The sequence below is a fragment of the Maribacter corallii genome (genome assembly GCF_047345415.1).
In the GTDB taxonomy this organism is placed as follows: domain Bacteria; phylum Bacteroidota; class Bacteroidia; order Flavobacteriales; family Flavobacteriaceae; genus Maribacter_C.
This window is the reverse complement of the sequence record NZ_JBLFEP010000003.1, coordinates 924,959-982,629: the sequence shown is the minus strand read 5'-3', so window position 1 is coordinate 982,629 and position 57,671 is coordinate 924,959. Positions and strand designations below refer to the sequence as shown.

General features: G+C 43.0%; 44 protein-coding genes and 1 tRNA gene (2 of these 45 running past the window's edge). 10 read left to right on the top strand and 35 right to left on the bottom strand.

The features are described from left to right. Positions 1-133: the final stretch of a hypothetical protein gene (locus tag ACKWCA_RS14265; protein ID WP_413978884.1), read on the top strand. 353 nt of this gene lie to the left of the window's left edge; the window shows 133 of its 486 coding nt (coding positions 354-486); the start codon falls outside the window, past its left edge; its stop codon occupies positions 131-133. An 18-nt stretch (positions 134-151) separates the two neighbouring features. Here ACKWCA_RS14265 and ACKWCA_RS14260 read toward each other — a convergent pair whose 3' ends face one another. From ACKWCA_RS14260 to ACKWCA_RS14250, 3 genes are all read right to left on the bottom strand, one after another. Further along, entirely contained in the window at positions 152-3,190 is a 3,039-nt protein-coding gene (locus tag ACKWCA_RS14260) for a TraQ conjugal transfer family protein (protein WP_413978883.1), read from the bottom strand. Positions 3,191-3,201: 11 nt separating this feature from the next. Beyond that, the gene (locus ACKWCA_RS14255) at positions 3,202-3,741 is read right to left on the bottom strand and encodes a conjugal transfer protein TraO (protein WP_413978882.1); all 540 of its coding nucleotides are present in this window, start codon (positions 3,739-3,741) and stop codon (positions 3,202-3,204) included. Positions 3,742-4,725: 984 nt separating this feature from the next. Further along, a tRNA-Met gene (locus ACKWCA_RS14250) sits at positions 4,726-4,799 on the bottom strand. A 153-nt stretch (positions 4,800-4,952) separates the two neighbouring features. Between ACKWCA_RS14250 and ACKWCA_RS14245 the strand changes: the two genes are divergently transcribed. Both ACKWCA_RS14245 and ACKWCA_RS14240 read left to right on the top strand, forming a co-directional pair. Then, the gene (locus ACKWCA_RS14245; protein WP_413978881.1) at positions 4,953-5,336 is read left to right on the top strand and encodes an START-like domain-containing protein; all 384 of its coding nucleotides are present in this window, start codon (positions 4,953-4,955) and stop codon (positions 5,334-5,336) included. Positions 5,337-5,420: 84 nt separating this feature from the next. Then, a complete protein-coding gene (locus tag ACKWCA_RS14240) occupies positions 5,421-6,266 on the top strand; it encodes an aminotransferase class IV (protein WP_413978907.1) in 846 nt (281 codons plus the stop codon). Here the strand turns inward: ACKWCA_RS14240 and ACKWCA_RS14235 are convergent. The 5 genes from ACKWCA_RS14235 to ACKWCA_RS14215 all read right to left on the bottom strand — a co-directional run bounded on the left by ACKWCA_RS14235 (position 6,263) and on the right by ACKWCA_RS14215 (position 10,798). Next, entirely contained in the window at positions 6,263-6,823 is a 561-nt protein-coding gene (locus ACKWCA_RS14235; RefSeq protein ID WP_413978880.1) for a YqgE/AlgH family protein, read from the bottom strand. The two genes, ACKWCA_RS14240 and ACKWCA_RS14235, sit on opposite strands and share 4 nt — an antisense overlap. Before the next feature lie 115 nt (positions 6,824-6,938). Next, positions 6,939-7,211 (bottom strand): HU family DNA-binding protein, encoded by a 273-nt coding sequence (locus ACKWCA_RS14230; RefSeq protein ID WP_413978879.1) that lies wholly within the window; start codon positions 7,209-7,211, stop codon positions 6,939-6,941. Between the two features lie 176 nt (positions 7,212-7,387). Then, positions 7,388-8,335, bottom strand: a complete 948-nt coding sequence (gene fmt, locus ACKWCA_RS14225; protein WP_413978878.1) for a methionyl-tRNA formyltransferase — start codon at positions 8,333-8,335, stop codon at positions 7,388-7,390. A 1-nt stretch (position 8,336) separates the two neighbouring features. Further along, positions 8,337-10,232 carry a RecQ family ATP-dependent DNA helicase gene (locus ACKWCA_RS14220; protein ID WP_413978877.1) on the bottom strand — a complete coding sequence of 632 codons (1,896 nt, stop codon included), beginning with the start codon at positions 10,230-10,232 and terminating at the stop codon, positions 8,337-8,339. Then, positions 10,229-10,798: an AAA family ATPase gene (locus ACKWCA_RS14215; protein WP_413978876.1), complete on the bottom strand. Its 570-nt coding sequence runs from the start codon at positions 10,796-10,798 to the stop codon at positions 10,229-10,231. The genes ACKWCA_RS14220 and ACKWCA_RS14215 overlap by 4 nt, the downstream gene beginning before the upstream one ends. An 87-nt stretch (positions 10,799-10,885) precedes the next feature. Between ACKWCA_RS14215 and ACKWCA_RS14210 the strand changes: the two genes are divergently transcribed. The 3 genes from ACKWCA_RS14210 (at position 10,886) to murA (ending at position 13,233) form a co-directional block, all read left to right on the top strand. Beyond that, positions 10,886-11,173, top strand: coding sequence for a DUF493 family protein (locus ACKWCA_RS14210; RefSeq protein ID WP_413978875.1), 288 nt, complete (start codon positions 10,886-10,888; stop codon positions 11,171-11,173). A gap of 86 nt (positions 11,174-11,259) precedes the next feature. Further along, entirely contained in the window at positions 11,260-11,910 is a 651-nt protein-coding gene (locus ACKWCA_RS14205; protein WP_413978874.1) for a DUF4290 domain-containing protein, read from the top strand. 15 nt (positions 11,911-11,925) lie between these two features. Then, positions 11,926-13,233, top strand: a complete 1,308-nt coding sequence (murA, locus tag ACKWCA_RS14200) for a UDP-N-acetylglucosamine 1-carboxyvinyltransferase (protein WP_413978873.1) — start codon at positions 11,926-11,928, stop codon at positions 13,231-13,233. 53 nt (positions 13,234-13,286) lie between these two features. Here murA and ACKWCA_RS14195 read toward each other — a convergent pair whose 3' ends face one another. The 10 genes from ACKWCA_RS14195 to ACKWCA_RS14150 all read right to left on the bottom strand — a co-directional run bounded on the left by ACKWCA_RS14195 (position 13,287) and on the right by ACKWCA_RS14150 (position 20,676). Beyond that, positions 13,287-14,285, bottom strand: coding sequence for a pirin family protein (locus ACKWCA_RS14195; protein ID WP_413978872.1), 999 nt, complete (start codon positions 14,283-14,285; stop codon positions 13,287-13,289). Positions 14,286-14,349: 64 nt separating this feature from the next. After that, on the bottom strand, positions 14,350-14,793 hold the full coding sequence (locus ACKWCA_RS14190; protein ID WP_413978871.1) for a VOC family protein: 444 nt from the start codon (positions 14,791-14,793) through the stop codon (positions 14,350-14,352). 30 nt (positions 14,794-14,823) lie between these two features. Next, positions 14,824-15,525: a lysoplasmalogenase gene (locus ACKWCA_RS14185; RefSeq protein ID WP_413978870.1), complete on the bottom strand. Its 702-nt coding sequence runs from the start codon at positions 15,523-15,525 to the stop codon at positions 14,824-14,826. A 20-nt stretch (positions 15,526-15,545) separates the two neighbouring features. Then, positions 15,546-15,974 (bottom strand): (4Fe-4S)-binding protein, encoded by a 429-nt coding sequence (locus tag ACKWCA_RS14180; RefSeq protein ID WP_413978869.1) that lies wholly within the window; start codon positions 15,972-15,974, stop codon positions 15,546-15,548. A 2-nt stretch (positions 15,975-15,976) separates the two neighbouring features. Continuing rightward, entirely contained in the window at positions 15,977-16,264 is a 288-nt protein-coding gene (locus ACKWCA_RS14175; RefSeq protein WP_413978868.1) for a GNAT family N-acetyltransferase, read from the bottom strand. A 5-nt stretch (positions 16,265-16,269) separates the two neighbouring features. Continuing rightward, a complete protein-coding gene (locus tag ACKWCA_RS14170; protein ID WP_413978867.1) occupies positions 16,270-17,700 on the bottom strand; it encodes an amidohydrolase in 1,431 nt (476 codons plus the stop codon). A 15-nt stretch (positions 17,701-17,715) separates the two neighbouring features. Next, positions 17,716-18,135, bottom strand: coding sequence for a DUF1801 domain-containing protein (locus ACKWCA_RS14165; protein ID WP_413978866.1), 420 nt, complete (start codon positions 18,133-18,135; stop codon positions 17,716-17,718). A 40-nt stretch (positions 18,136-18,175) separates the two neighbouring features. Further along, positions 18,176-19,483 (bottom strand): cryptochrome/photolyase family protein, encoded by a 1,308-nt coding sequence (locus ACKWCA_RS14160; protein ID WP_413978865.1) that lies wholly within the window; start codon positions 19,481-19,483, stop codon positions 18,176-18,178. Further along, positions 19,484-20,173, bottom strand: a complete 690-nt coding sequence (locus ACKWCA_RS14155) for an SDR family NAD(P)-dependent oxidoreductase (protein ID WP_413978864.1) — start codon at positions 20,171-20,173, stop codon at positions 19,484-19,486. It abuts the gene before it with no gap. Between the two features lie 5 nt (positions 20,174-20,178). Further along, the gene (locus ACKWCA_RS14150) at positions 20,179-20,676 is read right to left on the bottom strand and encodes an SRPBCC family protein (protein WP_413978863.1); all 498 of its coding nucleotides are present in this window, start codon (positions 20,674-20,676) and stop codon (positions 20,179-20,181) included. Positions 20,677-20,851: 175 nt separating this feature from the next. Here ACKWCA_RS14150 and ACKWCA_RS14145 point away from each other — a divergent pair, with 175 nt between their 5' ends. From ACKWCA_RS14145 to lacZ, 3 genes are all read left to right on the top strand, one after another. Continuing rightward, the gene (locus ACKWCA_RS14145; RefSeq protein WP_413978862.1) at positions 20,852-22,030 is read left to right on the top strand and encodes a T9SS C-terminal target domain-containing protein; all 1,179 of its coding nucleotides are present in this window, start codon (positions 20,852-20,854) and stop codon (positions 22,028-22,030) included. Positions 22,031-22,118: 88 nt separating this feature from the next. After that, positions 22,119-22,970, top strand: coding sequence for a DUF2911 domain-containing protein (locus ACKWCA_RS14140; protein WP_413978861.1), 852 nt, complete (start codon positions 22,119-22,121; stop codon positions 22,968-22,970). A 150-nt stretch (positions 22,971-23,120) separates the two neighbouring features. Then, positions 23,121-26,309, top strand: a complete 3,189-nt coding sequence (lacZ, locus tag ACKWCA_RS14135; protein ID WP_413978860.1) for a beta-galactosidase, LacZ type — start codon at positions 23,121-23,123, stop codon at positions 26,307-26,309. Here lacZ and ACKWCA_RS14130 read toward each other — a convergent pair. The 13 genes from ACKWCA_RS14130 to ACKWCA_RS14070 form a co-directional block, all read right to left on the bottom strand. Continuing rightward, positions 26,306-29,425 (bottom strand): DUF5107 domain-containing protein, encoded by a 3,120-nt coding sequence (locus ACKWCA_RS14130; protein WP_413978859.1) that lies wholly within the window; start codon positions 29,423-29,425, stop codon positions 26,306-26,308. The genes lacZ and ACKWCA_RS14130 overlap by 4 nt on opposite strands. A gap of 10 nt (positions 29,426-29,435) precedes the next feature. Beyond that, complete coding sequence (locus ACKWCA_RS14125) at positions 29,436-32,771, bottom strand: VCBS repeat-containing protein (RefSeq protein ID WP_413978858.1); 3,336 nt, start codon at positions 32,769-32,771, stop codon at positions 29,436-29,438. Positions 32,772-32,869: 98 nt separating this feature from the next. Further along, complete coding sequence (locus tag ACKWCA_RS14120) at positions 32,870-34,426, bottom strand: SusD/RagB family nutrient-binding outer membrane lipoprotein (RefSeq protein WP_413978857.1); 1,557 nt, start codon at positions 34,424-34,426, stop codon at positions 32,870-32,872. 29 nt (positions 34,427-34,455) lie between these two features. Further along, positions 34,456-37,536, bottom strand: a complete 3,081-nt coding sequence (locus ACKWCA_RS14115) for a SusC/RagA family TonB-linked outer membrane protein (RefSeq protein WP_413978856.1) — start codon at positions 37,534-37,536, stop codon at positions 34,456-34,458. A 186-nt stretch (positions 37,537-37,722) separates the two neighbouring features. After that, on the bottom strand, positions 37,723-38,760 hold the full coding sequence (locus ACKWCA_RS14110; RefSeq protein ID WP_413978855.1) for a LacI family DNA-binding transcriptional regulator: 1,038 nt from the start codon (positions 38,758-38,760) through the stop codon (positions 37,723-37,725). Between the two features lie 126 nt (positions 38,761-38,886). Beyond that, on the bottom strand, positions 38,887-40,623 hold the full coding sequence (locus ACKWCA_RS14105; RefSeq protein WP_413978854.1) for a sodium:solute symporter family protein: 1,737 nt from the start codon (positions 40,621-40,623) through the stop codon (positions 38,887-38,889). A gap of 105 nt (positions 40,624-40,728) precedes the next feature. After that, a complete protein-coding gene (locus tag ACKWCA_RS14100; RefSeq protein WP_413978853.1) occupies positions 40,729-43,260 on the bottom strand; it encodes a PIG-L family deacetylase in 2,532 nt (843 codons plus the stop codon). A gap of 97 nt (positions 43,261-43,357) precedes the next feature. Next, on the bottom strand, positions 43,358-43,936 hold the full coding sequence (locus ACKWCA_RS14095; protein WP_413978852.1) for a mechanosensitive ion channel domain-containing protein: 579 nt from the start codon (positions 43,934-43,936) through the stop codon (positions 43,358-43,360). A 3-nt stretch (positions 43,937-43,939) separates the two neighbouring features. Continuing rightward, on the bottom strand, positions 43,940-44,896 hold the full coding sequence (locus ACKWCA_RS14090) for a septum formation inhibitor Maf (protein ID WP_413978851.1): 957 nt from the start codon (positions 44,894-44,896) through the stop codon (positions 43,940-43,942). Between the two features lie 36 nt (positions 44,897-44,932). After that, a complete protein-coding gene (locus ACKWCA_RS14085; RefSeq protein ID WP_413978850.1) occupies positions 44,933-45,529 on the bottom strand; it encodes a Maf family nucleotide pyrophosphatase in 597 nt (198 codons plus the stop codon). Then, entirely contained in the window at positions 45,522-46,049 is a 528-nt protein-coding gene (locus tag ACKWCA_RS14080) for a KdsC family phosphatase (protein WP_413978849.1), read from the bottom strand. Before ACKWCA_RS14080 ends, ACKWCA_RS14085 begins: the two co-directional genes overlap by 8 nt. Next, on the bottom strand, positions 46,033-46,782 hold the full coding sequence (locus tag ACKWCA_RS14075; RefSeq protein ID WP_413978848.1) for a Rossmann-like and DUF2520 domain-containing protein: 750 nt from the start codon (positions 46,780-46,782) through the stop codon (positions 46,033-46,035). The genes ACKWCA_RS14080 and ACKWCA_RS14075 overlap by 17 nt, the downstream gene beginning before the upstream one ends. 155 nt (positions 46,783-46,937) lie before the next feature. Continuing rightward, a complete protein-coding gene (locus ACKWCA_RS14070; protein ID WP_413978847.1) occupies positions 46,938-47,225 on the bottom strand; it encodes a hypothetical protein in 288 nt (95 codons plus the stop codon). A 257-nt stretch (positions 47,226-47,482) separates the two neighbouring features. On the opposite strand from ACKWCA_RS14070, the gene ACKWCA_RS14065 reads away from it, so the two are divergent. After that, a complete protein-coding gene (locus ACKWCA_RS14065; RefSeq protein ID WP_413978846.1) occupies positions 47,483-50,671 on the top strand; it encodes a cytochrome c biogenesis protein in 3,189 nt (1,062 codons plus the stop codon). Positions 50,672-50,746: 75 nt separating this feature from the next. Here ACKWCA_RS14065 and ACKWCA_RS14060 read toward each other — a convergent pair whose 3' ends face one another. The 4 genes from ACKWCA_RS14060 to ACKWCA_RS14045 all read right to left on the bottom strand — a co-directional run. Further along, on the bottom strand, positions 50,747-51,430 hold the full coding sequence (locus tag ACKWCA_RS14060) for an ion channel (RefSeq protein ID WP_413978845.1): 684 nt from the start codon (positions 51,428-51,430) through the stop codon (positions 50,747-50,749). Positions 51,431-51,697: 267 nt separating this feature from the next. Then, positions 51,698-54,817, bottom strand: coding sequence for an efflux RND transporter permease subunit (locus tag ACKWCA_RS14055; protein WP_413978844.1), 3,120 nt, complete (start codon positions 54,815-54,817; stop codon positions 51,698-51,700). A gap of 57 nt (positions 54,818-54,874) precedes the next feature. After that, on the bottom strand, positions 54,875-55,960 hold the full coding sequence (locus ACKWCA_RS14050) for an efflux RND transporter periplasmic adaptor subunit (RefSeq protein WP_413978843.1): 1,086 nt from the start codon (positions 55,958-55,960) through the stop codon (positions 54,875-54,877). A gap of 22 nt (positions 55,961-55,982) precedes the next feature. Then, positions 55,983-57,671, bottom strand: partial view of a TolC family protein gene (locus tag ACKWCA_RS14045; protein ID WP_413978842.1) — the 3' portion only. It continues 654 nt past the right edge of the window; only the last 1,689 of its 2,343 coding nucleotides appear in the window; its start codon lies beyond the right edge, outside the window — the gene reads right to left on this strand; it ends in the stop codon at positions 55,983-55,985.

Genomic DNA, 57,671 nt, shown 5'->3' with positions numbered 1-57,671 from the left:
TACCTTGATACGGTTCGATACTAGAAATGAAATGCGAATCCAAGAACTGACCAAAACCAAGCTCGTTATTGAAACCAATGATAACTTAGGAGATACAGATGTCATAGTCACAATTAGCTACAGTAAAAACTAAGAATTACTTCCTAGCAGGTTATACCCTGATGATGTTGCCAGTTGCTTTTTCACTCCATTGTCCATTTGTGTCGAATACCCGAACTTCATATCGCTGATCTAAATATTTAAGTTTGCCCTCACTCGGTTCTTCCTCTAAGAGAAAAAAACGTTCAACACCTGAACCCTGAGCATCATCGTAGTTAAATAGTTTTGTATCCCATCTTCTATCGGAACGATTGTATATTCGAATTTCTACTTGTTGTAACGTAGCGCCATTATATGCTTCCGAGCAATTGGTGTCAAAACAAGTGTAGATTCTTACTTGATAGTCACATCCATTAAGACCTCCACAACTTACATTGTGCTTTTCTCCCTTTACTGCTACCTTTGGTCTTTTTAGAATGATAACGGACTCGCTTGCAGTCTGTGAAATGCCAGTAGAATTTTCAACACTGAAATTAATAATGAAGCTTTCATCGGTCAAGGGTGTAAAGTTTAATCTTGATGAACCATATTCTAAAGGAATTATTTCACCAGCCCTGTAAGTTTGCCCATTATGAACTATATAACCTGCATTTATACCGTCAAAATCAAACGTCATTTCATAGGTCACCTCAGGGTTGTGCCCAGCTGTTCCATTTACTACAAATGAAAACGGAAATGGCTGATCTTGAAATAAGTCGACTGACGGTTGTGTTACCGTTAAATCAAATAATTCTTCATATTTCTCATAATCAATATTGATATTTGCTGTTTTTTCTACTTCTGAAGAGGATCGAACAGTAAACTCGATATTGTGATTGGATTCTGAAATTCCAATATATTTTCCTTGAAACGAACCAATGGGCACGGTAAAACTTTCTCCAGCCGCATAAGTGGTTCCCAGATACTCAAAACCACCATTGCTACTTCCTGAAGAGTAGTACATCACATAGGTATCACCACCAATATCCAACTCGGATATATTAAAATTAATATCCACTTCTTCATTTGTGAATGCTTCTGATTCGGTGGCATTAGCAGTAAAATTGTAGTTCTTTGGACTTACCGAAATGGATACTGTAACCGTTTTTTCAAGACCAGTATCGTTCTGCACATAGAAAATCAAATTGATATTGCTCTCGTCTGTACCTTCTAAAGTCCAGTTGAAATTGCCTTTTGGCATATCATAAATATTTCCAGCACTTACTTCCATCCCACTTTCGTTTCGAATCAAAGCGTTACCATTTAAACTGAAGCGCATTGTATAGTCCGAAGAACCGATGCTCTCGGAAATGTTGAAGTTCAAGGAAGTGGTCTCCCCAATTGAGATATCAGATTTTTGACTTCCCGCCGTAAACAAGAAATCGACCTGATTGTAGTTTATCGTTGTGCTTGCAGTATGGGTTACACCAGCATCCGATTCCACACTTAGCACGATATCATGCCGACCTGCTTCCGTTCCCGTATAGACCACATTATTCTCGTTGGGGTTCAACTGAAATTTCTCCCCAGGACCATATTCCGTCCCATTTACCCAAATAGCACTATTCCTACCTGACGAATAGAAGGCCTCATAGTTCGCATTTGCTCCATCGGGAACCTCGTCTATATCGATAATCACATTTACAGGAATGTTTGCAAACTCAGATGTTTTCAATGGTGTAATATTTACTTGAAAATCATTCTGTTTTGTTTCCAAATCGATGATTACAGGGCCTACTACTTGGCCGTAATTATCCGTGATCAAAAATGAAACCTGATGGGAGCCGATGCTTTTGGGGTAATAGAACAATGAAAAATTTCCTAACTCAACGGGATAATCCGTCGAATTTTGGATGTTGTTTCCATTGATTCCAGTAAGCTTACCATTCCCTTCCAAGATTTCATAGGTAAGATTGTATTCTATATTTTCTGTATTCCCGTTAGATTTAATATTAAAATTGAACTGCGACCGTTCGTTCACAAAAACGGAATTACTTTCCGAGTTTCCTGAGAAGGTAAAAGGTATACTGGCAACCTCAATTTCAACACTATCACGTTTGGTCTGTCCGTTGGAATCCCTTATATCAAAGTATATTTTTCTTTTACCCAATTCAGTACTAGTAAATGTGTAATTGTAGGAGTTGGGTACAACGTTTCGAAATTGGCCTGGTTCCATAACACCGCCATTGTGGTCTCGAACAGTTCCACTCCCTTTACTTGTCGTGGCAAACGAATGAGTTATTTCGTATGCTACATCCGATTCTTCATCTTGGGTTTTAAGGTCTATTGCAATGGCCAGATTTGTATCCAACTCCACTTGAGTGGATGCAGCGGTCGTATTGATTGTGAAATCGAGATTTAAGACATTCAAAAGTAGTTGCTCGGTCAAAGAGGCACCATCAGGAGCTTTGGCCGTTACAATCAATTTGTGTTCGCCTAAAGTTTCCGGTAGGTAGCTTAATTCCGAAATTCCTTTTGGTAAGTTAAATGGCTTTCCTGCGTCAAAAATTTCATTTCCAGAATAGAGTTTTCCAGTCCCATTTTCAATCTGATACGTTACTTCAAAGTCACTTTTATTTTCAGGATTCTCGGTTTCTTTATCTCTTAAAAGGGTAATATTTACGGGGTTTTTAGAATTGATTATAAATACGTTGACTCCTTTATTTAGTAAAAAACTAAAGCTTGCGAATTTGGCATTATATAGAAGTTCAATCTCCTTTGTTCTCAAGTTCGAATCCCATGCTGTAAACTTTACCCTATGGGCACCTGTATCGATGGCAACATAATTATATGCCCAGTTACGGTTTTTGATATTTAGAGTATCATTTTGCCTAAGGGTATCACCTTCCATATTCAAAAAGTACCCCCTTGCATTAAAACTGGTGTACTTTAAGTAATAATCGACCGTGGAGATTTCTTTTTCAGGAACCAAGGAAAAAGATGTTCTGCTACTTTCGAAAAGAAAGCTTTCTTCTGGATGTTCTCCCGAAAAGCTAAAATCAAAATCGTCCAAAATGACATCCTCAAAATTCTTGCTGCAAGCAAATACAAGAATGGAAACTAGGGTTAAAAGACCCATTATGATTTTGGTAGGTGTATATTGATTTTTCATTTTCAATTGGTTTAAAACAAAAAATAGCGTAATCCTATACCCGCGTAGGGATAGAAGTTTCCGACGTCACTATTCACATGGTAATATTCATTCGCTTTTATCAACAATGAAAAATCATTGCTAAGCGTTATTTCCCCTTCCAACCCAACGAAACCTCCATATATGAATTGGCTTTTGGCGTTGATTACAGCTCCAGTTTCCAATAGACTATTTCCATTGTTTATGACCTCGTACCCGAAGATGGCCCCACCTCCGAGGTTGAGTGCATACTTTTTAAAATTCTTTTGTTCCCAAACCCTTATAAAATAGCCCGGTTGCACAGTAAAAATATTGTAAGGAATATTGAAGGAGCCTTTTTCCTCTGCTATAGCTGCGAATACACTTAATTGAGCATATCGATTTCGGTTCAAATGATAATTGTAGGTGCCCATGACCCCAAACCCGTCCTCAGCATAACCGCCGCTTATGCCTATAGAAGAAGCATAGTTGCTACCTTGGGAAAAGGCAAAAGGCATAATGAAAAGTGCTATTAACAGTATCTTTATTTTCATGGTTTAGAAGTGTATTGGATTGTTAATGATTTCATGACCAACCTTCAAGGAAAGGTTTCGATTACCGGATTCCTCATCCAGTTCTACAACGACTTCTTTCTTTTCATCCAAAGCGAATTTTTTGAATACAAGAACAAAATGGTCACAAATTCCCTGTTATCGAGGTTTAAATTAAGTAGAGCTTTTAAATTTATGACGTTATCTAGCGTAAGTTTCACCAACTGAATTTAACTTTGATAATTACAATCATTAAATCTTGATTGCTATTTAAACTATCTTTCATTTTAATGAACTACTAAGTCCAAGTGCTTTAAAATAACAAAGTCCATTAAGTAAACCTGTTCATATTATGTCTTAAATCGTAAGCCAGTTGGACTTGATGGTGGATGCTGGAACTCGAGGCCGTCATACTCTAGTAAATAAGGCCTACTATACTCCATGAGGCCTTGCAGCTCTCAAACCCGGTCGGTGGTGATTCTAAATAACATTATATGTTAAAGAAAGGTTAGGTGGGAATTTAGACATGGCTTCATATTATGCTTGAGGATAAAAGTGAAAAATTTAACTTCAGCAAAAAAGTTTTGCTGTTTGAGTCACCATAAAAATAGAACCTATGGATAGGTTTTTATCGTTTCCTTTGGTTTAATAATGAGTTTTTTCGTAATAATAATGGTCGAGAATGATTTAGCGTAAAGTTAGTTCTAAAGGGCAACCTTTACAAACTACACCTTTTGTAAAGAGTTAAAGTTGAGCCCTTTTTTTTAATCATTCAAATTAACATTTCTATCAAAACCCAATTTGAGTTTTGGTTGTTCCGAATTGATTTAATAGTTAGAATTGAACCCTATATAAGAGATGTGTCCAAAATTTGATGTCAAATAGAATAGTTTAAAATAATTGGATAAAAATTAAAAATGTTGTACATATGTTGTACAGAAACAAAAAACCCAAGACTTGAATCTTGGGTTTCCCTTTAAATACTAGTAGCGAGAGCGGGACTTGAACCCGCGGCCTCCGGGTTATGAATCCGACGCTCTAACCAGCTGAGCTACCTCGCCTTGTTTTCAACCGTAACGGTTTTTTAAACGGCTGCAAATATAAAGTTTAATTTTCGCTCCGTCAACATTCACCAATCAAAAAATTATTCTCATACTTTTATTTTTTAATCTTATTTAAATATATATATTGCTTATACTAAATCGAATGAAAGCATGAGCGATAAAACCAAATTTGAACTGGAGTTCGTTATACAATCATCTCCCCAGATGTTGTACCAATATCTGGCGACACCTTCGGGCCTCTCTGAGTGGTTCGCGGACAATGTGAACTCGCGGGGCGAGATTTTCAGTTTTATTTGGGACGGGTCGGAAGAAGAGGCCAAGATGCTCAAAAGAAAAAGTGATGAGTTCGTCAAATTTGCTTGGGAAGAAAGTGATGACGATACCTACTTCGAAATGAAGATCATCGTTGATGAAATCACCAAGGACGTTTCCCTTTTTATTACTGATTTTGCCGACGAAGATGAGATCGATGAAGCCAAGATGCTATGGGAGAACCAAGTAAGTGATTTAAAGCAGGTTCTGGGATCTAAATAATACAAGCGAACACGCTATGTTCGAACCTTGAATATGTCAAGGTTTTTTTATGACACTTTTCCACCCCTTTATAAATCGACCGGAATGGTAAATTACAATGGGCAGTTGCTACCCGCCACCACTACTTTTCTAAACCACGAAAATAGAGGCCTCCGCTATGGCGATTCGCTGTTTGAGACCCTACGCGTAGTCGATGGCAAAGTTATTTTTTGGGAAGATCACTATTTGCGCTTGATGGCTTCTATGCGCATACTGCGAATGGCGATTCCGATGGAGTTCACTATGGAATTTTTGCAGGAGGAGATCATCAAGACCATAACGGCCAATACCCTGAACGGTTCGCCAGCACGGGTCCGCTTAACGATCTTTCGGAATGGAGGCGGTTTTTATTTGCCTGATTCGAACCAGGTTTCTTATTGTATTGAATGTAACCCTTTAAAGGCGCCTTTCTACACCATGGCGGAAGGACCCTACGAAATCGAGCTTTTCAAGGATTTTTATGTCAACGATGATCTCACGGCGACCCTCAAGACCAATAATAAGGTCATCAATGTGGTAGGAAGTATTTATGCACGGGAAAACGGCTATCAAAATTGCCTTCTCTTGAATACCAACAAACAGATTACCGAGACCTTAAACGGAAATATCTTTATGGTGAACGGTACCGTAGTAACTACCCCGCCGATAGAAGATGGCTGCCTAAACGGCATCATACGTAAAAAGATCATCGAAATTCTAGGGAAACTAGAGGGGTATACCTTAAAAGAATATTCCATTTCGCCTTTTGATCTTCAAAAGGCCGATGAGCTGTTTATGACCAATTCCATATCGGGTATTCGATCCATCACAAAATATAGAAAGAAGGACTTCGAGCGCAAGGTCGCCACGGATCTGCTGGGTAAACTGAACGCTCTTTCTAGACTTACTTAATTCAGACTAGGGTTTTCAGGGGCATTGGACCATAAAAGATAATCGCCACCGAGTTGAAGCATTTTTTCTTTCCAAAATGCGGCTGTCGACTTTCTAATAATCTCACTTTGGTATTCGTTTTTGACCACGATCCACGAGTTGGAGGAAAGCTCTTCATCCAGTTGAAGCGAGGCCCAGCCCGAGTAGCCCAAAAAGAAACGGATATCTTCTTCCGAGATTTCTTTTCTATTGATCAGTTCAATGGTCTTTTCAAAATCCCCTCCCCAAAAAATACCATCCGAAATTTCAATGCTATCGCTGATCAGATGCGGTACCGTATGTATGAAATAAAGATTGTCTTGTTCTACTGGCCCACCATTGTACACCCGAAAGGGAACGAAGATTTCCGTGACAAGGTCGTTGATATGATACTCCAATGGTTTATTCAGTATAAAACCCACAGAGCCCTCGTCATTATGCTCGGCAATAAGTACTACCGATCTATTGAACGCAACGTCGCCGGTGAGCGCCGGTTCTGCAATTAGCAATTTTCCTTTTTTTGGTTTAAGCTTGATCATGTATCGAATACTTCACTTCTCTAAAATAAGATAATTCCTATAAAAACCAAAAAGCCTTAAATCAATAAAGCACCTCACTTGCGTGAGATGCTTTATCATATAATATCGCTATGAACTAGTTTACCGCTTTGCCTAAATCAGCACCTGCCTTAAACTTCACTACGTTTTTAGCTGCAATCTGGATTGTTTTTCCAGTTGATGGATTTCTTCCTTCTCTAGCGTTTCTTTTAGATACAGACCAAGATCCGAAACCTACTAAAGAAACACGGCCACCTTTTTTAAGAGCACCTTCAACATTTCCCAAGAAAGACTCTAAAGACTTCTTTGCTGCTGCTTTTGTGATGCCAGCGTCGGCTGCCATTGCGTCGATTAATTCTGTTTTGTTCATAATGTGATTAAATTAATTGTTGTTAAAATAGTTTTAAACGTCTAACAAATTTATACGGATTTGCGTTGAACACAAGTGAAATCGGGGGAAATACCCCATTTTGTTGATAACTCAGGGCGTTTGTTGATAAAGTAGGGTGTTTTTTAGGGTTCTCGCAGCCCAATGAGAATGGGACTTCAGCTAAGAAACGCCTTTTTTTCCAATTTAAGCCCATTTAAGATATCGCTGGTTTTCATCCTTCTTTTACCCGGAAGCTGCATTTCCAAGATGGAGATGAAACCCTCTTTGACCGCTACCTTGAGTTCTTTTTTATCGAAAACCACTGTGCCGATTACATGTTGATGCGTCTCCCGCTCTTTGGTAACGGCATAAATTTTGACCGAAAGTTGCGTATCGCCCGTAGTCAAGGTGCTCCAGGCAGCAGGGTAGGGGCTTAGGCCCCTAATATGATCGTAAATGGCGTCGATTGACTTTGACCAATCGATTGCACAGGTTTCCTTATGGATCTTATAGGCCGTCTTCAAGCCCTCGGTATCGGTCTGCCTTACTGTTGTAACGGTTCCGTCAGTAATCTGCCTAACCGTTTGCGCAACCAAATTTGAGCCCATCACCATTAACCGGTCGTGAAGGGTACCGGCCGTATCATGTTCCGCAATAGGGGTACGATCTTGCAGTATGATCTCACCGGTATCTATTTTGTCATCGATAAAAAAAGTGGTGACCCCGGTTTCTTTTTCTCCGTTGATGAGTACCCAATTAATGGGTGCTGCGCCGCGGTAGTTGGGCAAAAGGGAGGCGTGTAGGTTAAAAGTGCCGTATTCGGGCATGTTCCATACCACCTTCGGAAGCATCCTAAACGCTACTACGATCTGCAAATTGGCACGCAGTTCGGCCAGAGCGGTTAGAAAATCCTCATTTTTCAAGTTGGTCGGTTGTAAAACGGGCAACCCTTTTTTCAATGCGTATGTTTTGACTGCGGATTGCTGTAGCTTTCTTCCCCTGCCCGCAGGCCGATCCGGGGCCGTAATCACTCCTACAATGGTATGGTCACATTCCACTAGTTTTTCTAATGTTGCAACTGCAAAATCAGGCGTTCCCATAAATAGGATTCGTAAGTCTTTCATGCTATGTTAATTCATATTGGTTCATTGGGTTGATCTTTATACGACCCTCCTCCAATAATTCGCTAATGGAGGCCAATAGAGCAGCCTCGCTTAATTGTAATTTTTCAATCAGTTCCCTTGAACTATGTCGGTGTTCTTCCAAAAGGGAGAGTACGGCCGTCTTGATCATCTCTTTAGGTAGGTCTTCCCCTTTATTTCGCAAACAAATATCGCATATACCGCAATCTACTTCACTATGTTCCCCAAAATACCGCAATAACTGTTTGCTCCTGCAGGCTTTCTGATCAGATGCGTACCGTAACATATGTCTGAGGTTACTCACTTTGATCGCTTGCCGTTCTTTGACCTTCTTGGCGAAAACATTGATGGTGCGCTCATCTTCCCGCGGGACCAAAAAAGTGATTTCGATATCACTGTGCTGGGCGGTGTAATCGATGATCTCGTCCTTTTGAAGTTGGCCTAGTACTTGTGTGACCAGCTCTTCTGTACAGGCGGCTTTGGTCGCAATGAGGCGTGTATTGATTTTGGTGTCAAAATCGAAGATTCCACCATAGGTTCTCAATAGGGTCTGAGCTATGGCCACGAGGTGCCTGTTGTTTTCGAAATAGGTGGATAATACATCTTTAGACGCCAAAAAGCGCACAGTGGTCTTCTTGGAAAATGATTCGCTCAAAGCTATTACGGAGTATTGGTCTAAGATCCGGAGTACGTTATAGGTCAGTAGTGGTTTTAGCTGGTATAGGGAACAAAAGGTGTTAAAGTCCAATTGAAAGGTCTGATCATGACCTTCGCCGTACGGAATTTGAAAATAGGAATTCAATTTACGGTATACTTGTCGAAGATGAACGGTATCGGGTAAGGTGCCTAAAAATTGTTGTTCCGCTCGCTTGATATCAGTGGCATTGGTAATGAGAATGGCTTTGGCCCGTTGACCATCCCTTCCGGCCCTTCCGGCTTCCTGAAAGTAGTTTTCCAAACAGTCCGGAAGCTGATAGTGAACCACAAGTTCCACATCGGGTTTGTCAATGCCCATGCCGAATGCATTGGTCGCTACCATGATCTTGGTGTGGTCGTTTAACCAGCCATTCAAACGTTTTTCCTTTTCCTTTCTGGGAATTCCTCCATGAAAATAGGTGGCGTTACAGCCATTTGAAGTGAGGTATACCGCGATTTCTTGCGCTAATCTTCTAGTGCGCACATAGACAATGGCGCTCTTTTCAAGACGGGTACACAATACCTTCAAACGGTATCGCTTATCTTCTTCCCAAAGTACTTTAAAGGCAATGTTATTACGTAAAAAAGAATCCGTGACCTTCAACGGTGACGTAAGTTTCAAACTATCGAGGATGTCTTGGGCTACTTGCTTGGTGGCCGTTGCGGTGAGGGCAATGAGCGGTGCTTCAGGAACAAGGGCACGTAATTTTTCGCATTCCAGGTATGCGGGACGGAAATCATGGCCCCATTGCGAAATACAATGGGCTTCATCAATAGCGATCAGATTGACGTTCATCTGACGGATACGTGACTGTACCATATCTTGTTGCAGTCGTTCTGGAGAGAGATAGAGAAATTTATAGTTACCGAAAATACAGTTATCCAATAAGGCGCCGACTTCGTCAAATGAAATCCCACCGGTCAACGCAATTGCCTTGATTCCGATGGTCTTAAGATGTGCTACCTGATTTTGTATGAGCGCTATCAAAGGAGAGACCACTATGCAGATTCCGTCGGTAGCCAGCGCTGGAATTTGAAAGCAGACTGATTTTCCTCCACCTGTCGGTAAAAGGGCAAGTACATCTTGCCGCGCCAGCACCGCATTGATAATTCTTTCCTGAGATCCCCTGAACGTGGTGTAGCCCCAAAACTGCTGTAAAATTTCTTTTGGGTCTTTGTTCACGTTTTGTTCTTTATGGCATCTAGAATATAAGCCGCGCGCTCGGCAACGGCCATTTTGGGCACCATTTCAACCTCATAACCCAATTGCGTATACGAATGGGTCAGGCAACGGTGCACTTGAAGGCTTTCTTCATAGTTTTCAAAGCGCTCATTGTCCGAAACGTGGATTTCCTTCCAAGGGGGCATGATAAACACATGATCATAGGGATGATCGGTACATGCTTTTTCAAAATCGGTTCCGTATGCCTGTCCGAAACAGTCCATATAAGCCAAGACATCAGGAATACCGCGATCAAAAAACACCACCTCGTCCGTAGCGACACCTTTTAAGGAATGATATTGTGACACACGGGCATTCAAAATACGTTCGTTGAATTCTTTGGGGTCCGCAACGGATACGATAGGGTTCGTCTTGAAAACTAGGTCGTTCTTTTCCTCTTTTTGAGCTAAGGTCATCAGCCGAATGACCTCGTGAAGACAAGGGTAACCCAAGTTTTCCAGATATTCGATAACAGATGTTTTACCTGTACTCGGGCCACCGGTGATGACTATTTTCTTTGTGCTCAAACGAAAAATTTTATCCCTACAAAAGTAATCAAACCCCTAGGATAATAAAATCGGGCCGAAGCGCTATCTTTGTTTAAAAGTTACGGTATGGATAGCCAAAAGTCAGAAGAATTCTATAAGAGACTGAAAGTACAACTAGCCGAGAACACCAAATGGCCCTCAAATTATCTTTATAAATTCATCGTACCATCCGATGAGTTGAAAATCAAACAAATAGAGAAAATATTTGACAATACAGGTGCGGTAATCGAATCAAAGCAATCAAAGAAGGGCACCTACACGAGCCTATCGGTGACGGTGCATTTGAAAGATCCCGACGCGGTAATCGAAAAATATAAGCAAGTCGGTACCGTTGAGGGCGTTATCTCACTATAAAATAGCTATTCTTGCATAATTTTGCTAATTTGCATGCGTTATAAGAATACTTCCTTATACTTTTTATTTACGAAAAACTTTTCAATTTGAATTTAGTAGAGAATTTACAATACAATACGGAACGCGCGCATTTGATCATTCCGGAATACGGACGTCATTTTCAGAAAATGGTAGACTTTGCGGTTTCCATTGCGGATAGAGAGGAAAGAAATCGAGTCGCTCAGGCCATTATAAGTGTGATGGGCAATATGCAGCCCCATTTGAGGGATGTGCCTGATTTTCAACATAAACTGTGGGATCAATTGTTCATCATGTCCAATTTTAAATTGGATGTCGATTCACCATTTCCGATCACTTCGGAAGAAGTACTGCGCCAACGTCCTGAACCACTGCCTTATCCTCAGAATCATCCCAAGTACCGTTTTTATGGGAATAACATCAAACGTATGATCGATGTTGCGGTAAAATGGGAAAAAGGCGATATGCGCGATGGATTGGAATACGCCATTGCCAATCACATGAAAAAGTGCTACCTGAACTGGAACAAGGACACCGTCGACGATAAGGCGATTTTTGCACATTTGTATGAATTGAGCGATGGTCAGATAAACTTGAACGCCGAAGATGAAATTCTAACCGAAAGTGGTCAGTTCCTTAAAAACCGGGTTGCTAAAAATGTACGTAGCAATTCGGGCAAAAAAAATCAACGAAACAATCGCGGTAAGAAGCGATACTAACCTGCTCCAGCCTACATGGGAACATTTAAAATAGAGGGAGGGCACCAACTTTCAGGTGAAATCACTCCTCAAGGTGCTAAAAACGAAGCACTGCAAATTCTTTGTGCAGTACTATTGACCCCAGAAAAAGTAACCATAAGCAATATTCCTGATATTGTTGACGTCAACAAACTTATTGCGCTTTTGAAAGATTTGGGCGTAAAGGTTGAAAAAGGAGGCAGGGGTACGTACGCGTTCCAAGCCGACGATGTTGATTTAGAGTATTTACAATCGGCTCAATTCAAAAAAGATGGGAGCGGACTTCGAGGATCGATTATGTTGGTCGGACCTTTATTGTCACGTTTTGGCAAAGGCTATATTCCCAAACCTGGAGGAGATAAAATCGGTCGACGCCGATTGGACACCCATTTCGAAGGTTTTATCAAGCTCGGTGCAAAATTCAGGTACAATCGTGAAGAATATTTCTATGGAGTCGAGGCCGATACCCTGACGGGTACCTATATGCTTTTAGATGAGGCATCCGTAACCGGAACTGCCAATATCGTTATGGCCGCAGTACTTGCGGAGGGTACGACCACTATTTATAATGCCGCATGTGAGCCCTACCTCCAGCAGTTATGCAAGATGTTGAACCGTATGGGCGCTAAGATTTCAGGTGTAGGATCAAATTTATTGACCATAGAAGGTGTAGATGGCTTGGGAGGTACCGAACACACCATGCTTCCTGATATGATCGAAATTGGCAGTTGGATCGGTCTTGCGGCAATGACCCGTAGCGAGTTGACCATCAAGAACGTTAGTTGGAACGATTTGGGCCAGATTCCATCGGTGTTTCAAAAGCTCGGCATACAATTAGAGCGACGGGGCGATGATATTTACATTCCTGCCCATACCGACGGATATGAAATACAGAATTATATCGATGGTTCTATCCTGACTATTGCCGATGCCCCATGGCCCGGTATGACTCCTGATTTGTTGAGTATTATTTTGGTGATGGCAACACAGGCCAGGGGAGAAGTGGTCATTCATCAAAAAATGTTCGAAAGTCGGTTGTTCTTTGTAGACAAACTTTTAGATATGGGTGCCAAGATCATCTTGTGCGACCCCCATAGGGCCACCGTTATCGGTCATGATTTCAAGTCGACCTTAAAGGCCACTACGATGACCTCGCCTGATATTCGTGCGGGGGTCTCGTTATTGATTGCCGCACTTTCCGCCAAAGGTACTTCGACTATTCATAATATCGAACAGATCGATCGTGGGTACGAAGATATCGATACGCGTCTTAGGGCGATCGGTGCGAAAATCGAAAGAGTTTAAGGTCAAGCCAAAAACCGGATGTAGACTTCCGCTATTATCGAGATATCAAGTAACTACTTCGTTTCCAGACTTCCATCAGGATATTTTGCGAACCTTCCCTGTTCCCGATCATGTACGTTATCGGCATAAGGCCAGGGCCATCCACCAAATTGAGTGAGCTGGTAGTCTTGTATTGTTGCGCTGATTTCCTCTTGGGTGTTCATGACAAAAGGCCCATGTTGTACTACAGGTTCGTCAATCGGTTTTCCCTGCAATATGATAAAATGTACGGTGGTATCACCCGCTTGAATAGTGACATCTTCGCGAGAGGCTAAACCAATACCATGGTTGGCTTTTATCTTTTCATCTTGAATGGTTAGTTCAGCGCCCTCATAAAAGTAAAGGTTACGAGATACTTCGGTGAGGGCTTTCGGTAGTGTAAAAGCACTATGGGCATCCATATGGATATTCCAGATCGCAACCTCATTTTTCGGATCTGCTGCCCAAGAATCAGGAGCTGGGGTTGGAGCTGCCGTACCCCTGTAATCACCGGCAATCACTTTTATCCGTACCTGGTTTTCCCTTACGATGGGAATGTCTTCATGCCATAACATCTTGAAATGAGGGTCTACGAACTTTGATGTACTGGGAAGGTTGAGCCATATTTGAAACAACTCTAAAGGATTTTCTTGATCCTTGTACAACAAGGGAAACATTTCGGAATGCTGTACGCCCCGTCCGGCGGTCATCCACTGTACATCACCTTGCCCGAATCTTCCCGCTGCTCCTAAGGAGTCTGAATGATCACAAAAACCCTTATTGACAATCGTAATGGTCTCGAACCCTCTATGTGGGTGATAGGGAAAACCGGGAATGGTCTGTCCGTGATACATACGCCATCCGTCTTTAACGATGAAGTCATTCCCTAGGTTACGGCCTTCTAAACTTGCCTCCGGCCCCATTTGATCATTTCCTTTCGGATAGTGGTCTAAATGGTAAACGCTAAATAAAAAGGGATCCTCCGTTTGCCACGGAAACCCTAATGGAAAAATGGATTTTATGGTTTTGCTCATTACAGTATCGGTTATTCGTCTGTGGTATCGTATTTAATGAAAGCCGCTGTTCGCCTCAATTGCGTTAATGTTCGGCCGTATTGATTTCGATCCAATAGCCGTCTGGATCTTGGATATATATTTGACGTACCTTATCGGTTCGTGTGGTGACCGCATTCTTCTTCCCTGGCCAATCCCAATAAGTAATATGGTTCGCTTCCAAATGTGCGATGACGCCGTCCAGGTCTTGTGTGGAGAGGCATAAGTGCATGGATTTGTTTTTTTCAAAAGGAACAAAATCACGCTGGATCAGGTGCACATGTGAATTGCCGCTCACCACAAACCATCGAATCGTTGGAGGATTGTCAGGGTGTGGCGTTTCTTTAAGCCCTAGAATAGAACCGTAAAAGTCCGCACTTACATTGACGTCTTTCACTACTATGGATTGATGGTCAAACTGGTAATCAAACGATTGTGCGTTAAATTGGTACGCTACCAGGAATGCCACAAGGGAAATTATTTTTTTCATCGGTTCAATAGTTTGCTTCAAGCAATGTACTCAAATTTTGAGAACGGTGCTTTGCTTTAACAGTCCTTCCACGATCAAATATTGGGCTAGGGCGTAACAACCCATAATCCAAAGGCTTGCGAATGGTATTTGCTTTTTGAACATATCTATGGCCAGTATACTATCGGAGCATACGAAGCACAAGGCTCCCATGCCGACCCATAAAAAACTGTGGGCGTTCACATTACGAAAGCGCGCCAAAGCGCTGATGGCCATAAATAAGATGGCAAGAACATACGCCAAAACCGGATAGGCCAATGTGCCTAATGAAGGCTTTAGGTAAAGAAATAATAGGGTTCCATATATGAAGAGCAGTAGGGCTATGACATAAAGGATGATGGGCGGTCTCTTGTTCCTTTTTTTAGAAAAGATGAAACCATAAAGTAGGTGGGCCAGTAAAAAAGAAGTAAGCCCTAAAACAAAATAGAGGCTCGAATAGGCCTCAAAGAGCAAAAATACATCTCCGAATAACGACAGGATCAAAGCACAACCGCTAAGAACGTACGTACGCTTTTCAAGGTGCGTACCCAAGCGTAGAAAATAAACCAGTAGGGAAATTAGAATTAGGGGTTTAGAAATCACCCGAAATTCTGTAAGACCCAAATGCCCTAAAACGATATCACTTAAGACAATACCGAAAAAGACATACTTGAAATATCTAGGGGATTTACGGTACAATTTACCCTTTAACACCACGTAACAAACGAATTGAATTACCCGACAAAATTCACTGAATTGTGTGTTCCGTCACAATAGGGTTTGTTTTGGGATGCGCCGCACCGGCAAAAGGCCGTGGTGCGGGTTTTCTTAGCAAGGGAACCATCCGTGCCTGCGACCTCTAGGTCACCATGTACCAATAAAGGACCATTGGCCATCACCTGAACCTTGGTCTCCGTAGTGGTATCGACTTGTTCGTTCTCACCATCGATTTCATAGGTCAACGCCGCGGAAGGGCACTTGGCGATTTGTGCTTTCAAGTCCTCAATGCTCGCTTGCTCTGCCTTGATCCATGGTTTTTCATTCGGATTATACACTTCGGGAAGTGTCTTCACGCAAATTTCGGAATGAATACACAATTTTGGCTTCCAAACCACATTTAAACCTCCGTTCTTGTATTTTTTGATGATTTCGCGTTCTGCCATAGTTATGCAATGTTAATGCCCCGTAAGACTAGTTTTTTCCATTCAGGGTGCTTTTTGATATACCCCGCTACAAAAGGACACATGGGTATCAGGATCAATTCTTTTTCGTCGATGTCCTCTAGTACGCTTTTGACGATTTGCGACCCCAGGCCTCTTCCCTCCAATGATCGCGGAACTTCTGTATGGGTCAAATAGATTTTGTTCAGTGCCCGAATATACTCAATGCGCACGATTTCGCCATCAACATGCATTTCATATTGCTTCGCCTCTTGATTATCGATAATGTCCATATCAACTAGTTTTTGGAAACAGGAATTGGTGGTGGGCCGTCGATCATGGGCTTGTATACCTCGTCTCCTTTTCTCATCTTAAATTCCTCTTTTACCTCAGTGACCATCTTAGGATTCTCGAAAAGGTCTACCGCGGTCATTCCTAAGGCCTTCGAGGCATAGATCATACCCTTGTGCCCTATGGACATTCCCCCGCAGGCCACTACGGCCCAAGAGTGCCAAGGTGTGTCCTTGGGTGCTACCGTAACTCCGAGATTGATATTGGGTACATTCCAGCTGACATCGCCCACATCGGTAGACCCCCCTCCAGGGTTTTCTTCCGTTTCTTTAAGCGGGTAGATTTGGCTGTCCATGCCAACTTCTGGTTTTCCGGTAGCCTTTTGAATGGCTTTACCAAAAGCGGTTTCTTCTTCTGTATAGCTTATTGGCCCTAAGAGTTCGAGGTTGTTTTGCATGATTTCGCCACCTGAACGATTGACCAAAGTTTCGTAAATGCCCGATACCAAAGAGATTTCGTAATCTACGTTGGCCATGATAGCAGCACCTTCGGCCATAGCCTTTACCCGCTCATATGTGGGTAACATTTTCGAACGTTTCGGGTCTCGTACACGCACCCATAATTTGGCATAGTCGGGTACCACATTGACCACTTGACCGCCGTCTTGAATATGGTAGTGTATCCGTGAGCTTGGCAAAATATGTTCACGGTAGTAATTGATTCCTGACGTGTATAGTTCCAAGGCATCGGAAGCACTGCGTCCGTTCCATGGATCTGCTGAGGCATGGGCCGTTTGACCGTGAAATTCGACAATGAAATCGATTAGGGATAATCCCGTTTGTACATCCGCTTCGATACCTGCTGAAGGATGCCAGCTTAGATTCACATCCACATCGTCCCAAAGTCCTGCTTCTACCATCCATACCTTGGCAAAAAACTTTTCTTCCGCCGGGGTACCTAAGAATTTAATGGTTCCCTTGAGTTTTCCGGCCTCCATGAGTTCTTTGACCGCAATGGCCGCTGCCAAACTTGAGGTTCCGAACATATTATGACCACATCCGTGTCCTGCAGCTCCCTCCTCATAGGGCTCTTTCACCGGTGACGCCTTTTGCGAAATACCGGGCAGGGCATCAAACTCCCCTAAAATACTAATGACCGGTTTTCCAGAGCCATAGGTAGCCGTAAAAGCGGTCGGTATATTGGCCACTCCACGTTCGACGGTGAGTCCATTCTTTTCAGCATAATCGGCTAGTATTTTTGAAGATTCGGATTCTTCGAAAGCCGTCTCGGCCGCCGCCCAAATGGCGTCGCTTATCTTAATAAGTTCGGCCTTGTGCTTTTCGACCGATGCCGTAATCGCTTTTTTGTTTTTTGACATTTTCTGCGCCGATACCGAAAAGGCAAGAAGGAGTACTATTGGGAGTAAACATTTTTTCATTGTCGTGTATTTGAATTAGCTATTGTATTTCGATTTCATATGGTTGTAACCCGATTCGATCAATTGGGTCAGCACGGCCATATCCACATTCGATAATCGAGTAATGTAAAGACATGACTTCCCGGTTTTGTACTTCCCGAGTTTTGCTAAAAGCTCAGGATAACGCACATGCCCGGTATTGTAAAGGGCAATATTTTGCTTCCTTGGTGAAAAACCAGCTAAGAGCATATCACCCTCACGACCCGAGTCGTATTTGTAGTGGTAACTTCCGAATCCAATCAGTGAATTGCCCCAGAGTATAGGGGGGTGCCCTGTTATCTTTTTATAAAGCCCCAATAAGACCATGCTATCGGAACGCCTGGTCTCGTTAGTAACTGTATCGATAAATTCCTGTACGGAAGTCGAAGTAGGTCTTGTTTTGTTCTCGGATGCCATGATATTCTCGTCTGACGATCCTAAATATACTAAAAAGGGATTAGGCTACCGCCTCCTTATAAATTTTTAGACAGCGCTCTCGGGCCATTTTGTGATCTACCATTTTTTGTGGGTAGGTGAGTTCCTGTAAATCGGGAACCCATTTGTTGATATACGCCCTTTGTTTGTCGAATTTATCTACTTGGGTCATGGGATTGAAAATCCTGAAATACGGGGCGGCATCCACTCCGCTACCGGCTGCCCATTGCCAATTACCTACATTGGCACTCATGTCGTAGTCCAGCAGTTTTTTCGCAAAATAGGCTTCGCCCCAACGCCAATCGATCAGCAGATGCTTGCATAGAAAACTTGCTACGAGCATGCGCACACGGTTATGCATATACCCTGTGGCATTGAGCTCTCGCATTCCGGCATCGACCAAGGCATACCCGGTTTCGCCTTTTTTCCATTTTTCGAATTCCGTTTCGCTATTGCGCCATGCGATGCGGTCGTATTTTGGTCGAAACGATCGCTGCGCGGTGTGAGGGAAATGCCAGAGAATCTGCATAAAAAATTCACGCCAGATCAGCTCGTTCCAGAAAACTTCGTTCTTTTCGGCAATCGCTTTTTTCATCAGCTGACGTACCGAAACGGTGCCGAACCGCAAATGGGGCCCCAAACGGGAGGTGCCATTTTCCTTTGCCGGAAAGTTACGGGTATCCTCATAATTGGAGATTAAAGAGGGAGACGCATTGTATTCCGGAACTGTAATCGACGATTTTTTAAACCCCATTTCTTCCAACGACACCTGGGGTAACTCCTTTTCATCCAGCAGATTGGAAAATAGGGGAGCGGTCTTATGCGCTTCGAGTAGTGATGCGTTGAAGCGTTCTTTCCATTTGTTTTTATAAGGGGTATAGACCACATACGGAGAACCATCGTCTTTAACTACCTCGCTTTTTTCAAAAATCACTTGGTCTTTAAACGTATGAAACAGGCATCGCTTTTTGTTCAGCAATGCTTCGATCTGTTCATCGCGTTGCTTGGCATAAGGTTCGTAATCGTGATTGGTATACACTTCCTGAATTTCATAATTTTCGAAAAGATTTTCCCATACCGCTTGTGGTGTTCCGTGAAAAAGGGCCAAGTCGGCACCGTATTTTTCTTGAAGTAACCCACGCATTTGTTGAAGGGTCTCAAAAATAAAACTTACCCTGGCATCGTCTTTGGGCAGTTCGTCTAAAATCTCTTTATCGAAAATGAAGATCGGTAGTACAGGATGTTCCCCTTCAAGGGCCTTTCGAAATCCGACATTATCTTCCAAACGCAGGTCACGACGGAACCAGAAAACCGAAACTTTTTTTGCCATTTAATTGATATTTAGAGTAGAGATTCCTCCATCTACGCCTACTACCTGCCCGGTCATCCATGTGCTCTTATCGCTCAATAAAAATACGGCGATATTTGCAATGTCACCAGCTTCACCGACACGTTTCAGTGGATGGCGTTCCGACATCATCTCACGCTTACGGTCGTTGCTCAACAGTCGTTTTGCCAGAGGGGTATCGACCAATGAGGGAGCAATTGTGTTGATCCTGATTTTTGGGGCATATTCAGCAGCGAGCGCCTTGGCGAAACCTTCAATGGCTCCTTTTGCTGCGGCCACACTGGTGTGAAAGGGCATACCGGACCCCACGGCCACCGTGCTGAAGAAAACCATGCTCGCCCCTTCGGCCATTCGGGGCATGATCAACTTTACTATTTTGACCATGCTGAAGAAGTTGAGTTGCATATCTTCATGAAAGGTTTCAAGACTTAACATTTTAAAAGGTTTGAGGTTGATACTTCCCGGACAGTAGGCAAAGCCATGAATCTCCTCCGGGAGCTGTGACAGCTCTAAATCATCGGCCAATACATCGAAAGGTAGGTGTGTAACACTTAGCCCTTCCAGATCATCATTGGTTCTTGAAGCTACGGTAACCTGGTATTCTTGACTAAGCGTCTTGGCAATGGAACGCCCTATACCATGCGAACCTCCTATTAAGAGTATATTTTTCATGCTGTTTATATGGATTTTAATTCTAAAAAGTTCCGTGACCCTTCGACCTTCCCAAAAAGTTCGATCAATTTCTTTTCGCGGTACGCAAATATTTGTTTTAACTGCTTTTTCACCAGAATCGGATGTGCCAATTGGCCCAGAATCCCAAAGGGAATTTTATAGTCGATAATATCCTCCATTTCCACTCCCTGGTCTACACTTTTTAAAAAGTGTTTGTGGTGCCAGAGCGCGTAGGGTCCGAAACGCTGTTCGTCCACAAAATATTCTCCCTCCTTCACGTGAGTGATTTCGGTTACCCATTTGGTAGCATACCCAGGGAAAGGCGATACCTTGTATTGAATGATTTGGCCAGGAAACATAGGTCGATCCGCACCGGAAAGAATATGAAAACCCATATGTTCAGGAGTAATACGTTTGAGATTGGCCGGGCTAGAAAGAAAATCCCACGCCTCTTCTAGTGAAATGGGAAGCCGTTGCTTCGAATGCAGTTGATATAACTTCATAGTATCGATTTGAACAAAGATAAGTGCATTTTTGTTTAATAAAAACCATTTGTGGTTAAACAATTTATAATTTACCTGTACATTTCTGGTTTTGATTTGAACTGAGGAGATTGAAAGGTACCGTTCATCCAATAATTCAAACGAATAGCTTACATTTTTGTAATTTTCCGTTACAATGAAAGGATTTCATATCATACTGCTGTTATTTTTGGTGTCATTCTCCAATGGGCTATCCGCTCAAGCGAATGTACAGGAGCTTGGAAATCTTCCTACTACCGTTTCCGAGACTTCCGGACTACTGTTTCACAACGGGCGATTGATTACGCATAATGATTCGGGAAATACTCCGCAACTATTTGAAATAGATACCCTTACCCTAGAGATCACAAGAACGATTACACTGACCAATGCGGAAAATGTCGATTGGGAAGATTTGGCTCAAGACAATGAAGCTATTTATGTAGGCGATTTTGGAAATAACGTAGGTACCCGAGAAAATCTCGTCATCTATCGCATTACTAAAGAAATGTACGAAGCAGCGAATACTGTGCAAGCCGAACGCATAAATTTTCGCTATCCGGACCAGGTAGATTTTTCAAATACCGGCAACAGCGATTGGGATGCGGAGGCGTTCATTGTTCTTGATGATCGGCTAGTTGTCTTTACCAAGCAGTGGGTAAGCAACGGCACAGTGGCCTACTCCATACCCAAAACGCCCGGAGTACATATTGCGGAACGGTTAGCGGAATTTGACTCGAATGGTTTGGTAACCGGAGCAACCTACAACCCTATTTCCGATGTTCTCTTTTTAATCGGATATTCGTCCATACTAGGGCCCTTCACCCTTCGGGTCGATGCTCCGAATATCGGGTCTATTTTCGGTACTGCTCCGACAAAGATCCCGTTTGGCGGCGGGCTAGCACAAATAGAGGGTATTACCTATGTGGATGTGGACACTTATTTTGTCTCATCCGAGTTTTTTACGAATGCGAGCCCCGCCATTACATTAGATTCCAAATTGTTTTCCTTTACGACCACCGATACGCCAAATGGTAATGAAGAAGAGGAGGAGGAAGAAGAGGAAAAGGAGGAGGAGATCCTGAATCCAGAGCCCCAAGAAAACAGTTTAGTACTGTATCGTCCCCTTGATTCCGATTTCTTGGAATATGAACTCATTACCGACCGTGCGTTATACGGAAGAGGCCTGTTTGACTCTGGTGGAAAACGCCTGCAATATATTAGGGCAGCGGAGATCGAAAACAATCGTATCGACATAGCATCATTGAGTAGTTCAGTGTATTACCTTGCCTTTTATCTTGACAATGGTGTACTGGTGAAGGCCTTTGCCAAATAATGGATTTCTACTTTTTATTTTAAGAATTCCTTAACGAATCAAGCAAGGGTTTATCTCTAGTTTTGTTAAAACATTAAACACTTTTGAAATGAAAAAAATTAAACTTTTAGTAGTGGCTCTATTTGCTTCAGTAGCGCTACAAGCACAGATCAATACACCGGCTCCGAGTCCTTCATCAAAATTGATGCAAACGGTAGGGCTGACGGATGTTACCGTTGACTATTCAAGACCTTCGATGCGTGGAAGAACTATTTTTGGCGATTTGGTTCCTTATGGGAAACTTTGGAGAACCGGTGCAAATGGCTATACCTTAGTAGGTTTTAGTAATGATGTAAACATCGGCGGAAAAGAGGTCAAGGCCGGTACGTATTCTGTTTTCACGAAACCTGGAGAAAAGTCTTGGGAGGTTTTCTTCTATACCGATACCCAAGGTGGTGGAACACCAAGGGATTGGGATGAAAGCAAAGTGGTTGCCAAAGTCGATGCTCCTGTAATTACCATGCCTATGGAAATGGCCGTGGAAACCTTTACGATTACCATAGATGATTTGACATCCAATTCGGCGAATCTTGGACTGCTATGGGAAAATGTATATGTGGCCGTTCCTTTTGAAGTACCTACGGATGCAGCGGTAGAAAAGAATATCGAAAGAGCTTTGGGAGGACCTTCTGCAGGCGATTATTATGCAGCTGCAGTGTATTATTCAAGCGAAGGAAAGGATATCAACAAGGCAAAGGAGTGGATGAACAAGGCAATGGCCATGACCGAAAAACCGGCTTTCTGGCAGTTGCGTCAGCAATCATTGATTCAAGCAAAGGCAGGAGATAAAAAAGGGGCTATAGAAACCGCCAAAAAGTCCTTGGCAGCTTCAAAAGAGGCAGGCAATGATGATTACGTCAAAATGAACACCGATTCGTTGAAAGAATGGGGAGCGATGTAATCGAATTACCAATAATGTCGTAAAATGAAAGTCCGCCCCTATGGCGGGCTTTTTTGTTTATGTTATATTTGAAGAAATCTCAAAATAATCCCCATGCTTCAGAAGTCGACTTTCCTTGTACTGCTTACACTACTTTTAATGTCCTGTAATATGGAACACGAACGACCCATATACAGTGCGGAAAAATGGATGAATCCAGAATGGGAGAATCCTGAGATTTTTCAAATCAATAGGGAAGAACCAACTGCCTCTTTTTACAGATATCGAAGCGAGGAAAATGCCTTGAAAAATGAAAGCTGGGAGAACTCAACCTTGTATCAGTCCCTAAATGGTACATGGGACTTTTACTTTGCCGAGAATCCTGAAGAACGCCCTGCGGATTTCTACTACGAGGGATTTGATACCAGGGGATGGGACAAAATTCCAGTACCGTCCAATTGGGAAATCGAAGGACATGGTATTCCCTTTTACACCAATGTGATTTATATGTTTCCTCCAAATCCGCCCTATATTCCTCATGAAATGAACAACGTAGGCAGCTATCAGCGCGAATTCGATATTGCCGAGGATTGGGATGGAAAAGAAATTTATGTACACTTTGAAGGGGTGAGTGGTGCGATGTACATCTGGATCAATGAAGAGCTAGTGGGATACAATGAAGGTAGCAAAACTCCCGCCGCCTTTAATATCACCGATCAGGTCAATATCGGTAAAAATAAGATTTCGGTGCAGGTGCTGCGGTGGTCCGATGCTAGCTATCTTGAAGACCAAGATTTTTGGAGGCTGAGCGGAATCGAACGGGATGTCTACCTCTATGCTACCAATAGTACAACGATACGGGATTTTAGGGTTACCGCTGATTTGGAAAACGATTATACCGACGGTATTTTTAATTTAGATGTGGAAGTTGCCAATGCGGATGCCTCCAAAGCTGATCTTCGAGTGCATATGCAACTTCTCGATGGCCGTAAGGAAATTTTGAACGAAACGAAAAAATTATCCGTTTCCAATAGTGAAGGCGTAATCAATTTCAATCATAACATTCCAAAGGTCAAGACCTGGAATGCCGAAAAACCACAACTCTATAGCCTTGTTTTGAGTTTGAAAGACGCCAATGGCAAGACCCTAGAGGCGACCAGTGTCAAGACTGGATTTCGAAAAGTGGAAATCAAGAATAATCAATTCTTGGTCAACGGAAAGGCAGTTACGATCAAAGGTGCGAATCTTCACGATCACGATGATAAAACAGGGCATGTTGTATCAGAAGAATTGACTTTGAAGGATATGAAGCTTATGAAGCAAAATAATCTTAATGCCATCAGGGCAAGTCACTACCCTAAGGACCCGCATTTTTATCGGATGTGCGATACCTACGGGTTCTATGTAGTGGACGAGGCGAATATTGAAATCCATGGAATGGGAGCTACCAACCAGGGCCTAGATGGCGACGAGGAAGCCATTGCGGTACACCCCGCCTATCGTCCTGAATGGAAGGCCATGCATTTAGACCGTACGATACGGATGTTCGAACGGGATAAGAACTTCACATCCATTGTCACCTGGTCGCTTGGGAACGAAGCCGGAAACGGTGAGAATTTTTATGCGACATATGATTGGCTAAAGTCACAAGACACCACTCGACCCGTACAATATGAAGGTGCGATCGCCTATGAGAATACAGACATACATGCGCCTATGTATATGCGTATTCCTGAAATGGAGGCCTACGCCAAAAACAAGCCCAAAAGGCCGCTGATCCAATGTGAGTACGCACACGCAATGGGAAACAGTGTAGGGAATTTACAGGATTACTGGGATGTTATCGAGAAGTATGACGTGTTACAAGGAGGCTTTATCTGGGATTGGGTGGATCAAGGACTATTGGCCCAAACAGAAGAAGGTGAGGCATATTGGGCTTATGGGGGAGACCTTGGTGGGGCTGATTTTCAAAATGACGCCAACTTCTGTCTAAACGGATTGGTAAATCCTGATCGAACGGCACATCCCTCCTTACATGAAGTCAAAAAAGTGTACCAGCACATCAAATTCAAGGGCCATGACCTTAGTGTCGGTGGAATTACCATTTCCAATGGATATGATTTCACCAATTTGGAAGAATTCGATTTCAGTTGGAGACTTCTAGAGGATGGCAAGGAAGTGGCCTCCGGAGTTTTACCAGTACTAAATGTAGCTCCGAGAACATCAAGGAATGTACTACTTGATTTGCCTGAATTGACCGATGAGAACAAAGAGTATCTTTTAAATGTATATGCCAAACTGCGAAGCGGGACCCCGCTAATTCCAAAAGACCATCTGTTGGCCTATGAACAATTTGAATTAACGGATTATCGGCCTGATGTGTTTTCTTTGGAGGATTCTGGCGCAGGTCTTACCATAACCCCTTCAGATGATAAGGTTATTATTTCGGGTACTGATTTTGAAGTCCAATTCAATACGGCCACAGGTGAAATGATCGGGCTTGATTATGGGAATGGAAATATGTTGCTCAATGGGCTCAAGGCCAATTTTTGGCGCGCCACGAACGACAATGACTTCGGCTACAATATGCCCAAACTACTGGCCCTGTGGAAAGAAGCGACCGATACACAGAAATTTATGGGCATGACGGTCAGTGGCGCCGATACGGAAGAAGTAATCGATGTATTGCAACTGGCTGAGAATCCATTTGCGGAAAACAGTGGGAAACTAATGGTGACGAGCAATTTTAGACTGCCGTCAGTAGAAGGAAACCTTGCAATCCGCTATGAGGTCAATGACAAGGGCGAGGTACGCGTGACCGTTAATCTTACGGACTTAGGCGATGATGTTCCGATTCTACCGCGATTTGGAACTAATTTTATCGTCAAGGATGAATACCAGCAAGTGACGTGGTACGGTAGAGGTCCTTACGAGAACTATTGGGATAGAAAAACGGCGACTTTGGTTGGCAATTATACCGCTACTGTTTCCGAATTATACTACCCCTATATTCGCCCTCAGGAAAACGGCAATCGAACTGACATCCGAAACCTGAGGTTTGTTAATGGAGCCGGTTCGGGAATTGAAATTTTCGGCCCTGAGTTGTTGAACTTTAGCGCCCATCATCAATACAATGCAGATTTCGATCCGGGAACCGAAAAACAACAACGGCATACCTTTGATATCGTAAAGCGTGATTTGGTCAATATCAATATCGATTACCGGCAAATGGGTGTAGGGGGCGACAATAGTTGGGGTAACCTTCCGCTAGAAAAGTATCAAATTCAACCGGGCAACTTGAGTTACAGCTACGTCATTCGTCCTGTACGTTCACATGTCGACCCATCACCGTCGCTTTAGTTTTGAATTACCCAGAGTACTGCCTCCCATACATCGGTAGGTAGACCGCTTTTGGTTTGTAGATCGATGAGGTCTTCCGGCCTTGCGCTGAATAAAGCAATTGCGGTCGCACTCTTTTCATTTTCAGTGGTTTTAAGCGCGTTGATCAATTTGTTCAAGGAACCGTTCTCGAGCTTTTTGGCGGCCAAAATTCCAAAGAGGTGATCCATACTGTTTTTGTCTAGGTCTTTCTCCGTTCGGTTTACTATGGCGGTCAAAAGCGTTTTGCTATCGTCCAAGTTTCCTATTTTTTCCATCGCTAGGGCCATCAGGTAGTCCTGCGAACGTTCATCGGGATCATAGGGTTTCCCTACACCGATATTTTCGGGCCATTCCTTACTTTTCTTGAGTACTTCGAGTGCTTTTGCGTTTTTATTTTTTTGCAAGTAGGACAAGGCCACTGCCTCATGGGCGCGTTCATAGATTTCCCTGCTCTCACTTGCATGTTCAAACGGAAGCACTTGTATTTTTCGAAGGATCTGCACCACTTTTTGATAACTGCCGGTATATAGTAGCGATTTGGCGTGTGCCAAACCGATATTATAGTTATCCGGAAATTTGCGGAAGGCTTTTGAACTCAATTTCACAGCTTCCTCATAGTGCCCATGCGATAAATAGAACTGAATGAACTCCTCGTTGACTTTCCAATCCGAGGGATTCAATTCAAATGCTTTTTTATAATCCGCAAGTCGTTGTTCGACCGGAGCTTTTTTTTCTACTTGGGCTCGAAAACGATAAAAAATGTCCGAATCAGGTTCGTTGGCGCAGTTCGCCAAAAGTTTTTTGGCTTCTTCCTTGTTGTTGACCACCAAATAATTTTGGGCTAGGTAGTACTTCAACTTCCAATGGTCGTTTTGTGTCAATGCCCATGTCAACATAGGAATCGTTTCCCTGCGGTAAGGAAAGACCAAATCTATGTTTTCGTTGACCATTCTGTTCAGTATCTCTTTACTTTTTTCCGTATTCGAATCTCTTTGTAAATAGGCGATCCACAATCCATTCTTCACGGCTTTTGGACCTTCGAGTAAGGTCACCAGCGCACGATCTTCAAAGCCCAGTTCACTATAACGAAGGGCGAGGTTTAAGACCGTCTCTGCGGGCAATTCATTTTCGATTGCGGGCAGGTCAGATGTGTTATCGGCACCTAGGTTGGTGGCGTGATTCAATTCATGTTTGGCCAGAAACTGCAAGGGATTGATGTTGAGTATTCCTTCCGCGTACTCCTTCACCGCGTCTGTATCGCCCTGACTTTTTGCGGTCAGTAAGAGTACTTCCCTGGCATTTAGATTGTTCAAATTGAACGTCAAGGCCTTGGCCGCATAGGTCTTTGCTTTGGCGTAGTTTTTGGTTTTAAGATGAATTTCTGCCATTTGCGCATAGGAAACAGAGCGATATTTGATATCACGGGCGGCCCAACCGAATGATTCCAATGCATTTAATGAATCGTTTAGTGCGCGATAGGTGATTCCGGCGAGATAGTTCGCTTTGGAATTGTAGGTGTCCATTTTCAAGACGGTATTAATGAGCTCCAAAGCACCGTCATAATTGGTACGTCGATATTCCAGTTCAGCCAATCCTAAAATTCCCGAACGGTGTGAGGGATCCAATTTCACCAGCTTTGATAGTTCATTGTGAGCGAGGTCGTATTCTCTATATTCCAAAGCTTCCATCCCGGATTGATAATGTTCTTCCGTTTTAGAGACCTGAAGATCTTTATCGGGGTAAAACGGCCTTTTGATTTGTTTGTCCTCCGGATCGTTCGAGTATTCTAGTTCAGTGCCAGAAACGGAAATCACTATTTTATCGGAAGGTGCGGCCGTAACTTTCGTAGAAAAGACCTCCATAGGGTGTAGATCAAGTTTTTCCGAAAAGCTGTTTTTACCATTTACGGTGACCTGTAATTCTTGATTCAATTGTTGCAGGGCATTTAGTCCGATGTATACCGATTCGTTTTCATACTCCACATTGAGCACACCATGGGTTGAGGCATCCTCCATACCCCCGATTTCTTTGTATGGAAACCATATTTCAGACCAAGTGTCCATAACGTAGGGATCGAAGCCCACTTGACTGATCGGATTTACCGCACCCGGGAAATACTGGTCAAAAAGTCGTCCGGCTTGAAATTCGATATACTGCCCATCGGTATCGGTTAAAAGGTCTTCCCAAATACCCCCGGAACGCGAAAGCGCCCAGAGCCAGAGCTTCTGACCGGGCATTTCCTCATAGGGTGCCCATTGACCATAACCAAAATTTCTGTCGTGATAATAGCCTCCGAAAAAGTCATTGTATTCGCCGACGATATGATATGATTTGGCAGGACCGAAGGTATTGTTCTTGTACAGCGCCAAATTCCGTCCTTTGTCATCGATAGGCCATGGATGCGGATCACCGTTGTGTTCTACATAGGCATTGCCCGGGATAAAGAATTCAAGATCATTCGTGGCCACAGCCGCAGCGGTCATCCAATTGTAGTATGATTCCGTTAGGGGAGAGGCATTGTACCAAGAAGCATTGGTCTCAAAGTACGCTTTGTCTTTTTCCAAACGGATTTCCACCATCCACTTCGTATTTGAGGGCAGGTCATCGTTCCCTACAAAGCAGCTTACACTGCCATCGCCATTTGTTCGTACCTCATAATCAACGGGAGTTGCCGTAGAGGGGTGATGCCCGATGATTCCGAAATTGAACTCGATACCTCCCGAGGTCCAGGGGCCGCGCATAGCGATATTGCGAAACTTGATCACCTTGTTCTTATACAAAAACTCTTCTCCCGTGCTCTTGTCTATTGCCCCCCAAACCTTACCTCCGATTTCGGGAAGTACCCAAAGTTTGATATAATCGTTCTCGAGGGTAACTACCTTCCAGTCTTTTTTGATGGGGGAGTGGGCGTATCCCTCATATTTAAAATACGGTGGGATTTTTGGGTTTTCCGCCACAATAGGAACGGGGTTGGGGGTATGGAAATCATAGGTGTCAAGTGACACGGTTTCCGCTACAATACTAGCATTGTTTTGCCCATAAGCTTTGCAAACAACTAGTAATGCAAAGCTGACGATAAGTCGTATAGTGTTCATGGTTTGGATTTTATCTTGGGTTTACGCTGTACGATTCTACAGGCCCATTATTTTTCACGAATAAGATGATTTTATCGTTGTTCTTGTTTTTGACGATCGTAATATCCCGAACTTCTCCAGCTACATGTAAACCGCTGTTACTATTTTCCACGGTTTGAAACCCACCTTTACCATCACCTAAGAGTAGGGTGCCCTTATTGGCATCATATCTACCATATTTCACTCGGGTACCGAAAAAATTACCGCCGAGTAGTACATCTAGATGACCATCGGTATTGATGTCTTCAGCTAAAATGCCAAAAATAGGGGAGAACTGTGCTTGCTTTGGCAGCGGGGTAAGTTTGAAAGTAGCATTCCCCATGTTTTCCAAATAACTACTTGAAAACTGTGAGGCTTTAAATACAGTGGCATCGGATAGTTGTGCGGGAGTAAGAATATCGGTGATTTTTTCATCTGCATAGTTCGCGTAACTGGTGTACCTTGCTTTCAGTCCGTTCAATTGCCCAACAAGGTCATCCTTCGAAAATACAGGATAGCTTTCTCCCATGATATAAGCGCATAAAATGGGATCTAGGGAGCCGTTGGCATCGAAATCCTTGACATATAATTCTACAGGTTGCTCTGCCGAAGCCTTTAATTGGGAATTCAGTCCAAAATTGCCCAAGATATAATCCATATCTCCATCATTATCAAAATCACCTGATGTAATGGCATTCCACCAACCCTGGGAATCGGTCGTGCCGGTGTCTTGGGTAACCTCCGTAAGGGAACCCTCCGAATTTTTAAAGAATCGAATGGGCATCCATTCGCCAACAAGTATAAGGTCATCCGTGTCATCACCATCGAAATCGGTCCACAGGGCATCCGTAACCATACCCGGATGTACAAGTGCTTCACTAACGGTTGCCGTGACGTCACTAAAGTTCCCTTGCCCATCATTTTCGAGTATATAACTTCTCGGCGCATTCGGATAGCTGCCGGGTACTAGTCGACCGCCCACAAAAAGGTCGAGATCTCCGTCATTATCGAAATCGGATGCTGTGACACATGAGCCACTGGTCAACATCTCGGGAAGTGCCCCTTCTTTTTTTGAAAACTTTCCTCGTTGGTTAAAATATAGCCGGTCTTGTAATTCGAGAGCACCTTTTTCGAAGTCGGCACCACCACTAACGACATAGAGATCTAGATCTTGATCCCCGTCCGCATCGAAAAAGAGGGCATCCATATCTTCCGATAAACCATCCTCGTCCAAAAAAGTACGGTTTTCCAAGAACTCACCGTGACTGTTTTGAAGGAATAGACTTCCGGTCGAGTTTTTGGCTCCTCCTATGAATACGTCCTCCAGACCATCAGTATTGATATCGCCTTTGGCTATTTTTGGACCTTGGGTCGATAATTTGTGCGGCAAGAGCTGTTCGCGTTTAAAGTCTATAAAGTTGTTTTCTTGATGTAGGTAGCTGATTAGCGAGTCTTTGGGAATCGATTCAAAAAAGGGATTTTTAATTTGATTTGTGTTTGGATTGGTTGTCGGGAGTTCGGCGTTTGTTTCTTCTGCCACGATGACTTGATTGGCAGCGACATCCGTCAATCGTTGTATGGCCGAGCTCGGCCAGATTATTTTGAGCTCATCTACCCGTTGCGATTGCCCCAGGCCAAAAAGAAGATTAACATCGACTGAGGATTGATACCCTCTGGTAGGCTGCACTTCTTGAACTTGAAGGGTATCACCGATTTTGACTTCGACCCGAACACCAATACCAAAGGAATTAAGACCTTTGCCTTTAAGCTTGATTTTCAGATAGTTGTTGTTAAAAAATGTCTCACTGTTATTTCTATAGATAAAGGCTTCCTCTGCGATGTTATTTACTACAAGATCTAAATCCCCATCATTATCCAGATCGGCATAGGCAGCTCCATTGGATAGCGATTTTTGATCGATACCCCATTCAGAATTCACTTTTTTGAAGTGTAATGCCCCTGTATTATGGTACATATAATTCTCCTCAACGGTCGAAGGAATTTCTTCGAGAAGTTCCATGATGGCGGTTCGTTTTCCTGTTTTGTTTTCCTCCAATTTTGCCTGAACTGCATAATTGATGAAATCCATATTGGTATAATCCCGTTTGTAGCCGTTGGTGATAAAAAGGTCTTTGTTCCCATCGTTATCAAAATCGGCGAGTAGGGAGCTCCAACTCCAATCCGTATTTGAAATACCGGCAAATTGACCTATTTCGGAAAACGATTCGCCCCCGTTGTTGAGATGGAGCATATTCCGCATGGTCTGGTTATAAAAGCCTGAATTGACCAAAAGTTGGTATTTGTCATAGTTGTCGGGTCCGGAGACCATTTTTTGACGTTGGTTTCCCTCTGGGAGCATATCCAGTGTCATGATGTCGGTAAAGCCGTCATTATTGATATCGGCAATATCTGACCCCATGGAAAAAAGGGAAGTGTGGCCTATAAATTGTTCGAGGCTTTCCTTAAAGCTACCATCTCCCTTATTGATATAGAGGTAGTCTTGTTCATTGTAGTCGTTGGATACGTAGATATCTGGCCAACCATCTTGATTTAGATCGGAAATGGCGATTCCCAGCCCGAAACCGAGAACGTTGGACACCAATCCTGCTTCTTCACTGACTTCTTTGAATTTTCCATTATCATTGCGATAGAGTTTGTCCGAATAAGCCGCGTTCTTTTTATTTTTTAAGGATGCAGTGATCTGTCCGAAACCTGCATATTCTTGTGTAGAATGATTGAGGACATACAAATCGAGGTCCCCATCCTTATCATAATCGAAAAAGGCACTTTGAGTCGAATAGCCGGAGTCGGCGATCCCATATTCCTGGGCTTTTTCAGTAAAGGATATTTGACCTGTGTCCGCTGAAAGGCCATTATTGATGAAGAGGAGATTTTTTCGTTTGTTCGGGTCTTTCGCCGCTGAACGGCAAACATAGATATCCAAAAAGCCATCAGCATTGACATCGGCCATAGTAGTACCGGTATTCCACAGTCCTTCGGCAAATACGCCGGCTTCTTTTGCAATTTCATCGAACTCTAGATTACCTTGGTTCAGGTACAAATGACTTCCGACCATATTACCGGTAAAGTAGATATCGGGTAAACCATCATTATTGATGTCACCTACAGAAACGCCTCCACCGTTGTAGAGATATCCATATTCCAACACGTTGAATTCTTTGGTTTCTTTGAGAATGTTTTTGAATTGTATTCCGGTTTGGTTGGAGGGGAGCAGCGTAAACAAGGTTTTCTTATCATCCTTGGTACACGAGAACGCAACGGACAATAGCAACAAAAAGGTAAAAATTTTGGGAATAGCTAATTTCATAAAAGCGGTTCACTTTAATTTCTGAACGATCATATTAAGGAAATAAAAAAGCACCAATAAGAAAGTATTGGTGCTTTTATCTTTGTTAAGTAGGAATCTTATTTCTTATCCCACCATAACTTGGTATTGTTTTTGTCTCCTCCTGAGAGCAAACCGATACCAGCCTGAACGGCTTCACCATTGGTATCAAATTCACTTTGAACATAAACCATTCTTCTCATGATTTCATCAACGCCAACATCAGGATTCTGCGACTCCAATCGGGCGTATTGTCTTGGGTATCCCGTTCTACGGAGTTCTGCCCATGCTTCCCAGCCATTTGGATATATCGCTAGCCATTTTTGTGTAATGATCTGCTCCAATTGCGTTTCAGTGTCACCACCAAAGGCTACGGGAATATCAGTAACAGCGGCAGCTCCTGCTTCGAAAGGAATAGGCGTATTCGTACTCGCGATATACGCGTCAATAGAGGCACCATCGGCCCCCGTTTTTTGCATCATGGAAGCTCGGATGCCATCCTCATAGAGGCTTTGAGCCGTACCTCCCATATTCCAATTGAACAAGGCACCTTCTGCTCTCAAGAAATACATCTCGGCAGCGTTCATGAGTTCGATCGGGGGGTTGATTCCTCCTTTAGCCACATCGATAAATTTGGTAGCCAAATCGGAATGTCCGGCATTTTTGCTTGTTTCCAAATTTACTCGTGGTTGTCCGTTTAGAAGACCTTCGTATGGGCTTCCATCTCCGTCCGTATCTCCATCAACTGCAGGAGCAAAATATTCTGGCATTCGTGGATCTTCATAACCCTCCAAAATACTTTCCATGGTAGCACTCATTCTGAATTCGCCCCAATCGGTGATCGTCTCTAAAGGATTTCTGTTTTGCTCGTCTGTAGAAACGAAGGCATTATCCGCATTATCCGTAATCACTCCGCCAGCAACTGCTTTTTCAGCTTCCGTCTGCGCACGTCCGGGATCTACATATCGAATGCGCATGGCGAGTCGCAAACGCAAACTGTTGGCGAATTTCAACCATTGCGAAGCATTTCCGGCGTAAATACGATCTCCACCACCAAATGAACTTCCTCCTCCTGAAAGCTGGGCAGTCGCTTCATCAAGTGTAGTGAAGAAATCCTCATAAATCGACTGTTGGGAATCATAAGCGACGGACAGTTCAGCATTACCGAATTGCGAATAGGGGATTGCACCCCAATAATCAGTAATTCTATGGTAGGCATGAACCCGAAGGACTTTCGCCATACCATTACCCACGGTATTTCCGGTAGACTCCGTTAAATCCTCAACCAGTTTGATTTGAGGTGCCGCCTGTCCGTAAAAGGAACCCCAAGCCAAATCGGCCCAACGTCCTACTTGTACGTAGCGGTCTGAATCAAATCCCGCCGCGGTAGTCGCATAATACTGCGCCCAAATATCCGAAAAGAGATTTTGGGAAATTTGAAAGCGCCAATGCAAGCCATTGACCGAAACATACTGTGCTTGGGCAAAAGCTTGCCCTTGTAATACCTGACTATCCTCCAGCGCATTGATATCCAATGCCAAGGGATCGGTATTTAGCTCATCGAAATTTTCGGTACAGCCTGAAAAGGCCATCACACAGGCCATTCCGAGCCCGATTTTACTTAAAACTTTTTTCATAATTTTTTCTTTTAAAGGTACAATTTTTTTTAAAATCCAAATTTAACATTCAAACCTAAACTTCTGGTCGTAGGAGGATTAAAGGATTCAAAGCCGTCAGAACTGATAACCGCATTCTGACCGTTTTGACTGGTATCACCAAGAGCTGCTCCCGCACTTCCAATAACTTCCGGGTCAAAAGAGGCATTGTTCTTAAAGAAAAACAAATTTCTACCGACCAATGAGATTTTAGCACTCTTGAAAGGACCATTACCCAATACTGAGGAGGGAAGACTGTAACCCAAGGTCATTTCACGTAATCTGATATTAGTGGCGTCCTCTACAAAGGCTTCTCCAACGGGAGAGTTTCGTCCACCAATTTGTCCCCAGAACGCTTCTGCGGTCACCGCTGTGGTATTGGGTGAGCCATCCTCATTTACGACATCCAATTCAGGGAAAACGTTGGTTCCGAAAACCAAGCTACCATCTCTACCGGGTAGAGTGCGTTCAAGTGCACCATCCGATGCTAAAATAGCATTGGTGAATGAACCGACAGAACCACCTTTCCGCATGTCGATTAGGAAACTGAAACTCAAGTTTTTGTAGTTGAAACTATTGCTAATTCCGCCTAACCAATCTGGGTTGTAGTTCGCAACCAAACGATCTTGACCCGTGGTAACCGCAGGCAGTCCATCCGCTTGAACCACTACTTGACCTGCATCATTTCGTACAAATCCTCTAGAGTAGACATTACCCCATTGGTCACCTACATTCAATTCAAACCTCCTAAAGAAGTCTCCGCCGTAGCTCAAGGTTTCAAGACCTTCGGCCAAGGATAAAACCTTTCCTCGGTTTCTTGAAAAGTTAACGGTAACATTCCAATTGAAATCAGGTGTATTGATAGGCGTACCTGTCAAAATGACTTCAATACCTTTGTTTTCAATATCGGCACCATTGATAAATCGCTCCACTATTCCCGAAGCTTGTGGTACTTGTTGCCTAAACAACTGATCGATACTGTTTGTTTTGTAATACGTGAAATCAAGCCCTAAACGGCTATCTAAGAAACGAGCGTCAAAACCAAACTCCAAAGACTTTGTACGTTCTGGTTTTAAATCCGGATTTGGTAATACGGTGCCTAATTGAATAAATCCGCCAGCCCTTAAGTCCGCAACCTGAGTTAACTGAAAAGGTGCGGTGTCGTTACCCACTTCAGCGTAAGAACCTCTTAACTTTAAAAATGATAAAAAGTCGGGCATGGTGATCAAGTCTGAAACCACTGCACTCAAACCGGCGGAGTAGTAGTCAAACCTTCTATTTTCTGGAGGTAAGGTGGAACTCCAATCACTACGATAAGTAAGATCAAGGAAAATCGCATCTTTATAACCAAGCTGACCAAAACCGTACAGGGAATTTACTTCCCTTTGAGCGATGTCTTGACTAGCCGTTAAGACTTGGGCGTTGCTGATAGCAAAAATATTCGCTGCATTCAACCCTCCATTATTTGTTCTTACAAATTTACTGTTAGCCTGGCGGTTGTTTCCACCAAAGTTCAGATTAAACGAAAGATCATCGCTCAATTGCTTGTTGTAACTCAGTAAGAAATCACTATTCCATTCCAATGAACTGGCATTACGAGTAACATAATTACCATTATCCGCAATGATATAGGAGTCGTTAAATAATCGATCCTCTCTACTTTCATTACTTTGATCCAAGGCCGTTCGAATCAATAGGCTCAAATTATCCGTGAAATTGTACTTCAGAGACATGTATCCTATTATCCTGTTGGTAATAATTTCCTTTAGGTTTCTATTGATTGTCCAATAGGGGTTTGCTCCACCGTTATCTCCCGGCTTCCAGTAGTTTTGACGAAGGTTTCCTGAAGCGTCCCTATATTGATACACCTCGGCATCTTGAGTTCTGATGTTTCTGGGTAGACGATAGGCGTGCCTCCAAGGATTGCTAAAAGACTCCCCCGTATCCAATAAGTTATTGAGGTCTGATCTAATATAATTCACTTTGGTACTTAGCTCCAATTTGCCATCAAGCAATGTATTGTCGATTTTTAAATTGACATTATGTCTTTTTAAATCGTTGTCCGGAACAATACCGTTTCTTAGCTCATGGGTATATCCGAAGAACGTTCTCATCTTTTCGGTACCCCCTCTGATCGAGAGGTTGTTCGCTAAATTGAATCCGGTTTGCATAAAATCGTTGACATTGTCTTCTTGGGGTGTCTGGGCGTATGAAATGGGATTGCCCGGCTGCCAACCAGCAGCAGTTCCACCATCTAAAGCGGCGCCCCATGACCCTGTTGATTCAGGATTGTATATGCCTCCACTACCTTGACCAAATTGATTTTGGTAATCAAAAAGAATATTACCGGTTTGAGCAGTGATCGTTGAACTGATGTCTACACTCATTCTATCGGTGGTACCCGCTTTGGTCGTTATGATAATCGCACCGTTATTTGCTCTAGCACCATAAAGGGCCGCAGCATTCGCTCCTTTCAATACGTTGATCGAAGCCACATCATCCGGACTGATATCGGAAATGTCACCACCTAATGGCACGCCATCTACAATATATAGTACCTGACTACTACCGGCAATCGATCTGTTTCCTCGAAGAACCACCTTTGAAGCACCACTGACACCACTACCGGAAGTCTGAATGGACAGACCGGCAACTTTCCCCTGTAAACTATTGACCAGGTTTTGCTGTGGCCTTGCTTCATCGATGCCTTCAGGGTCAACACCTTGAGTGGCGTAGGTCAGCGATTTCTTTTGTCGTTTCACACCTAAGGCGGTAACGACCACCTCATCAAGTTGACTAGCGTCTTCAACCATAGAAACATCTATGGTATTGGAAGAACCGATAGTGATACTTTGCGTTGACATTCCCAAATAGGAGAAAACCAACACCCCGCCTTCCTCGGCATTGATCGTATAATTTCCATCAAAATCGGTTTGTGTTCCGTTTGTGGTACCTTGTACCAAAACGTTTACCCCGGGCAATGGTGACCCATCTGTTGCATCGGTTACCGTTCCCGAAAGGGTTTTTGATTGCGCAAGTAGTGGGTATGCCCCAAGTACCAACACTAAAAATAATAGCATTTTTTTCATCATAATTAGGTTTTTTGATAATGTGAGTTAGTTCAACATTTTGTTAACGAATTATGAAATTAACCTTTTTTTATAAGTACGCAAGTGATTTATGTGCAAAAATGTGTTCGAGCACATTTATTTAGGACAGTTGCTAAAACGTTGTAGTCCATTGCTTCCAAAAAAATAGGGTGAACTACTTTTTACGCATTAATTAAGATAATAGGACACGTTTTCAGAAGTAATCACATCAATGGGCAACAGGTTTTGTGCAGGGATGGGCTTGTCGAAAAGAAAATGTTCCGCTAAATTCACTACACTCAGGTACGCTTGTTGTTTCGGTTTTTGATGAATTAAAAAATCTATTTTACCTTCTAATAATAAGGTAATGTTTTCTTCCAGAAGATCATAACCCACAATGGAAATCTCTCTTTTGAGGGTTTCTAGGGCCGCTACCAAATGATAGGCTTTGGAATTGGTGATGAAAACAGCCGATATTTTTGGATGCTTTTTAAAAAAATCAAAGACACTGGTCCTAAATTGTGACAAGTCTTTAGTATTTAGGCTATAGGTGATAATGGTAGGAGAGGTGGTCTTTAGATCTTCGAAATATTCTTTGAATCCGTTTTCTTTTTGGCGCATGTGCGCTTCTTCATTGATGTGAACGATCGCCATAGTGTCGGTATGAGGCTGCATCTTGTCTATGAGGCTTGCCGCAACACGACCACTCTGATGAAGGTCTTGACCGATGAAGTTCTCGTTATTGAAGATATCTATATAGTTATTGAATAAGGCGACCAAAACATTTTGTTGTTGGCAATTCTCAAACACTTCCAGCGATTCTTTATGAAAAACAGGAGCCATCAGCAGCACATCAGGAGATAAGGCCAAAGCTTCTTTTGATTTTTCAAGGAAGGAAGCACGGTTTTTGGGATCATAAAAAAACTTTTCTACGACTACTCCGAAGGGTTTGAACTCTTTGATAGCATCCTTGATTCCTTGATTAGCGGGAATCCAATAAGGGTCTTCCTTGGGATCTGGCAATAGTACAAAAATCCTATATACCTTGCTGTTCTTCAAACTTCGAGCAATGGGGTTCGGACGGTAATCTATCTCCTTGAGTACTTCTTTTATTTTTTCATTGGCCTGTTGCGAGACCTTTCCGCGCCCATGCAGCACACGATCAACGGTTCCTTTGGAAACCCCAGCAAGTTTAGCGATGTCTTTTATCGTATACTTCTTATCCATTTTAAGGGTTTTAAGTTCACCAAAGCAGTAGTTTATTATTGAAAAAGCCCTTAAAGATATGATTTATCTTAATAATCTGTTAAAGAGAAATGGCATTCAGATAGAAATAGGCGACCGGTGGGGTGATTATGTACTTTTAATATCCGGGTTTTTCAATAGGCGATCAAAGCCTTCAAAAACCAACGAGATAAGAATGACCAAGGCCGCCCCGATAAAGTTGAGCCATAGGTATCCCAATTTTTCTTCCCCGGATGGATGAATATGAATCAGAAAGTAATAAATAACGCAAATGAGCGCTTGGGTCAATAGGGCCGAAAAGAAAACGGCGTTACCTTTGACGAACTTGAAAAAGAAGGCCAAAAGAAAAATTCCCAGAACGTTCCCATAAAAAATACTTCCAATAATATTCACTAGTTGAATGAGATTGTCGAACAAGCTGGCGGTACAAGCGATCAAAATGGCTAGAAGTCCCCAAATAAGGGTAAAAACCTTAGAAGCATTGACATTGTGCCTTTCACTTGTGGGTCCTTTTTTATTCCGCTTATATAGGTCCAACGCGCTTATCGTACCCAATGCATTAAGTTCCGATGCGGTCGATGACATGGCCGCTGATAATATTACAGCGAGTAGAAGACCGATAAGGCCCTTTGGAAGGTTGTTCAAAATGAAGTGTATGAACACGTAGTCTTTATCATTGGTTTCGGTGTCTTCATCGGCCTGCTTGATCAATGCTTTGGCAGCAGCACGATTCGTACTGTCTTTTTTGTTCAAATTCATGACTTGAATCTTGGCATCTTCTATGGCTGCATATTCTTTGAGTTCCAGAGCGACCGAAAATTTGTTTTGGGCTATTTTTTTCTGTGTTTCAAGTTCTATATGTCCTTCCTGCAAGAGCTTATAATCTTCTGCATAAGGCGAATCCATTACCGTTTTCGTCGCAGCGGGATTAAAATTAAGGGGTGAAGGATTGTATTGGTAGAACACAAAAACCATAACGCCGACCAGTAGAATAAAGAATTGCATGGGTATTTTAAAAATACCATTAAATACGAGGCCTAATTGGCTTTCCCTAATCGATTTTCCAGAAAGGTAACGCTGCACTTGACTTTGATCGGTGCCGAAATATGAGAGTGCTAAAAAGAACCCTCCTGTAATACCACTCCAAAAGGTGTATCGGCTCTTGGCATCAAAATCGAAATTCAAGATTTCAAGTTTGTCGCTGGCACCGGCAATTTTCATCGCCTTACTAAAGGTAATATCGGCAGGAAGATATCCGAGAATAAAGAAAAAGGTAATGAACATGCCCCCCATAATGATGAACATTTGCTGCTTTTGGGTGACACTTACCGCTTTCGTTCCCCCGGAAACCGTATAAATAATAACGAGGGCTCCGATAATGATATTGAGCGTTCTAAGATCCCAACCTAAGACCGCGGACAGAATAATCGATGGGGCATATATGGTTATTCCGGCTGCAAGTCCGCGCTGTATGAGGAAGAGTACCGCAGCAAGAGATCTGGTTTTGAGGTCGAACCTGTTTTCCAAGAACTCATAGGCCGTATATACTTTTAATCTATGGTAAATTGGTACGAAAACGAGGCAGATAACGACCATGGCAAGGGGGAGTCCAAAATAGAACTGAACAAAGCCCATACCATCATGAAAGGCTTGGCCTGGGGTAGACAGAAAAGTAATGGCACTTGCTTGGGTCGCCATTACGGAAAGCCCTATGGTCCACCATTTGGCATCATTTCCACCACGAACATAATCTTGAACATTTTTGCTGCCCTTGGTTTTCCAGACGCCATATACAACGATGAATAGAAGTGTTCCTGAAAGAATAATCCAGTCGAGTGTACCCATTTTATGTAAAAGAAGACATGATGTATGAAAAGACTAAAATGTAAAGAATATTGAGAATTAATACGAATGAATACTCCTTTTTCCAAATGATTTGATCTTCCATCGTTATCCTTTTACATCGTTTGGATTCTCCACTTTTTCTTTTCCTAAAGATAACATATTCGCAAAGAGTTTGTACGCCCCTGAAACGCCTGCAGGCAATTCTCGAAAGAAACTAAGGCCAGTATAGATGTAATGACCTTTGCCATAGGGTGCCACAAGAAGACTTCCTTTCTTGGCCGATTCACCTTTATCGTTCATTGACAGAATAGGGGTGAACTCCGAATTCCATTCATTCGGAAAATATAGTCCGCGCTCCTGCACCCAACCTTCAAAATCTTTTTCTTCAATAGGATTAGGGAAATTCACCAGCGCGTGTTTTTTTGCGATGATAGAAACCGTTGAATTTTCGTCCGTTACTCGATCCCGCGATAATTTTAAAGGGTAGGGGGCGATATTCTCGAATTGCTTGTTCCATCTTCCCGCGGTATTGTATTGTACAATAAGATTGCCACCTTCATTGACATAATCTAGCAAGTACCGCTGTTTGAACTTTAGTTCGTTCACCACATTATAGGCTCGAATACCAACAACAACGGCATCGAACTTATCCAAACTTCCTTTTTGAATAGCTGCCGGATCGACCGTAATCACATTGTACCCTATTTGCTCTAAGCTTGTTGGAACGTCGTCACCAGCACCCATAATATACCCAATGTTCTCTCCGAGTCTCTCGATATTCAAGCGAACCACCTTGGCCTCCGAGGGAAGCAAGATCGATTGAGTGGGTACATGGTCATAGGCTATGGTCACCAATTCTTTGCGAATTTCCTTGCCGTTCACCTTGATAATTGGCGAAATGCGACTTTCATCTTGGTTTTCTGGAGGCGTCAACGAAAATACGACTACCTGTTCGTCTCCTTTTTTAGCGATCTCAAAAGGTTTGGTTTCAGCATCGACGACCCATCCTTGGGAGTAGTCCAATTGCACTTCTCCTTTGAGATTGTCTTTGTGCGCCTTGATAGTGACCGGAATACGTTTTGCCTTTCCATCGGCAAAAATGAGGACCTTATCATCAAAACTCGCTGTGGCCGGGGGCAAAATTTCAAAAGGTTGATACAACTCTCCCTTATCGGGCCTGGCATAGCGATACACTACAGGACGTTTGATGTCAAGGGGGTAACCATCGAAATTCAAAACAAAATTGGCGTGAACGGCTCTTGGAGTTTCGGGTTTGCCGATCCATTCCGCTTTTTCGACCTGGTACATGCCCAGGGTACCTTTTGAATTAAGCCAATAAGCGCTTGTATAGTCGGTAGTGGCAGGTATTTCAATCTCTTTTTCGAGTTGAATGCGTTGGTTTTCCTGCAATGCGATCGTACTATCGAGAACCATGCCAGTGGATAGTTCTAAGCGATCAATGGCCACTGCGGTCGCTTTGCGATTGAGGACTTCGATATTCAGACCGACTTTTTCCCCAGGATTTGAGGAAGCTTCAACGGCAGAGGCTTCCAGGTAAATACCCGATACCGACAGAATGATATCTTCGATTTCCTTCAGTTTGATTTCTTTCCAATGTGCATCCTCTAATGTTGAAATGAGTTGATGTGCTTGTAGCAATTGCGGAAGATGTGCAGAAGGGTTGGCAAAATCGAAGTCTTTTTCTATGGCATATAGAATTTGGCCAATGGCTTCGCCACCATCTACTCTTGACCATTTGGTGTTTATGCCAGCGAAAATGTCGCTTTTACTATCAGGCATATCACCCTTTAAAAGCTCGATATACTCGTTTTGTGAACCTCTCGTCGCCAACCGTCCAAACCCCTGACATAAATGCTGGCTGCTCGCAAGAGCCGCTATCTCGTTATTAGATACACCCAAAGTAGGGTAGTAGACCCCAACATCGAAATTCAACATTTTGGACTTATCGGCCTTTTCAAATTTTTCTTGACTCCCATAAAACCACCAGGAAGTATTAAAAAAGAGGCGTTTGGGTTGCCAAGGTTTGAGGGAAGTCAATTGATTTGGGTATGCTTTGGCATCGTTGACCAAATCAAAGGCTTCTACGCTTAACATGGCGGAGGAAGTGTGGTGACCATGTGTCGTGCCCGGTGAACGATGGTCGAATCGATTGATGATCACGTCTGGTCTGAATTTACGGATAATGCGGACCACATCACCCAAAACTTCCTTCTTGTTCCAGATGTCCAAGGTTTCATCTGGATGCTTGGAGTAACCAAAATCATTGGCCCTACTAAAGAATTGTTGGCCCCCATCAACTCTTCGGGCAGCCAAAAGTTCTTGGGTACGTAATACTCCAAGAAGTTCGCGAAGCTCCGGACCGATAAGGTTTTGGCCCCCATCACCCCTGGTCAGCGACAAATAGGCCGTACGGGCCTTATCATGGTTCGACAAATAAGAAATTAGCCGTGTATTTTCATCATCGGGATGCGCGGCAATATATAATGCAGAACCTAAAAAATTAAGTTTTTGTAACGAATGGTAGATATCGGAAGAGGAGTTCTTTTTCGGCGCCTGTGCAAAAGATAGCTGTACGCCAAGTAGCAGAGCGGTATAGAATACCGTGAATTTGCCCATAGTGTTGATTTTTGTTGGTATTCAAAGATAGGAAGATAAAAACCCCTGTATTGTTTTTTAGAACTTCTTTAACAAACGGGATGTTTTTCCGAGTAGTCTATTCTTTTTCGATAAGCTCTACCGGGGAGGAATCGTTCGATTGTTGGTTGTACACTGAAACCAGTGCAACCCCCTTCTGTAATACCATATTGTTGGGATAGGTCAGCATCTCGCCGTTTCGTTTGCGCAGGTACAAATGAAAAGCCTTAATGTCCTCTATTACGAATGTGTTGTCCTCATCATTCTCCGCATCCCCGATTTCTTTGTCCATAATGCGTACGGTATTGCCAATTTTGAAGGGATAGGAGAAAAATATAATGACACCTGCGGTAATATTACTCAGAATGGACCATTGCGCGAACAAGGCTACCCCCAGTACTGCAAAAACAGAAGACAAGAGGATGCCCAAATCACGAAAATCAACCCCCCAAATCAATGTAAGAAGAGCAAAAACCGTCAGTGTCAATGCAATGGAAATGTATTTAAGAATGAGGTCGGTGCGAATAGGATTGAAATCCCTTAGTTTGGCCACTCTCCGAGCCGCCTTGCTGAAACCGTATTTGAGAAGGAAAGCCACTGCCATTGTTATAGAAGTCCATAACAATTCGGAATGGTACGTACTGAAAAAATGTTCCATAACCTATAATCCTAACGTATCCCGCAAAGGTAGAAAACTATTACTGTTCTGTCGCCAATAAGGGGTCTTCAAGGTTTTGATCTTGGTCGCTTTGGACACCATGGTTTTGGCCTTAGGGCCATAGCCACTCTTGAATGAATCAGACCAACTTTCAATAGTATGCGGAAAGGTAGCGGTAAAATTGATTTCCAAGACCCTGTCTAGCTCAGGATAATCGATTCGATAGGTATTGACACCTTCTTTTTCATTTAAAGTAACACTTGCAGTATACGCCTTTAGTTCTTTGTGAGATAATCTAATGTATTCCATGGAAGGAATTACCGAAACCTCACCAACAGGAAGCGCGTCAGGATTCACCCTGATCTTGTTCCAAAGTTCGTTTTCTAGAATGGTTTTGTTCAAACGGACCTCTTGATCTGCCTCGGATTCGAAATAGGAGTGAGAGCTAATGTCGAATTTTTCGCGGTTATTGAGCTGCGCATATACTTGTCCACACCATTCTTGAGAAGAGAATGACACCTTTAAGGCATGTTGGTTATCGTGTACAGGATAAAAACTACTCGTCATAATCGAATAGGGGTAGATACCCGTCAGGTAATTTTTGGTACTGTTCAATTTAAGCACCGGAATATTATCCGGATTATTGCCATCGGCCTTTACTTGCTTTTCCTTTAAAAAGGGCTCTGTGACAAATACGAGCACCGCATTGCCTTCCCGCAGTTCTCCATACCTTGCCTGCTCTAATTTGTATGAGGTGATTTCCGCCTCACCTGCATACCAGTATTTCTTGAAATCCGCTGAAAGGGGTTTCTTGGGCGTCACCATCCCTGCACTAGCAGGTTCACTGTTCAAAGCAACCTCTGGAGAAGGGTCTTGCGTACTTTGCTTGCACGATTGCATGCCAATGATTGCCAATGCGAAGACAACTACGGATAATTCAAATCTGAGCCATTTTTTCATAACGCGTTAATTTTATGCAAAATTACCGAAAATACCTCAGCTCGGCATAGACATTAACGTTTCATAAACGAGACGGGTCGGTAGGCCGACAACATTGGTATATGAACCGTGGATCTCTTCGATTCCGATGAGTCCGATCCATTCTTGTATTCCGTAAGCCCCTGCCTTGTCAAATGGCTTGAAGGTCTTGATATAATAGCGTATCTCAGCCTCGGAAAGTTTTTTGAACCGTACTCGAGTAGTATCATAAACGGTCTTTTGCGCAATCGTAGTGGTGAACGTGACCGCGGTAATCACCTCATGCCATTCACCGGAAAGAGTCGTGAGCATTTCATAGGCCTCCTCTTCGTTATCCGCCTTTGCCAGAGAATTATCCTTATGCCAAACTACCGTATCAGAGGTGACCAAAATTTCGTTAGGGTTTAAGGTGCCTTCGAAGGGGGTAGCCTTCAATTTTGACAAAAAACAGGCAATTTCGCTCCCCTGAAGTGCTGGAGGATGAATTTCCTCCACCGCTTGGATGCGTACCTCGAATTCACAGCCCATTTCTTTAAAAAATTGCTGTCTTCTCGGAGAAGCGGAGGCCAGAACGATTCGGTATCCTACCAAGCTTTTTTGTAAAGGATCAGTCATTGGCAGCGCTAAAGTTACCTTCCCAGTCGCCCCTAACCTTAAGCACTTGCTCAATCACATCACGAACACAGCCATGCCCCCCATTTTTATGTGAAACATACTGTGCTACTTCCTTGATTTCGGGTATGGCATCTTGTGGGCAGGTGGGGAGCCCCACAAGCTTCATGGGCGGAATGTCCGGCATATCGTCTCCCATATAAAGGGCATTTTTCGCCTCGATTCCACTTTGTTCCAAATACTCCAGTAGCGGTTTTTCCTTCAAGTGCGCTCCTAAATAGATATGTTCAACACCCAGACCCCGAAGCCTTTTTTCAACCCCTTCGTTCGTACCACCCGTAATAATACAGACATGATAGCCTCTTTTAATGGCGGTCTTTAGGGCATAACCATCTTTAACGCTCATTTTGCGGAGCATTTCCCCATCTGTGGTGACGAGCAAGGTGCCGTCGGTAAAAACGCCATCGACATCGAATATGAAAGTAGTAATATGCTTGAGGTATTCCTTATAACTTTTCTCCATGAACTTCTTGAATCGATTTAGTTAGTATGGTATAGATTTCTCTTTGTGTACCGGATTGTAATGCTTCCAAATGTCTTTCGATTGTTTTTGCATCATTTCGCTTCGCAGGGCCTGTCTGTGAAGCCTCGGGCGAAAACTGTTCGATTTTACGGGCTGTTTCCCGTATCAGGGGTTTCAGCAAATCGAAGGGAATATCTTGCCCACGACATAGTTCGTGGCCGATATGGTACAGGTGATTGGTAAAGTTATTCACAAAAACAGCGGCAAGGTGCAGTGTTTTTCGCTGTTCCGAATCGATTTCTACAATCGTATCCGATATCGTTTGGGCTAATTTCTTAAGGATATTCAAGTCAAAATCGTTACCGGCTTCCAAACCTATGGGAACAGACTTGAAATTGACCGCTTGCGCTTTTGAAAATGTCTGCAACGGATAAAATACACCGCTCCGTTCAATCGCAGCCAATACGGCTAGGGGCACACTTCCTGAAGTATGTACGACAAGCTTTTTGGTTGTTTTAAAATGTGACGCAACAGTTGGAATGGCATCGTCACTCACAGCCAACAGGTAGACATCGGGTTCCTGAAGAGTCGATGGAGGTTCGCCCAAGAGCGAATCGGAGGTAAGCGATCGACTCTCCAAAACACCCACTAGGAGAATGTCTTCCGCTTCCGAAAAGGCGCGCTCCAAATGATGGGATACGTTTCCGGTTCCGACAATGATGACCTTTAACATGTGTCAAAATTAACAATAAAAATTGTCGCCCGATGGAATAATTCCATAGAGAACAAAACCTATAGAAAATAGGTATGCGTAGGTATGTAATCATTTTATGCACGTAATGACGCGATCTGCTAAGCACAAGTCCTGTGACTAGTATCTTGTGAAGATTAGATGCGTATCGTTTTAGCACTCTTCACGGTTTCAAGATTTGCCGAAGTCACTACAATAGGGTGGTTGTGTTTGGAGCTACCTTGAATGGAATAGGTTTTCTCAAACCCAGCGACGATATCGGCTTTCGCAACCGGTAACGTATGACCGTGGTTGCTGCTAATCGCTGTAGCCTTGGCACCGTTGGCCAAACAATCCGTATTTTCTGGGGCTTTAGCAAGGCTCACGTCCGTACTGTCGTCACCTGAGCAACCGACAAGTCCATATGTGGGAACGGCGATCATCACAGCCCCAACAGTTCATTTGATAAATGTCTTTCTATTCATTTTCATAGTGGTTTTTAGAAGTTAAAATTCACTTTTTAAGTTGAAGATGTTTATAAATAGCTTTTTAACGAATACGAACCGCTTCAAAGAGCTTCGTTGAAGATAGGAATCGGTTTGGATAAGATTAACAAATCTGTTTAACTTTTTAAATCGGATGTCGGCTTTGATACTCGCAAAAAGGTGGTATTTTTGCATGCTGAAATCCAATCCGTTATGCGATGACAGAAATGCTAAAGAAAACCCTCTTTTCCACACGTTTAATGGCATTACTTTTCATAGTTTTCGGTGTGGCTATGGGCATAGGTACCTTTGTGGAAAGTAAGTATAGTACGGAAACGGCCCGGATTTGGATTTACAATGCCTGGTGGTTTGAGGCCATTATGGTGTTCTTTGTTATTAACTTTACGGGTAACATGTTTCGCTACCGTTTATTCCGGTGGGAAAAGTGGCCGGTATTGATGTTGCACCTCTCCTGGATTCTCATCATAATTGGCGCCTTTGTAACCCGATATATCAGTTTTGAGGGCATGATGCCCATACGGGAGGGGGCCACGGAACGTATATTCTATTCCGATAAGACCTACCTGACTGCCTTTATCGATGGAGAAATCAATGGGGAGCCCAAACGAAAAATTCTCGAAGAAGACCTTATCGCCACTCCCGAGGGTCTAAAATCAAACCTTCCTTGGACTTCGGACTACAACGGCCAGCCCGTGACCATAGCCTATGTTGATTTTATCAAGGGCGCAAAGGAAGGGCTGATTCCCGATGAGAGTGGAAATGAATACTTGAAAATTGTCGAGGCAGGTACAGGACAACGTGAGGAACACTACCTGGAAAGCGGGAAGGTCACAAACGTCCATAATGTACTGTTCGCGGTCAACAAGCCAACCGACGGTGCCATCAATTTGTTCACGACCGATAGCGTCTATCAGATCAAATCCGCATTTGAAGGCACTTTTATGCGGATGGCGGATCAATTTCGTGGAAAAGCCGAAAAAGACAGCCTTCAGGAGTTTCAGTTGCGTTCGCTCTATACTATGGCCGGTATGCAGTTCGTCATTCCTGAACCGGTAGTCAAGGGCTCATTCGGAGTAGTGGAGGTGCCCGAAAAGGAACTAACCGAGGCGACACAATCGGCCCTTGTCGTCGAGATTGGTACCAATGGTGAGACCGTTCAGAAGAAATTACTCGGGAAAAAAGGAATGATTTCCCGGTTTACGGATAAATTTGAGTTGGGAGGACTAAATTTCGCATTGCGCTACGGCCCAAAGCCATTGGAACTCCCTTTTAGTATCAAATTGAACGATTTTATTGCAGAAAAATATCCAGGTACGGAAAAGGGTTATGCCTCTTTCATGAGTAAGGTTACAGTACAAGACGAACGACCTTTTGATTACGACATTTTCATGAACAATATACTCGACCATAGAGGGTACCGCTTTTTTCAATCCGGTTTTGATCCTGACGAAAAAGGGACGAACCTGTCGGTCAATCATGACCAATGGGGCACACGGATTACCTACTTGGGCTATTTTCTTTTATATGCCGGTTTGATGGGCATTATGTTCTTCGGAAAAACCAGATTTAAGGATTTGGTAAAGTCGTTGGACAAAATAGTATCTAAAAAAACAGCAACGACCTTGGTTTTGGTATTGCTCGGTTTAGGTACGTTGCAAGCTCAAGAACATTCCCCGGATGATGGTCATGACCATGTTCAAGGGATGCCCACCGCTGCGCAGGTGGATTCTATTCTGCAGACCACCTTGGTTGACGAAGCACATGCCGAAAAGTTTGGTGAATTGGTCATTCAGGATGATGGAGGCCGAATGAAGCCCGTACATACGTTTTCCTCTGAACTTTTACGGAAGTTGAGTTTCAAAGACAAGTATGAGAATATGAACGCCAATCAGGTGTTCCTGAGCATGATGCTCAACCCTGCCGCATGGTATAATACGGAGTTTATTGCCTTGGACAAAAAAGGAGGGAATGATAGTCTGCGATCGGTTATCGGAGTCTCTAAGGATAAAGAATATGTAAAGGCGATTGACTATTTTGATGAAAAGGGGCGTAATAAATTGGAACCCTTTTTAGAAGATGCTTTTTCTGCACTTGCCCCAAACAAATTTCAGCGGGATTTTAAGGACTCCTATTTTCGTCTTAGCCTATTAGATAGGGCATTGAGCGGTGAAATAGTAAAGATTTTCCCTTTGCTTAACGATGAAAACAACAAATGGATTTCGGCCGTGGAATATCGCGGGGGGCAGTACCAAGTAGCGGACTCCCTGTACGCAAATTTTGTCAAGAATGCGATTCCCTATTACTTGATGACACTGAACAAGGCAAACGCCACGGGTGACTATACCGAGGCGGATAAATTATTGGCCGCTTTCAAACAAAATCAAAAGAATCATGGCAGCGAGGTTCTTCCAACGGATAGTAAAATAAAAACCGAGGTAGTCTATAATAAGTTGAAAATTTTCAAGTGGCTTTACCAGTTGTATGCGGTATCAGGGCTACTACTATTTTTTATTTTAATTTTTCAGATACTGAAGAATAGAAAAATATGGCAAATAGCCACGTATTTTTTCAAAGGAACTATTGTTGTATTCTTTCTCTGGCATACGGCCGGTTTGATTTTACGTTGGTACATTTCGGGGCATGCCCCTTGGAGTGATGCTTACGAGAGTATTCTTTTTGTATCGTGGGCGGCAATGGGGGTTGGAATGTTATTCATTAGAAAGAGTGCGATGACTTTGGCTTCCGCCGCATTTGTGACCTCAATGTTCTTGTTCTTTGCCCATCAGAACTGGGTAGATCCGGCCATTGCCAATTTAGTGCCCGTATTGGATAGCTATTGGTTAATGGTTCACACCTCGGTAATCGTTGGAAGTTATGGACCATTGACCATCGGTATGATTTTAGGTATGGTATCGCTTCTGTTGATCATCATGACTACTAAGAAAAATAAAAAACGCGTTGAAATAAATTTAAAGGAACTCACCATAATCAATGAACTCTCTTTGACCGTCGGCTTAATTATGTTAACTATCGGGAATTTTTTAGGGGGACAATGGGCCAATGAAAGTTGGGGACGCTATTGGGGTTGGGACCCCAAGGAAACGTGGGCCCTGATTTCCATTATGGTCTATGCCTTTGTGTTGCATGCGCGATTGGTACCTGGTCTACGTAGTCGATGGACATTCAATTTCTTAAGTATGATTGCCTACTTCAGCATTATGATGACCTATTTCGGTGTCAATTACTATTTGGTAGGCCTACATAGCTACGGTCAAAGTGGCGCGGCTGCCATCACACCGGATTATGTATGGTATATCGCTTTAGGAGCCCTCGTTTTAGGCGGTATAAGTCTATGGCGATATAGGGTAAATTATGCTAAATCCTAAAATGGGACTTCATTTTTAGATACCCTAGTATGGGAACTTGAACAGGTGCGGATGAATTTTTGAAGTTGGGCGAACTTAAGGTTTCTTTCGCTGGCCGGCTGTGGTTGACTGATTAATAAATTTCCCTACCACAATTGCGGTCAAAATGACCAGATAGAACTGCCCAACCAAACCCACTAATATTGCCGCTTTCTGTGCAACTGGAGTTGCCGGAACTATCTCTCCATAACCAATGGTCAATAAGGTGATATAGGCATAATACATAATACCATCCGCACGAATATTAAAGTCATTCTCATCTAATAAGGGACCTTGAAAAGAACCAGGTTCCAACAGTTCTATGGATAGAAAGAGAAAGAACGCCAGAAATCCCAATGAAATGTAGCCGCTAATCAATCCGATAATCACGTTTTTACCTACTTTTTCCGCTTTCCAAACCTGTTGGATGATATTCCAAGCAACGATGACATGAAACAGAAAATAAACGGACAACCGCATTAAAATCTGCCCTTCGCCGGACCTAGAGAACATACTGCTGCCAAAGATAAACAGGGATACAAGAAAAAGAGCGACAAAAAGCCAGCTCAATTTTTTCCGCTTTGAAATCAATAGTATGCCTGCAGAAATATTAAGTAGGAATAGAATGGGCAAAAGCACATTTTCGTGAATGTCATAGGGAACAAACAAAGAGCCAAAAAGTATGAACACCTGTGTCGCTAAAAAAAGCTCAAATCGTATATGGTACAAATTTTGGATCATGCTACTGTCAAAGTATATATATTGATTTCTTGCTCCTTCCCTATAAGCTCACAATACCAAACGATTTGGATGATGGTGAATCCCCCAACCAAGTTCTTAAACCGTCCTTTCGATGGTATTATGCGTACATCGTATGAGTTACACTTGAATATCTTCATTGGCCCCAAGGCGTATTGCCTAAAAATACCTAATGCATTTGACCAAAAAGACATTAATGGCCAGCGTACCGTCAAGAATTGTTTAGGTCCTTGTTTCATAGACTAAAAATCAGTCTTCCAGTAAGGCCTCGTTAAAGGTATAATCTTTATAGTTCAGCTTGTAGAGCACACTATAAAGTGCTGGAATGAAAAGTAATGTGATAACAGTTCCAAAAAGTAGGCCGACCATAATACTTACCGCCATACCTTCCCACATTTCACCGCCACTTAAATAAAGTGGAATCAGCCCTAACACGGTAGTGAACGTGGCTAATAAAATCGGGCGAAAGCGTTGGAGGCAAGCGGAAATGACCGCATCGTTCTCTGCACGCCCCAAATCCTTTTGTTCTACTTCCATACGATCGATCAATACAATGGCGTTATTGATTACGATACCGGCCAGTGATATGACTCCAAGAAAGGGCATGAACCCGAATGCTTCTTGAAAAGTCAACAACCCCACGACAACTCCGATTATCCCTAACGGAATGGTTAATACTACCATGGCCATTTTCCTTACGGAGTTGAATTGAATAATCAATAATAACACAATGATGAAGGCTGAAATTGGTAAGTAGCCGATAACAGATCCCATACTTTCCTCGGAACTTTTGGCATCTCCGCCGAATTCGTAAAAATATCCTTGGGGCCACGTTTGTAATTGCTCGTTCAACCATGGCGTAATTTCAGATGTGATTGCAGAGGCATTGGCACCTTCACGAAGTTCACTTTTAACATTGATGGTACGACGTAAATCGAGGCGCTTGATTTTGGAATACTGCCATTGGGGTAGTATAGAAGCGACCTGCAACAAAGGAACACTTCGTCCTGAGGCCTGTGCGTAAATGTTCAAGGTCTCCAAGGCACCAAGAGATTGTTGCTGATTGGTATCACTGCGCATTACTATCGGTATCGATTTATCGTCCTCCCGATATTCCCCTGTTTGAAAACCATCGAGCACGGTCTCCAATGAGGTAGCAATATCTTGACTTGTGATACCGGCAGTCTGCGCTCGATTTTGATCGATTTCTATTAAGAATTTCTTGCTCTTTGGTCCCCAATCATCCTTGACGTTCTTTGTGCCATTGATTTGAGACAAACGCAATTTTATCTTTTCCGCAATTTTGGAAAGTTCATCGGGGCTACTTCCTGAAACCTTTATTTCTATGGGTACCCCACCGCCACCTGCACCAAGGGGACCTACCTTAATATCGGCATTTGGAAAGTTATTGAATGCGAATTTATCCAATTTGGAAATCATTGCATTATTTTCATTAAAGGATGAGGTGTTGACTAAAATATGGGCATAGTTTGAATTGGCCTCATCGGGAGAATACCCCAAATCGTAGGATTCAGGTCCTTCACCAATGTAAGATGACCAATCGACAATACCCATGGTACGTGCTTCATTGGTTTTTAACGAATCGGTCATATATTGTTCGAGACCTTTGACTACTGAGGTGGTACGTTCTATTTTGTTCCCCTGGGGTAGATTGATATCTACGGTAATCATATTGCGATCACTATCAGGAAAGAAGATGAAAGGAATATATCCGAATCCAAAAATGGAAGCAAAAAATGCCGCAAAAATTCCGATAATAACTTTCCATTTGTTCCTTAAAGCTATCAAAATCAAATTCTTGTAATAGCCTTTTAATATTGAGATAGTTCTATCGATAAAGCTCGGTTTCCGTTCTTCCTTTGGCTTTACTCTCAAGAAAAGGTAGCAAAACATGGTAATGACCGTGAGGGCGATAACCCACGAGGACATAAGGGCGATCGTAATCACGACAAAGATGGGACCTACAATATCTCCCATGGTGGTTGGAGATAGATAAAAGGCGAGAAAGGCGGCTGAGGTAGTTAGGGTAGAAATGAGTAACGGCATCCATAGTTCGGAAAAGGCTTCGATAGCTGCCGTTTTTGACTTAGTACCCTGCTCCATTTTTACCATAATCGTTTCGGCAACAACGATTGCGTTATCAACCAGCATCCCCAATGCCATGATGAGGGCGGCTAAGGTGACCTGATTCAGACCAATATTCATCATGCCCATGATCATTAGGGTCATAATGGTCACGATTGGAATCAAACTGGCAATGACAAAACCTGTTCGGAAACCCAAAAAGATGAGCATGACCAACAATACGATTCCAATAGATTGCAATAAATTGCCGATGAAATCCTGTACTTTAACATCAATGTAAGTATCCAAGGAAGAAATCCGGATTAATTCTAGACCTATGGGAAGTCGTTCACGCCATTTCGCGAGTACCTGATTTACCGATTCGCCCAACGCAATGACGTTAGCATTTTCCTTAAGGTTCACATGTAATGAAATGGCATCCATGCCATTCACTCGAACCTTCTGTGTCGGGGGATCGATATACCCTTTCTTGACGGTAGTAATATCACCTAGTTTAACCAATTGCGTACTCTGATTACTACCTACTGAAATAAGCATTTCGCGAATATCATCCACACTATTGAAGTTGCCCGTTGGCTCCAGAATAATGCGTTCGTCCCCAACATTCACCTGTCCTCCTGAATTTAGTATATTGGTCGCTGAAATACTTTGTTGAAGTTTGGAAGCCGATAGCCCATATTCCCTTAACCGGGCATTGTCGAATTCTACGAAAACTCGTTCTTCCTGTTCACCACCGATTTCTACTTTGGCGGCATCGGGTAGTTTTATTAGATCATCTTTAATATCATCAGCGTATTCCTTCATTTCGGCATATGAAAACCCGTCTGATATAAGCCCTACCACAATGCCATAAACATCACCGACACCATCATCGTTGAGATTCGGCTTCACTCCTTGGGGAAGCCCTTGAATACCGTTCAATTTTCTTCTTAGTCGATCCCAAACGGCTTGCATTTTTTCTTTTCGAACCTCATCTTTCAAAGTGACCATAACTATTGACAGCCCTGTTCTGGAAGTACTGGTCACTTCTTTGAGCTCTGGCAATTCTTGAGCAACTTTCTCGATTTTGTCCGATACCAACTGCTCGACGCGCTCGGGACTGGCACCTGGAAAACTGGAAACCACGCTGGCCACCCTAACGGTATATGGAGGCATGCTATCTCGTGACAGGGAAGAGTAGGTTGCGAGCCCCAGCAAGATAATGGTAGCCAATACCATGAATGTTATTCTGTTCTTTTCAATGGAAAATTTCGCTAGGTTCATGTTGTTGGTTGTCGTTATTTAGCATTCAAATTTTATGAAATCTCATGGGAAATGGAATCACTGCAGCCGCACTTCTTGACCGTCGAGCAGTGTCTGTAGTCCTGCTGTGGCGATTTTTTGTCCTACTGACAAACCCGATTTGATTTCAAACCCTTCTGAAGTGAGCACTCCGATAGTTATTTTTTGTTTGCTTACGTTGGTCTGGTTTTCCGCTTCATTAATAACGTAAACAAAACGTCCTTCACTATCTTCGCCAACTGCATGTGCCGGAACAACGAGTTCTTTTTTAGTGGTTTTGTTGTCACCAAAATCAAACGTCACACCAGCGGCCATTCCACTTTTTATCTCTTCTGACGGACTTATGACGGCAACTGTTACGGGATAGGTTGCGGTGTTCGCATCTACCGCTGGGGCTGCTTCGGTAACGGTCGCTTTAAATGTTTTATCGGGGAGAGAGGCAAAGGCAACATTCACTTGCATACCGACCTTCACGGCATTGATGACACTTTCAGGTATACCTAGGGCAATCTCCATATCGGTACCGGCATTGAGCGTTGCGACGGTCTGACCTGAACTTACGTTTTCATCAATTTCTGTATTGATGGCCGCAATGATACCGTCTTCAGGAGCATACAAGTATCCGTAGCGAATTTGGTCTTGCCTGATGGCCACGCCTCGCTTTGCGGATTCATAACTTTCTTGGGCTGTTTTATAGGAATTTTTGGCCGCCTCAAAGTCACTGAGTGCTGAACTTCCTTTTTCATAAAGGGAGCGAACACGGTTTAAACTGAGTTTGGCGGTATTCATTTGCGAAGCCGCACTGTTCAAATCGGTCAATGATTGTTCATAGGCCAGTCGTGCTTGCACATTATCCAATTTGGCCATAAGATCTCCCTTGCTGACCTTTTGCCCCAACTTGATATTGAACTCGGTGATGATTCCATTGTTTCGAAAACTTAGTTTGATGATTTTTTCGGTTTGAGCCGTACCACTGAAAGTGCGTACTTTTTCACCGCCTAAGAAACCTACTACTTGGTACTTAACGGGCCGGACGAACTTTTCGACCTGCTTTTTTTCTTCACCACAAGACCAGGCGATTATCAGTAGTAGGGCCGATAGAATGGTTTTAATATTATGTTTCATTTTAACGTGTATTTAGGTAGTGTTAATTTCTATTGTCAAGGAATTCAAAAAAGCGTTGTCTGAATTCCTCATTTTTTTCTTCTGAGTTGAGCAAAAAGTAATAGCCCATAAATCGTTCTAACTGCAACCCACTGATCAGAAAGTTGTAGTTAGCCGTAGTACTGGCCAGCTGGGCATTTAGATAGTTGTTCTGCGCATCTAACAGTTGAACAATGTTCACGGCTCCATTGGCATAAGAGGCCTGAGTGAGTTCAAGTGCTTCTGCGGCTGTTTCTTCGGAAATCTTGGAAAGCTGAATATTCGAAACTTGATTCACGAGACTGAGTACTGCACTTCTTATGTTAGAAGAGATAGCGAGTTCGGTATTTTCCTGATTGATTTGCAGTTGTTCTCTTTGTATAATGGCCGTTTGTCGATTGATGTTGGTTTGATTTTGATTGATGATCGGAATGGACAAACTCACACCGACATTGTAGTTGTTGTCCAATATGGGGAACTCTTGGGGAGCTATACTTCCGGCGCCGGATCTATTAAACGTATGATTGTACTGCCCCTGCAAGCCCAAGGTAGGCAGCAAGCGACCAAAACTATTCAAGCGTATGTTCCGCTCTGTGGCATTGAGGTTATATCCAAGAGACTTTAATTCAGGAGAATTTCTATAGGCCTCCTCCACCAAAAAATCAATAAATGGCTCCCGCAGTGAAGGGTCGTCCAACCTTTTGGTCAATTCGTCGTAGTTGTACCTTTTAAAAATTCCTTCGTTCAATTGAGTATCCTCTAAATCGACCTCCATGTTGACCGGGTTGTTTAAGACTTGATTAAGGTTGACAAACCCCTGTTCCAATTGGTTAATGGCTTCTACCATGGCTTGTGTGTTTTGAGCCAGTTGACTTCGAAAACGCAACAAGTCGGATTTTCCGGCCGCCCCGGCCTCATAGTTTTGTTGCGCTATTTGAAGGTTCCTTTTTGTCAAATCTAAATTTTGAATCTGAATTTGAGCATTCGCCTTTAAGATCAAGGCGTTGAAAAAAGCGTTTGACACATCAAAAATCAAATCTAACTCCGCGGCATTGAATACCTCTTCTTGGGCTTTCTGTAAATTCTTTTGGATGACAATATTGGCGTTGGCCGCTTCCGAAAATAGAGTTTGCTGTAGTGTAATATTCCCTGCGGTTGAGAACTCTGGATTTTGACCGTTGCTTACTGCGGCCAAATCAGGGTCGATGTAAGTGCCTGTCGTCGAGGCCGTCAATGAGGGTAGATAGTTGCTTTTTGCTGTTTTAACATCTTGTGAACTGAGTGCAACGTCCTTTTCGCTTGCCTTGAAATTAAGGTTTTTCTGTAACGCTTGGTCAATAGCCGTCAATAAGGTATACTCCCTTTCCGAGATGGCATTTTTAAAATCTCCGACAAAATCGGTTTGTGCGATTAGACTGTACTTGATTGGAACCCCGACAACCTCCGCAGTATTGTAGTTGATCGTAAGTCTTGGTGTATAGTCAATGTAGACCGGTAGTTCGGCAAGTGGGGTACCATTGATATAAGCTTCAATAGTGAGCGCAATTCGCCGAAAAAATTGATCTAGATTCTCATCGGATTGATTGGTGGCCATGATACCTTCCCGTACGTGATCTGGACCGTTGACGGTGAAGGAGGGAAGTCTAGCCTTGATAAAAGACTGAGCCAATTGCTCGACTTGCGCTTCCTTCAA

Bases quoted from the DNA above. Each gene is read 5' to 3' on its own strand.
- ACKWCA_RS14235 (WP_413978880.1), bottom strand. From the start codon at position 6,823: ATGATCAAGCTTAAACCAAAAAAAGGAAAATTGCTAATTGCAGAACCG.
- ACKWCA_RS14075 (WP_413978848.1), bottom strand. From the start codon at position 46,782: ATGTTAAAGGTCATCATTGTCGGAACCGGAAACGTATCCCATCATTTG.
- ACKWCA_RS14105 (WP_413978854.1), bottom strand. From the start codon at position 40,623: ATGGGTACACTCGACTGGATTATTCTTTCAGGAACACTTCTATTCATC.
- ACKWCA_RS14120 (WP_413978857.1), bottom strand. From the start codon at position 34,426: ATGAAAAAAGTTTTAAGTAAAATCGGGCTCGGAATGGCCTGTGTGATG.
- ACKWCA_RS14080 (WP_413978849.1), bottom strand. From the start codon at position 46,049: ATGGAGAAAAGTTATAAGGAATACCTCAAGCATATTACTACTTTCATA.
- ACKWCA_RS14155 (WP_413978864.1), bottom strand. From the start codon at position 20,173: ATGAAAAATATACTCTTAATAGGAGGTTCGCATGGTATAGGGCGTTCC.
- ACKWCA_RS14210 (WP_413978875.1), top strand. From the start codon at position 10,886: ATGGATAGCCAAAAGTCAGAAGAATTCTATAAGAGACTGAAAGTACAA.
- ACKWCA_RS14190 (WP_413978871.1), bottom strand. From the start codon at position 14,793: ATGAAAAAAATAATTTCCCTTGTGGCATTCCTGGTAGCGTACCAATTT.
- ACKWCA_RS14175 (WP_413978868.1), bottom strand. From the start codon at position 16,264: ATGGACATTATCGATAATCAAGAGGCGAAGCAATATGAAATGCATGTT.
- ACKWCA_RS14095 (WP_413978852.1), bottom strand. From the start codon at position 43,936: ATGGAACATTTTTTCAGTACGTACCATTCCGAATTGTTATGGACTTCT.
- ACKWCA_RS14085 (WP_413978850.1), bottom strand. From the start codon at position 45,529: ATGACTGATCCTTTACAAAAAAGCTTGGTAGGATACCGAATCGTTCTG.
- ACKWCA_RS14110 (WP_413978855.1), bottom strand. From the start codon at position 38,760: ATGGATAAGAAGTATACGATAAAAGACATCGCTAAACTTGCTGGGGTT.
- lacZ (WP_413978860.1), top strand. From the start codon at position 23,121: ATGGAACACGAACGACCCATATACAGTGCGGAAAAATGGATGAATCCA.
- ACKWCA_RS14150 (WP_413978863.1), bottom strand. From the start codon at position 20,676: ATGAAGTTATATCAACTGCATTCGAAGCAACGGCTTCCCATTTCACTA.
- ACKWCA_RS14165 (WP_413978866.1), bottom strand. From the start codon at position 18,135: ATGGCATCCGAGAACAAAACAAGACCTACTTCGACTTCCGTACAGGAA.
- ACKWCA_RS14090 (WP_413978851.1), bottom strand. From the start codon at position 44,896: ATGAAAAAATGGCTCAGATTTGAATTATCCGTAGTTGTCTTCGCATTG.
- ACKWCA_RS14230 (WP_413978879.1), bottom strand. From the start codon at position 7,211: ATGAACAAAACAGAATTAATCGACGCAATGGCAGCCGACGCTGGCATC.
- ACKWCA_RS14050 (WP_413978843.1), bottom strand. From the start codon at position 55,960: ATGAAACATAATATTAAAACCATTCTATCGGCCCTACTACTGATAATC.
- ACKWCA_RS14160 (WP_413978865.1), bottom strand. From the start codon at position 19,483: ATGGCAAAAAAAGTTTCGGTTTTCTGGTTCCGTCGTGACCTGCGTTTG.
- ACKWCA_RS14245 (WP_413978881.1), top strand. From the start codon at position 4,953: ATGAGCGATAAAACCAAATTTGAACTGGAGTTCGTTATACAATCATCT.
- ACKWCA_RS14125 (WP_413978858.1), bottom strand. From the start codon at position 32,771: ATGAAATTAGCTATTCCCAAAATTTTTACCTTTTTGTTGCTATTGTCC.
- ACKWCA_RS14140 (WP_413978861.1), top strand. From the start codon at position 22,119: ATGAAAAAAATTAAACTTTTAGTAGTGGCTCTATTTGCTTCAGTAGCG.
- ACKWCA_RS14060 (WP_413978845.1), bottom strand. From the start codon at position 51,430: ATGATCCAAAATTTGTACCATATACGATTTGAGCTTTTTTTAGCGACA.
- ACKWCA_RS14255 (WP_413978882.1), bottom strand. From the start codon at position 3,741: ATGAAAATAAAGATACTGTTAATAGCACTTTTCATTATGCCTTTTGCC.
- ACKWCA_RS14145 (WP_413978862.1), top strand. From the start codon at position 20,852: ATGAAAGGATTTCATATCATACTGCTGTTATTTTTGGTGTCATTCTCC.
- ACKWCA_RS14100 (WP_413978853.1), bottom strand. From the start codon at position 43,260: ATGGGCAAATTCACGGTATTCTATACCGCTCTGCTACTTGGCGTACAG.
- murA (WP_413978873.1), top strand. From the start codon at position 11,926: ATGGGAACATTTAAAATAGAGGGAGGGCACCAACTTTCAGGTGAAATC.
- ACKWCA_RS14130 (WP_413978859.1), bottom strand. From the start codon at position 29,425: ATGAACACTATACGACTTATCGTCAGCTTTGCATTACTAGTTGTTTGC.
- ACKWCA_RS14055 (WP_413978844.1), bottom strand. From the start codon at position 54,817: ATGAACCTAGCGAAATTTTCCATTGAAAAGAACAGAATAACATTCATG.
- ACKWCA_RS14180 (WP_413978869.1), bottom strand. From the start codon at position 15,974: ATGGCAGAACGCGAAATCATCAAAAAATACAAGAACGGAGGTTTAAAT.
- ACKWCA_RS14115 (WP_413978856.1), bottom strand. From the start codon at position 37,536: ATGATGAAAAAAATGCTATTATTTTTAGTGTTGGTACTTGGGGCATAC.
- ACKWCA_RS14240 (WP_413978907.1), top strand. From the start codon at position 5,421: ATGGTAAATTACAATGGGCAGTTGCTACCCGCCACCACTACTTTTCTA.
- ACKWCA_RS14195 (WP_413978872.1), bottom strand. From the start codon at position 14,285: ATGAGCAAAACCATAAAATCCATTTTTCCATTAGGGTTTCCGTGGCAA.
- ACKWCA_RS14260 (WP_413978883.1), bottom strand. From the start codon at position 3,190: ATGAAAAATCAATATACACCTACCAAAATCATAATGGGTCTTTTAACC.
- ACKWCA_RS14170 (WP_413978867.1), bottom strand. From the start codon at position 17,700: ATGAAAAAATGTTTACTCCCAATAGTACTCCTTCTTGCCTTTTCGGTA.
- fmt (WP_413978878.1), bottom strand. From the start codon at position 8,335: ATGAAAGACTTACGAATCCTATTTATGGGAACGCCTGATTTTGCAGTT.
- ACKWCA_RS14065 (WP_413978846.1), top strand. From the start codon at position 47,483: ATGACAGAAATGCTAAAGAAAACCCTCTTTTCCACACGTTTAATGGCA.